The 57,671-nt window shown below is 52.5% G+C and carries 50 protein-coding genes and 2 other annotated features (1 of these 52 running past the window's edge); of the genes, 16 read left to right on the top strand and 34 right to left on the bottom strand.

Annotation, left to right across the window (positions count from 1 at the left end):
* The 6 genes from AC1DWB_RS13910 to AC1DWB_RS13885 all read right to left on the bottom strand — a co-directional run.
* Positions 1 to 187, bottom strand: partial view of a twin-arginine translocase TatA/TatE family subunit gene (locus AC1DWB_RS13910; protein WP_477541672.1) — the 5' portion only. The gene continues 65 nt to the left of window position 1, outside the view; 187 of the gene's 252 nt are visible here — the first part of the coding sequence; the start codon lies at positions 185 to 187; its stop codon lies beyond the left edge, outside the window.
* A gap of 48 nt (positions 188 to 235) precedes the next feature.
* Positions 236 to 1,264, bottom strand: coding sequence for a molybdopterin-binding protein (locus AC1DWB_RS13905; RefSeq protein WP_477541671.1), 1,029 nt, complete (start codon positions 1,262 to 1,264; stop codon positions 236 to 238).
* A complete protein-coding gene (locus AC1DWB_RS13900; RefSeq protein ID WP_477541670.1) occupies positions 1,261 to 1,755 on the bottom strand; it encodes a MogA/MoaB family molybdenum cofactor biosynthesis protein in 495 nt (164 codons plus the stop codon). Before AC1DWB_RS13900 ends, AC1DWB_RS13905 begins: the two co-directional genes overlap by 4 nt.
* A 152-nt stretch (positions 1,756 to 1,907) precedes the next feature.
* Complete coding sequence (gene moaC, locus AC1DWB_RS13895; RefSeq protein ID WP_477541669.1) at positions 1,908 to 2,399, bottom strand: cyclic pyranopterin monophosphate synthase MoaC; 492 nt, start codon at positions 2,397 to 2,399, stop codon at positions 1,908 to 1,910.
* Between the two features lie 81 nt (positions 2,400 to 2,480).
* A complete protein-coding gene (locus AC1DWB_RS13890; RefSeq protein WP_477541668.1) occupies positions 2,481 to 3,110 on the bottom strand; it encodes a 5-formyltetrahydrofolate cyclo-ligase in 630 nt (209 codons plus the stop codon).
* 85 nt (positions 3,111 to 3,195) lie between these two features.
* Entirely contained in the window at positions 3,196 to 4,095 is a 900-nt protein-coding gene (locus AC1DWB_RS13885; RefSeq protein ID WP_477541667.1) for an endonuclease/exonuclease/phosphatase family protein, read from the bottom strand.
* Between the two features lie 128 nt (positions 4,096 to 4,223).
* Between AC1DWB_RS13885 and AC1DWB_RS13880 the strand changes: the two genes are divergently transcribed.
* The gene (locus tag AC1DWB_RS13880) at positions 4,224 to 6,386 is read left to right on the top strand and encodes an ABC-F family ATP-binding cassette domain-containing protein (protein WP_477541666.1); all 2,163 of its coding nucleotides are present in this window, start codon (positions 4,224 to 4,226) and stop codon (positions 6,384 to 6,386) included.
* 288 nt (positions 6,387 to 6,674) lie between these two features.
* Here AC1DWB_RS13880 and AC1DWB_RS13875 read toward each other — a convergent pair whose 3' ends face one another.
* Together AC1DWB_RS13875 and AC1DWB_RS13870 are read right to left on the bottom strand one after the other, a co-directional pair.
* A complete protein-coding gene (locus AC1DWB_RS13875; protein ID WP_477541665.1) occupies positions 6,675 to 9,365 on the bottom strand; it encodes a hypothetical protein in 2,691 nt (896 codons plus the stop codon).
* Positions 9,366 to 9,666: 301 nt separating this feature from the next.
* Entirely contained in the window at positions 9,667 to 11,205 is a 1,539-nt protein-coding gene (locus AC1DWB_RS13870) for a 2-isopropylmalate synthase (RefSeq protein WP_477541664.1), read from the bottom strand.
* Positions 11,206 to 11,270: 65 nt separating this feature from the next.
* Positions 11,271 to 11,554, bottom strand: a binding site (T-box leader).
* Between the two features lie 36 nt (positions 11,555 to 11,590).
* Positions 11,591 to 11,875, bottom strand: a binding site (T-box leader).
* Positions 11,876 to 12,079: 204 nt separating this feature from the next.
* Here AC1DWB_RS13870 and AC1DWB_RS13865 point away from each other — a divergent pair.
* A complete protein-coding gene (locus AC1DWB_RS13865) occupies positions 12,080 to 13,483 on the top strand; it encodes an extracellular solute-binding protein (RefSeq protein WP_477541663.1) in 1,404 nt (467 codons plus the stop codon).
* Between the two features lie 21 nt (positions 13,484 to 13,504).
* Here the strand turns inward: AC1DWB_RS13865 and tsaD are convergent, their stop codons facing one another.
* Genes tsaD through tsaE form a run of 4 tightly spaced genes read right to left on the bottom strand, consistent with a single transcriptional unit; the run spans position 13,505 to position 16,346 of the window.
* Positions 13,505 to 14,563, bottom strand: a complete 1,059-nt coding sequence (gene tsaD / locus AC1DWB_RS13860) for a tRNA (adenosine(37)-N6)-threonylcarbamoyltransferase complex transferase subunit TsaD (RefSeq protein WP_477541662.1) — start codon at positions 14,561 to 14,563, stop codon at positions 13,505 to 13,507.
* Positions 14,550 to 15,050, bottom strand: a complete 501-nt coding sequence (gene rimI, locus AC1DWB_RS13855; RefSeq protein ID WP_477541680.1) for a ribosomal protein S18-alanine N-acetyltransferase — start codon at positions 15,048 to 15,050, stop codon at positions 14,550 to 14,552. The genes tsaD and rimI overlap by 14 nt, the downstream gene beginning before the upstream one ends.
* A 4-nt stretch (positions 15,051 to 15,054) precedes the next feature.
* Positions 15,055 to 15,867, bottom strand: coding sequence for a tRNA (adenosine(37)-N6)-threonylcarbamoyltransferase complex dimerization subunit type 1 TsaB (gene tsaB / locus AC1DWB_RS13850; protein WP_477541661.1), 813 nt, complete (start codon positions 15,865 to 15,867; stop codon positions 15,055 to 15,057).
* Positions 15,864 to 16,346: a tRNA (adenosine(37)-N6)-threonylcarbamoyltransferase complex ATPase subunit type 1 TsaE gene (gene tsaE / locus AC1DWB_RS13845; protein ID WP_477541660.1), complete on the bottom strand. Its 483-nt coding sequence runs from the start codon at positions 16,344 to 16,346 to the stop codon at positions 15,864 to 15,866. The genes tsaB and tsaE overlap by 4 nt, the downstream gene beginning before the upstream one ends.
* 245 nt (positions 16,347 to 16,591) lie before the next feature.
* Here tsaE and AC1DWB_RS13840 point away from each other — a divergent pair, with 245 nt between their 5' ends.
* Together AC1DWB_RS13840 and AC1DWB_RS13835 are read left to right on the top strand one after the other, a co-directional pair.
* Positions 16,592 to 17,074, top strand: a complete 483-nt coding sequence (locus AC1DWB_RS13840; protein ID WP_477541659.1) for a hypothetical protein — start codon at positions 16,592 to 16,594, stop codon at positions 17,072 to 17,074.
* A gap of 15 nt (positions 17,075 to 17,089) precedes the next feature.
* On the top strand, positions 17,090 to 17,797 hold the full coding sequence (locus AC1DWB_RS13835; protein WP_477541658.1) for an AIM24 family protein: 708 nt from the start codon (positions 17,090 to 17,092) through the stop codon (positions 17,795 to 17,797).
* Positions 17,798 to 17,892: 95 nt separating this feature from the next.
* Here the strand turns inward: AC1DWB_RS13835 and AC1DWB_RS13830 are convergent, their stop codons facing one another.
* Entirely contained in the window at positions 17,893 to 18,072 is a 180-nt protein-coding gene (locus tag AC1DWB_RS13830) for an H-type small acid-soluble spore protein (protein ID WP_477541657.1), read from the bottom strand.
* Positions 18,073 to 18,093: 21 nt separating this feature from the next.
* Complete coding sequence (locus AC1DWB_RS13825) at positions 18,094 to 18,279, bottom strand: hypothetical protein (protein WP_477541679.1); 186 nt, start codon at positions 18,277 to 18,279, stop codon at positions 18,094 to 18,096.
* Between the two features lie 217 nt (positions 18,280 to 18,496).
* On the opposite strand from AC1DWB_RS13825, the gene ku reads away from it, so the two are divergent.
* Positions 18,497 to 19,381 (top strand): non-homologous end joining protein Ku, encoded by an 885-nt coding sequence (gene ku, locus AC1DWB_RS13820; RefSeq protein WP_477541656.1) that lies wholly within the window; start codon positions 18,497 to 18,499, stop codon positions 19,379 to 19,381.
* A 35-nt stretch (positions 19,382 to 19,416) separates the two neighbouring features.
* Here ku and AC1DWB_RS13815 read toward each other — a convergent pair whose 3' ends face one another.
* From AC1DWB_RS13815 to AC1DWB_RS13785, 7 genes are all read right to left on the bottom strand, one after another.
* Entirely contained in the window at positions 19,417 to 20,370 is a 954-nt protein-coding gene (locus AC1DWB_RS13815) for an ATP-dependent DNA ligase (protein ID WP_477541655.1), read from the bottom strand.
* 1,001 nt (positions 20,371 to 21,371) lie between these two features.
* The gene (locus AC1DWB_RS13810) at positions 21,372 to 22,259 is read right to left on the bottom strand and encodes an NAD(P)-dependent oxidoreductase (protein WP_477541654.1); all 888 of its coding nucleotides are present in this window, start codon (positions 22,257 to 22,259) and stop codon (positions 21,372 to 21,374) included.
* A 75-nt stretch (positions 22,260 to 22,334) separates the two neighbouring features.
* Positions 22,335 to 23,699 (bottom strand): mannosyltransferase family protein, encoded by a 1,365-nt coding sequence (locus AC1DWB_RS13805; RefSeq protein WP_477541653.1) that lies wholly within the window; start codon positions 23,697 to 23,699, stop codon positions 22,335 to 22,337.
* Positions 23,700 to 23,713: 14 nt separating this feature from the next.
* The gene (locus tag AC1DWB_RS13800) at positions 23,714 to 25,153 is read right to left on the bottom strand and encodes a HAMP domain-containing sensor histidine kinase (RefSeq protein ID WP_477541652.1); all 1,440 of its coding nucleotides are present in this window, start codon (positions 25,151 to 25,153) and stop codon (positions 23,714 to 23,716) included.
* A complete protein-coding gene (locus tag AC1DWB_RS13795) occupies positions 25,146 to 25,829 on the bottom strand; it encodes a response regulator transcription factor (protein WP_477541651.1) in 684 nt (227 codons plus the stop codon). The genes AC1DWB_RS13800 and AC1DWB_RS13795 overlap by 8 nt, the downstream gene beginning before the upstream one ends.
* A 29-nt stretch (positions 25,830 to 25,858) precedes the next feature.
* Positions 25,859 to 26,503 (bottom strand): phosphatase PAP2 family protein, encoded by a 645-nt coding sequence (locus AC1DWB_RS13790; RefSeq protein WP_477541650.1) that lies wholly within the window; start codon positions 26,501 to 26,503, stop codon positions 25,859 to 25,861.
* The gene (locus AC1DWB_RS13785) at positions 26,503 to 27,102 is read right to left on the bottom strand and encodes a class I SAM-dependent methyltransferase (RefSeq protein WP_477541649.1); all 600 of its coding nucleotides are present in this window, start codon (positions 27,100 to 27,102) and stop codon (positions 26,503 to 26,505) included. Before AC1DWB_RS13785 ends, AC1DWB_RS13790 begins: the two co-directional genes overlap by 1 nt.
* Positions 27,103 to 27,270: 168 nt before the next feature.
* Between AC1DWB_RS13785 and ligD the strand changes: the two genes are divergently transcribed.
* A complete protein-coding gene (gene ligD / locus AC1DWB_RS13780) occupies positions 27,271 to 28,161 on the top strand; it encodes a non-homologous end-joining DNA ligase (protein WP_477541648.1) in 891 nt (296 codons plus the stop codon).
* Positions 28,162 to 28,343: 182 nt separating this feature from the next.
* Here ligD and AC1DWB_RS13775 read toward each other — a convergent pair whose 3' ends face one another.
* The 3 genes from AC1DWB_RS13775 to AC1DWB_RS13765 form a co-directional block, all read right to left on the bottom strand.
* A complete protein-coding gene (locus tag AC1DWB_RS13775) occupies positions 28,344 to 29,351 on the bottom strand; it encodes a protoglobin domain-containing protein (protein WP_477541647.1) in 1,008 nt (335 codons plus the stop codon).
* Between the two features lie 101 nt (positions 29,352 to 29,452).
* Entirely contained in the window at positions 29,453 to 30,889 is a 1,437-nt protein-coding gene (gene cls, locus AC1DWB_RS13770; protein ID WP_477541646.1) for a cardiolipin synthase, read from the bottom strand.
* 114 nt (positions 30,890 to 31,003) lie between these two features.
* Positions 31,004 to 31,999, bottom strand: a complete 996-nt coding sequence (locus tag AC1DWB_RS13765) for a CPBP family intramembrane glutamic endopeptidase (protein ID WP_477541645.1) — start codon at positions 31,997 to 31,999, stop codon at positions 31,004 to 31,006.
* 218 nt (positions 32,000 to 32,217) lie between these two features.
* Between AC1DWB_RS13765 and AC1DWB_RS13760 the strand changes: the two genes are divergently transcribed.
* The 3 genes from AC1DWB_RS13760 to AC1DWB_RS13750 all read left to right on the top strand — a co-directional run bounded on the left by AC1DWB_RS13760 (position 32,218) and on the right by AC1DWB_RS13750 (position 38,411).
* Positions 32,218 to 33,933 carry a methyl-accepting chemotaxis protein gene (locus AC1DWB_RS13760; protein ID WP_477541644.1) on the top strand — a complete coding sequence of 572 codons (1,716 nt, stop codon included), beginning with the start codon at positions 32,218 to 32,220 and terminating at the stop codon, positions 33,931 to 33,933.
* Positions 33,934 to 34,237: 304 nt separating this feature from the next.
* Entirely contained in the window at positions 34,238 to 36,589 is a 2,352-nt protein-coding gene (locus AC1DWB_RS13755) for a helix-turn-helix domain-containing protein (RefSeq protein ID WP_477541643.1), read from the top strand.
* A gap of 190 nt (positions 36,590 to 36,779) precedes the next feature.
* Positions 36,780 to 38,411: a type 2 periplasmic-binding domain-containing protein gene (locus AC1DWB_RS13750; protein WP_477541642.1), complete on the top strand. Its 1,632-nt coding sequence runs from the start codon at positions 36,780 to 36,782 to the stop codon at positions 38,409 to 38,411.
* A gap of 431 nt (positions 38,412 to 38,842) precedes the next feature.
* Here the strand turns inward: AC1DWB_RS13750 and AC1DWB_RS13745 are convergent, their stop codons facing one another.
* Both AC1DWB_RS13745 and AC1DWB_RS13740 read right to left on the bottom strand, forming a co-directional pair.
* Positions 38,843 to 40,162, bottom strand: coding sequence for a class I SAM-dependent methyltransferase (locus AC1DWB_RS13745; protein ID WP_477541641.1), 1,320 nt, complete (start codon positions 40,160 to 40,162; stop codon positions 38,843 to 38,845).
* An 85-nt stretch (positions 40,163 to 40,247) separates the two neighbouring features.
* Positions 40,248 to 40,571 carry a DUF4870 domain-containing protein gene (locus tag AC1DWB_RS13740; protein WP_477541640.1) on the bottom strand — a complete coding sequence of 108 codons (324 nt, stop codon included), beginning with the start codon at positions 40,569 to 40,571 and terminating at the stop codon, positions 40,248 to 40,250.
* Between the two features lie 195 nt (positions 40,572 to 40,766).
* On the opposite strand from AC1DWB_RS13740, the gene AC1DWB_RS13735 reads away from it, so the two are divergent.
* Genes AC1DWB_RS13735 through AC1DWB_RS13725 form a run of 3 tightly spaced genes read left to right on the top strand, consistent with a single transcriptional unit; the run spans position 40,767 to position 43,446 of the window.
* Positions 40,767 to 41,861, top strand: a complete 1,095-nt coding sequence (locus tag AC1DWB_RS13735) for an ABC transporter substrate-binding protein (RefSeq protein ID WP_477541639.1) — start codon at positions 40,767 to 40,769, stop codon at positions 41,859 to 41,861.
* Between the two features lie 17 nt (positions 41,862 to 41,878).
* A complete protein-coding gene (locus AC1DWB_RS13730) occupies positions 41,879 to 42,700 on the top strand; it encodes an ABC transporter permease (RefSeq protein ID WP_477541638.1) in 822 nt (273 codons plus the stop codon).
* A complete protein-coding gene (locus tag AC1DWB_RS13725; protein ID WP_477541637.1) occupies positions 42,601 to 43,446 on the top strand; it encodes an ABC transporter ATP-binding protein in 846 nt (281 codons plus the stop codon). Before AC1DWB_RS13730 ends, AC1DWB_RS13725 begins: the two co-directional genes overlap by 100 nt.
* 82 nt (positions 43,447 to 43,528) lie before the next feature.
* Here AC1DWB_RS13725 and AC1DWB_RS13720 read toward each other — a convergent pair whose 3' ends face one another.
* Positions 43,529 to 43,975, bottom strand: a complete 447-nt coding sequence (locus tag AC1DWB_RS13720; protein WP_477541636.1) for a hypothetical protein — start codon at positions 43,973 to 43,975, stop codon at positions 43,529 to 43,531.
* A gap of 173 nt (positions 43,976 to 44,148) precedes the next feature.
* Here AC1DWB_RS13720 and AC1DWB_RS13715 point away from each other — a divergent pair, with 173 nt between their 5' ends.
* Together AC1DWB_RS13715 and AC1DWB_RS13710 are read left to right on the top strand one after the other, a co-directional pair.
* Entirely contained in the window at positions 44,149 to 44,895 is a 747-nt protein-coding gene (locus AC1DWB_RS13715; RefSeq protein ID WP_477541635.1) for an EcsC family protein, read from the top strand.
* An 85-nt stretch (positions 44,896 to 44,980) separates the two neighbouring features.
* A complete protein-coding gene (locus AC1DWB_RS13710) occupies positions 44,981 to 45,556 on the top strand; it encodes a thymidine kinase (protein ID WP_477541634.1) in 576 nt (191 codons plus the stop codon).
* Between the two features lie 71 nt (positions 45,557 to 45,627).
* On the opposite strand, the gene AC1DWB_RS13705 is transcribed toward AC1DWB_RS13710, so the two are convergent.
* From AC1DWB_RS13705 to tdh, 3 genes are all read right to left on the bottom strand, one after another.
* On the bottom strand, positions 45,628 to 46,629 hold the full coding sequence (locus tag AC1DWB_RS13705; protein ID WP_477541633.1) for a beta-ketoacyl-ACP synthase 3: 1,002 nt from the start codon (positions 46,627 to 46,629) through the stop codon (positions 45,628 to 45,630).
* Positions 46,630 to 46,844: 215 nt separating this feature from the next.
* A complete protein-coding gene (locus tag AC1DWB_RS13700; protein WP_477541632.1) occupies positions 46,845 to 48,020 on the bottom strand; it encodes a glycine C-acetyltransferase in 1,176 nt (391 codons plus the stop codon).
* Complete coding sequence (gene tdh / locus AC1DWB_RS13695) at positions 47,998 to 49,095, bottom strand: L-threonine 3-dehydrogenase (RefSeq protein ID WP_477541631.1); 1,098 nt, start codon at positions 49,093 to 49,095, stop codon at positions 47,998 to 48,000. Before tdh ends, AC1DWB_RS13700 begins: the two co-directional genes overlap by 23 nt.
* A 567-nt stretch (positions 49,096 to 49,662) precedes the next feature.
* Between tdh and AC1DWB_RS13690 the strand changes: the two genes are divergently transcribed.
* Complete coding sequence (locus tag AC1DWB_RS13690; protein ID WP_477541630.1) at positions 49,663 to 50,229, top strand: helix-turn-helix domain-containing protein; 567 nt, start codon at positions 49,663 to 49,665, stop codon at positions 50,227 to 50,229.
* Positions 50,230 to 50,459: 230 nt separating this feature from the next.
* Here AC1DWB_RS13690 and AC1DWB_RS13685 read toward each other — a convergent pair whose 3' ends face one another.
* Positions 50,460 to 51,260 (bottom strand): sugar phosphate isomerase/epimerase family protein, encoded by an 801-nt coding sequence (locus AC1DWB_RS13685; RefSeq protein WP_477541629.1) that lies wholly within the window; start codon positions 51,258 to 51,260, stop codon positions 50,460 to 50,462.
* 194 nt (positions 51,261 to 51,454) lie between these two features.
* Between AC1DWB_RS13685 and AC1DWB_RS13680 the strand changes: the two genes are divergently transcribed.
* Positions 51,455 to 53,692, top strand: a complete 2,238-nt coding sequence (locus tag AC1DWB_RS13680) for a helix-turn-helix domain-containing protein (RefSeq protein ID WP_477541628.1) — start codon at positions 51,455 to 51,457, stop codon at positions 53,690 to 53,692.
* A 13-nt stretch (positions 53,693 to 53,705) separates the two neighbouring features.
* Here the strand turns inward: AC1DWB_RS13680 and AC1DWB_RS13675 are convergent, their stop codons facing one another.
* From AC1DWB_RS13675 to AC1DWB_RS13665, 3 genes are all read right to left on the bottom strand, one after another.
* Entirely contained in the window at positions 53,706 to 54,569 is an 864-nt protein-coding gene (locus AC1DWB_RS13675) for a carbohydrate ABC transporter permease (RefSeq protein ID WP_477541627.1), read from the bottom strand.
* 11 nt (positions 54,570 to 54,580) lie between these two features.
* Entirely contained in the window at positions 54,581 to 55,501 is a 921-nt protein-coding gene (locus AC1DWB_RS13670) for an ABC transporter permease (protein WP_477541626.1), read from the bottom strand.
* Between the two features lie 116 nt (positions 55,502 to 55,617).
* Positions 55,618 to 57,147: an extracellular solute-binding protein gene (locus AC1DWB_RS13665; RefSeq protein WP_477541625.1), complete on the bottom strand. Its 1,530-nt coding sequence runs from the start codon at positions 57,145 to 57,147 to the stop codon at positions 55,618 to 55,620.
* Positions 57,148 to 57,671 lie beyond the last annotated feature (524 nt).

The following is a 57,671-nucleotide window of genomic DNA, read 5'->3' as shown; positions in this document are numbered from 1 at the left end:
CTGTCGTAGAAGAAACTTCTTTGCGATTCTCCGCTTCCGACTCACCCATCATGTCCTTGGCACCGTTCTTGAATTCGCGAAGCGTCCGACCGAAAGCACGTCCAAGCTCAGGAAGCTTGCTCGGTCCGAACAGCAGCAATGCAACTAAAATAATTAGGATAAACCCCGTTGTTCCGATGTTTGGCATAATAAACTCCTCCTTCATAATAAGAACCTCTTGCTCGTTTCATGCCCACTACCCTTTATCCGCGTGAAGACCACCATAACCAAGCTCTGTGATGTGATTGCGCTCAATCGTCACACCCGCGCATATGCGGGGCAGCAACACATCGAATGAGGTGAAACGGTCATACATGACACATCCCGGCAACCCCATAATCGGAGTATGTTCGATATAGGCCATCATCAGCATCGACCCTGGCAGCATCGGCGTACCATGACTGACAATTCGAGCCCCTGCTTGCTTAATAGCCCCCGGTGTGCGATCATCCGGATCGACAGACATCCCTCCCGTAATTAATATGAGGTCTACTTCCTGCTTCTGAAAATGTCGAATCTCTTGAACGATCGCATCGCTGTCGTCAGGCGACAGCCGTTGCCCCACAATGATCGAACCGAGCGCTTCGACCTTCTCCCGGACGACTGGACCGAATTTGTCCTCGATCAGTCCGGTATATACTTCACTCCCCGTCGTAATCAATCCGACGCGGAGACGGTTAAACGGAACGACACTGACGGGAGCACGGCCACCGTGTTCAAATCTCCAGGCGGCGGCATCCTGTTCGACGGCTTCAATCTTCTCCGTGGCCACTACGAGAGGAATTACTCGCGTACCGGCGATTGATTGCCCGGGCCCAACAACTGAGAAGTCGGTGATGGTCGCCATGGCGATCTGGTCGACGGCATTCATGCCGTTAATAAAATCCTTATCGATTCGGGCTAGACCATTAATCGCCGAACGGATCAGCACCTTGCCTTCACTCGGCTCGGTCAGGCTTACATTCACACCGGCTACGGCTTGAGCCATTCGAAGTGCGGCCTCATCTTCATGCAAGTCGTGTACCCCAAGCTCTAGCACATAGAGATGCGCCTTCCCAATACGAAGCAGCTCGGGAATGTCTTCGGCTCGCACGATGTGGCCTTTTTTGAACTTCCTGCCTTTAAATTGCCCGGGTACAATCTGCGTCAAATCGTGGGCCAATGCAAGACCGACGGCATCCTCGACCTTCACTTCCAACATGCGAGTCTGCTGCGGCCGGCTCATTCTTCTGGCTCCCATGCCCGGCCCTTCAACTGGGTTAAAGCAGCAGGCAGTTGATCCATCACAGCGGCCAAGCTCTCATGCACGCCCTTGGGCGTACCAGGCAAGTTCAGGATGAGCGTTCGCTCCCGAATACCGGAAACACCTCGGGTCAGCATGCTGTACGCAGACCGCTGGAGCATGGCCGCTCGCATCGCCTCGGCGAAACCTGGAGCCAACCGATCTACGACCTTCAGGGTCGCTTCCGGCGTGACATCGCGAAGTCCCATTCCGATACCTCCGGTCGTGAGCACCAAGTCCGCCTTATAATAGTCTGTCATCTCGATCAGAGCTGCCATAATCTCATCAGTCTCATCTGGAACGACGCGGTATTCTATAATATCGCCATGCAGTTCTTCTTCCACCAGTTCGCGAATAACCTGTGCACTGGTGTCTTCTCGTTCACCGCGGGATCCAAGATCACTCGCCGTTAATAGGCCTACCTTCCAGCGCATAAGCTCCCTCCCCAGACTTTACGAAGTAAAGTCACTTCGTAAGCATTAACTTGACTTTACGAAGTAAAGTCACTTCGTAAGCATAATCTAAGACTTTGCGAAGCAAAGTTACTTCGTAGTTGTATCTCCAGTATGGCTATGTCTTGTTACGATTACGTATGTGTGCGAGTAAAATCGCCGTTCTTCCCGCCTGTCTTGGAAATCAGCTGAGTCGGTCCGATCGACATCTCCTTCTCGATAGCCTTGCACATATCATACACGGTTAAGGCAGCAGCGGAAACAGCGGTCAGCGCTTCCATCTCTACGCCGGTCAGTCCAGTCGTCTTGACGGTTGCTTCAATGTACAGCTCATGCTCCCCATTATCCGTGAAGGCGATATCAATTCCGCTTAGCGGTAATGGATGACACATCGGAATCCAGTTGGACGTTTGCTTCGCAGCCATAATGCCCGCTACTTGTGCAACTGCCAACACATCTCCCTTGCCAACCTTGCCTTCCTTAATAACAGCAAGCGTCGCTGGACGCATCGTTACCGTCGTGCGTGCTGTAGCTGTGCGCTTGGTTACACTTTTATCAGATACATCCACCATTCGGGCTCGTCCTTGTGGATTAAAATGCGTCAAGGAGCTATTCGTGTCCTCCATCCAAACTCACCTCTTCACCATACAGATGTTCCAGCCTAGTTTCAGTATACTCCATTTTACGCGGTCCGTCCTCTGCGAACTTTATAACTTTTTGTGAAGGATCCGGAACTCGGTCACAACTGCATCGACTCGCAAGTCATGGGACGCCATCGGTACATCTGGAACCAGCTGAATATCATACGCCAATGCGAGCTTGAATGGCTCCTGGCCAGACTGATCCTGGCACTCCTCCATAAACCGATCATAATATCCGCCCCCATACCCAAGACGACCCATCTGTTCATCAAAAGCAAGCCCAGGAACGATCATCAGCTTCACCCGGTCCAAGCTTGCCAGCACAGGCACTTCTGCCTTCGGTTCCCGGATTCCGTATGCGCCAACTTGCAAATCATCAAAACTTCGAATGAGATGCAAAGTAAAACGACGTTCTTCCGAAACGACACGTGGAACCGCTACCCCGATCCCCTGTTCCCAGCACCATTCCACAATCGGAGTGACATCAACTTCTGCCCGGACCGGGATATATGTGAAAAGTATAGGTGCCGCTTGATCACCGGACTGCTCGTTTGCGCTTTTTGCGAAAAATTGGTGCAGTACGGAGTTCAAGGCCAACCGACAAATATCGGCTGATTTATCCAATCTGTTGGCAGGCGATAAGGCTGAGCGCTTCATTTCCATCTCGCGCCGCAGCTGTTTTTTAAGTTCCTGCATACCCATTCGGTCCCCTTTTGATCCGGCTACTGGTTTGTTTCTAGTTTAACATAACACACATCTCTTAAAAAAGGAGAAGGTACGTTCAAGGCCGCATAATTCGGGCCAACACAGGCTTGTGGTCGGAGGATGTTGTCAAATGGGTCCATGCCTCTTCCTGAATGCCCCCGTAGTTAATGTAGATATGGTCGATTTGACGACCGTTCTCCACCGTTGATGCCTCTATAGGAAGCGCAAGCAGCGTCCATTTCGAAGTTAGGGGTTGCAATAAGGGATCGACGGCACTCATGTTCCAGTCCCCCATCAGCACGGTCGGCCCGTCATAGGAGGAAATTCGCTCCAGAAGCAGCGGCATCTGGTTAAGTCTGTCGGCAAGTCCTACACCGAGGTGCATCGTAACGACTTTCAGCGGAAGCGGCCCGACCCTTATCGTAGTCTCCAGCACACTTCGCGACTCGCGCTCTCCCGACAGACGGATGAATTCACTCTGCTCGATCGGAAAACGCGACAAGATGGCATTGCCGTATTGGCTACTCCCTTGTTCCACACTAGGGGCGTACCTCCACTGCATTTGCAGGCTTGTCGCAAGGGTCTGAACCTGATCCTGATAGGCGCTTCTTCGGCGGAATCGGTCCACTTCTTGCAAAGCGATAATATCCGCATCCATATCGCGCAGCAAAGCAGCGACCTGATTCAAATCTATTTGACCATCTCGCCCCTGGGCATGCCTGATGTTGAAAGTCATGATTGTCAGAGGTTCTTTGGCGTGTGCAGGCGTTGAAGACGAATGAATCATCGTTGGCGAGGTCATATGTAAATCGACCGCATATCCGTGGGCATAAATTTCCGTAACGAGCAGGAGAAGAAGCATAGCGATAATACGGACAAGTCGGTAGGGGCGACTAGAGATATTCGATACTTTTCGGATCAATGGCGGAGTCAGGATTAGCGGGATTAGTGGCAACAATTGTCTCAACCTGTGCACCTTCACGCCTCCCTCCACTATTCCTTCAAGCATACGATGTGGAAAAGCGAAGTGTATACTAGTGAAGTATTGGGATTTCAGGTAAACTTGTATAGGAAATAGGCAACATTCTCTCGGAGGTCAAGTACATGCTACTGCAAGTTAACCATATTCAGAAAAGTTACGGAATCAGACCTATATTGTCTAACATATCGCTGCAAGTGCTGGAGCGTGAGCGGATCGGACTAGTCGGGGCCAACGGGGCGGGCAAGTCAACTCTGCTGCAGATTATCGCGGGGCACATCTCTGCTGACTCTGGGGATATTTTCAAAGCGAAGGAAACCCGAATCGGTTACTTGTCCCAGAACACCGGGCTGCAGTCTGATGAAACGATCTGGAACGAAATGCTGACCGTATTCGCTGCACTGCTTGAGACCGAGCAGGAGCTAAGGAAGCTGGAGCGGCTTATGGCGGATCAGGATGTTCAATCGGACGAGAAAAAATACGAAGACGTGCTCCACCGTTATAGCGTCCAATCGGAGCGGTTCCGGGAACAGCGCGGTTACGAGATCGAAGCTAGAGTTCGCGGCGTGCTGCACGGGATGGGATTCGGCGGATTTCCTTCGGATACTCGGATCGATACGCTCAGCGGAGGCCAAAAAACAAGATTGGCGCTAGCCAAGCTGCTGTTGCAGGAGCCTGAACTGTTGATTTTGGACGAACCTACGAATCATCTGGACATCGATACGCTTACTTGGCTGGAGGGATATTTGCGCGGATATCCTGGCGGCATCCTGGTCGTGTCACATGATCGCTACTTTCTGGACGCGCTCGTAACCGGCATTTATGAAATCGAACGCAATGTTTGCAAACGATACACGGGAAATTACAGTCGGTACATTGAGCTGAAAGCAGCTGATTATGAGATTGAACTGAAGCATTTCGAGAAGCAGCAAGAAGAAATCGGGCGTATGGAAGACTTCATCCAGAAAAACATTGTGAGGGCGACAACGACCAAGCGGGCACAGAGTCGCCGCAAAGCGCTGGAAAAGATGGACCGTCTCGATAAGCCGATGGGCGAGCTGAAGAAAGCATCTTTTCGATTCGAAGCGGGTCGTGCTTCCGGTAAGGAAGTGTTGAATGCCCGGCACTTGGCTGTTTCATTCGAAGAACATGTGAAGCCCTTGTTCCACAATGTCTCGTTCGAGCTACGGCGGGGTGAAACAGTTGCGTTGATCGGCCCGAACGGAGTCGGTAAATCTACTCTGCTTAAGGCACTAATCGGGGAGCGTAAGCCTGACACAGGTGCTTTGCAATGGGGCACTCATGTCGACATCGCCTACTACGATCAAGAGCAACAGGGCTTAAATCCAAACCAGAATGTGCTGAATGAGCTATGGAATACGTATCCACACCTGGAAGAGGCACGAATACGAACCGTGTTGGGCAACTTCCTGTTCAGCGGCGAAGACGTGTTCAAGCCTATCTCCGCTCTGAGCGGCGGGGAAAAAGCACGTGTCTCTCTCGCGAAACTGATGCTGTTGCAGGCCAACATGCTCATTCTCGACGAGCCTACGAACCACTTGGACTTATTCAGTAAGGAAGTGCTCGAATCCGCATTGCTGGACTATGACGGGACCCTGTTGTTCATCTCCCATGACCGTTATTTCCTTAATAAGATGGCGGAGCGAATTCTGGAACTATCTGCAGACGGGATGACCAGTTACTTGGGCAATTACGACGAATATGTGGAGAAAAAGCAAGAGCTGGCTGAGATTGAAGCGGAGCGCTTGGCTAAAATTGCAAGCAAAGGAGGCAGCTCGCAGCCTGGCTCTGGTGCGGCAGGTGGCAGGGGCGGGGCTCCACAGATGACCGCAGGTGAGAGCGGGGCGGCTCGAACGGGGGCGGCGACTGTTGCTGGTGGGAGCTCGAGTGCTGGAGGAACAGGTGCTGGCGGGGGCGCGAGTGCGGGTGGTGGAGCGAATGCGAAAGCAGGCGGAGCGACCGTTGCTGGCGGGTATGCGAGTGCGGGAGGAGCGACTGTTGCTGGCGGGAGTGCGAAAGCGGGAGCAGCAGGTGTTGCGGTGGACAAGCAGCAGAAGCGGGAGGAGCGGAGCCGCCAGCGTAAGCTCGAGCAGTTGGAAGCGGACATCGCTGCGCTGGAAGGCGAGGTTGCTGCGCTGGAAGCGGATTTGCTGCAGCCGGATGTGTACAACGACTACTTGGCGGTGCAGGAGTGTAATCTTGCCATTGAACAGAAGAAAGTGGCCTTGGAGCCGCTTTATGAGCAGTGGGAAGCGTTGCTTAGTTAAGGTATTGGTTGGTTAGTTGGTTGCTGTCTCGAGCCAAATAAGGGATCTCGGCAATAAGAGAACTCAGTTCTTTTATTGGTCAATTGGTAATGGGATATCCAGAAATAGAAGAACTGAGTTCTTTTATTTCTGGATATAGCCTTGTAAATGGATCCCAAGTAAGGAATAGAAGAACTGAGTTCTTCTATTCCTTACGATACGCGCTAAAAATAGCAGATAAGAGAAGTGTGTTCCCCTATTCTGTACAGTAACCTCCTCCTCCCTTGTGCAGTGCACATAAATAGCTACTCAAAGCCTCAGTAACAGCAGCGGGACGGCCGCATATACGATCATGGTGCCCGCGGCGACTATGCCCGAATCGTTAAATATAAGAGCCACTATGGCTCCAATTGTAATGGCGGAGCAGCTATCCATGAGAAACGGATGGCTGCTCTTCCGTTTACTCAGCTCACGCGGGCGTAGAACGGCGACGAGCATAACGAGTAGACCGGCCAGCAGTACCTTGCTCCATACGGAGACTCCTAGCAGATGGATGTTCATCTGCAGTTTGCGCCATACCATAGCTTCGATCAGGTCGAAGCGTCCTTCACGCATCCAGTCCATCGCACGACCGATGTGACTGGGGCCGCCTGATGGCTGCGGCAAGACTACGTTCAGCAGCCACAGCCCGGCGAGGGCGAGGACGATAAGCCCTACGAAGGCGAGCGTTAGGCGCAGATGGCCTGAGCGGCGCGGCGTAAGCACTCGCGGGCGCAATACGCGCGGCGCGAGCGTGGGGCTGCTTGCAAGTGCGGCAGCGGCGCGGCGGCGCAGCTTGAGTACGCGCGAGCGCTGCGCACGAGGCGCGAGCGTGGGGCCGGGCGCAAGCGGGGCGGCGGCGGCGCGGCGCTTGTAAGTGCGGCGCCAAGCCCGCGGCAGCGAGCTGCGGCAGGCGAGGCCGAAGGCGACGACCGCAGCGATCGCCCCGCCGGCTTCGGAGCCGAGCTGCGGCGCGGCGAGGTAGAGCGCGACGCCGGCGTAGCAGGCGACCGCCGCAGCAGCCGCAACGCGACTCAAACGCCGGCGGCTCCGCCAGCGTGCCACAGTCGCGCGTGGCGCGAGGCACGCTGACTGCTCGGCGCCAGTGCTACCGCCGGCTCCTGCCCTCACGCACCAACGCTCAGGCGCGGCACTTTGTCGTTTTGCCCGCTGTGCGGTCGCGCCGTGCCTAGACGCAACTTTACCGCCAACTGCATACTCAACCCCCGTTTGCTTACAGCAAAGTTCCAGCCCATAAGAAACGGCCAACAGGGTCGCACCAAGCAGCACGCCCATATACTCATTGCCCATCCCATAAAACCGCGCGCCCACTACCGGGTCGTACCCCAATAACGAGCGCTTTATGCCTTCCGCGCCTGACAACCCATCGGCGAGCAGGCCCGCCACCGTAAGTCCTGCAATGATGTTGGCCGCATGAAGCGGCTGTCTATACCCAGCGAGACTGCCCGCTGCTAATAAAACCAAAAAAGCAACAACCAATACACCCGGTTCAACCGGGCGGATATGCATGAGCCAGCCGAGCAGCAGCATCGCGACAGGAGCAACCAGCATAGACAAAAGCAACACGCGCAGCAATTTTTTTAACCCCTGCTTCAGCCCCTGCTTCAGCCCCTGCCCCTGCCTCAGCCCTGCCCCTTGAAACATCGGTGCAGCGGATAACGACGCCCAACTTGCCAGCAGTAACGCCGCCAGCATAACGGTAACCTCGTAGCCCGCAAAGGGAAGCAGCAGCTTCGGACGAAGCACATAGACGCTGCGAATGCCCTTCAGCTCTTTTGCCAACAACAACCACGCAGTGCTCGAACTCGCTGCATTCAGCTTGATCGGGTGGCCAACCATCTCAGGCGGCTGATTGCTCGTATACCGACTTACAAGTGAAGATGTGAGGTCATGCAAGGTCACAATCCCGGATCGGCGGGTAGAAGACGAAGTCAACAGGCCACTCACGATCCCGTGCTCATAGTAGAGTAAGGGCATCATCGTACCAGGCCGCCGAGAAGCCAAATGATTCCCCGCCGATACGACCCACATCCCCTCACCCTCCTGCATCCCGCTCAAACATTCACCAACAAAGCTATCCAACTCACGCCACGCAGCCTGTCTCCGCTCCTCATACCGTTCCGCAGATAATTTCAGCCGTTCCTCCTCCAGCCGGTTCAAATCCCCCCACTCGACTGACACAACTGCATCCGCATCTAGCCCAGCTTTTGTCCACAACTCCAGCAGTTTCGCCCCATTCATTCGCACTCCAAATGACGAATTAGCGTCCTTCCTCAACATATTCGCGCTTACATCCCCACCAGCAATCCGCCCTTGCCGGTCCATCAACACGAGTGCTGCGAATCTCATCCGTCGCTCACCGTCTGCGTTGCCATAAGCAAATAGCGGTACATTCGCAGCTTTCAACGTTTCCCCGAGTAACCCTGGCTTCGCTTCAAACCGTGCACGGCTAGACAGTTGCTCCACCAACGAGAATTCAGGAATGACCACTTCCGCTCCCTCAGGCAGCTCCCCCCGATAGTGGGCATACAGTTTTCCCGCGGGCAATCCGGATTTCTCCTCGCTGGTGTTCAGTCCATAGACATCCTTGTCACTTCCGGCCGGAGCTCCTGCACCAAGGGTCGCGTATACATCCTCCAAACCTTTCCCAACGGTTCGCGCAGAGACGGCACCTATCCCCCCATGTTCCAGCAGCCAGCGAAGATTTGGCAAACCCTCCTTCCCCTGCATGGCTGTCTCCAGCACAGTAAAATCAAGCTCAGGCACGAGCAAAAGCAGTTGTTTTCGCGCGCTGAGTGTTTGAGGCTGACCCTCACTATACTCAGTACCCGAAGTCGATACGGGTTCCGCTGTACACAGAGTCGGTAATACGCCAAACAGCAGCACTCCGAGCAGCAGCACCCCCAGATAGGCATGGCAACGTTTACGATTGAAACTCATTTCACGGACAACCTCCATCCTTAGCATGGAAGCTCTAAGAGTAGTTCTGGTTAGATTATCCGCATTTTACCTTTTTTATGACCAGTTGGACTTCTCCCCATTATCCACAGCTTTATCCACAGTCCCCAAGTGACTCTCGCAAGAGAAATATCACCGTTTTAGCCTCGATCGCCCGCCTCCATCCACAGTTTCCACAGTTTCGTATGAAAAACATATTCATATTTTCAAAAACTTAATAAAGCTAGTCCTGTAAAGGAATTCAATGAGTTATACACACTATCCACATGCCCTGTGGATAACTTTATCCACACGATTCTAGCCCGCCTCGGGCTGCTTGATTACAAGCCGATATACAAGCTCCAGCAACGGCCATGATCACATCTTGATCGATCGCCGATCCCCGAAAAGGCTGGCCATTCACCACGATTTCCACAGCAGCTTCTGCCTTCGCCCGCTCCCCATGCGCCATCGATTGCAGTTCCAAGTCAATCAACTCCAGATCGAACGGCATCGAGCACTTGAAGCATTGAACCAGCGCCTCTACAGAGCCTTCACCCGTAGCGGAATAAGCTTGCTCCTGTCCTGTTGAATGATCGGCTATCGTGATAGATGCCATACGGTGCATCAAGTTGCTCGACGCCACCTGCACACCGACGAGCGTGAAGCGCTCCAGTGTTTGGTTGATGGTGCTGCCTACAAGACGGATCAGTTCGTCGTCCGTGATATGCTTCTTCTCATCGGCTGTTTCCTTGAACCGGTTGAACAGCTCCTCCAATTGCTCATCCTGCAACATAATGCCGAATTCGGAGACGCGGTGTTGGATCGCGTGGCGCCCAGAATGCTTGCCGAGGATGATCATGTTGCGCGGGATGCCCAGCGCCTCCGGATCCATAATCTCGAACGTATTCCGGTTCTTGAGTAAGCCATCTTGATGAATGCCGGATTCGTGCTGGAACGCATTGCGACCCACGATCGGCTTATTATAGGCAATCGGGAAATGCATCGCTCGACTGACCGCACGAGAAGTTTCATACAGCTCAGGAAGCACGATACCTGTCTCGACACCAAGCGCTTCCTTCCGCGTCTCAATGGCCATGACGAGTTCCTCCAGCGAGCAGTTACCAGCGCGTTCACCTACTCCGTTAATCGTAACTTCCACTTGGGATACGCCCGCCTGGATCGCCGCGATGCTGTTCGCCACCGCCATTCCCAAGTCATTGTGACAATGTGCACTATAGATGACCTGGTCACCGCCACGAACGTGCTCCCTCACCCGACGGAACATCCGTCCGTACTCATCCGGCAGCGCATAGCCCATCGTGTCCGGGATGTTGATAATGGTGGCTCCTTCGGCGACTACAGCCTCAACCAGCTCGAATAAAAACTCCTCCCCCGTTCTGGAAGCATCCATCGGTGAGAATTCGATTCGCTCTACGAATTGTCTGGCATAAGCGACCATGTCCTTCGCCATCCTTACAACTTGGTCCTGCGACTTGCGCAGTTGGTGCTCCAGCAAGATTTGCGACGAGGAGATGAAGAGGTGCAGTCGGCGACTTGCCGCATCTTCGGTAGCTCTGACCGCTGCATCGACGTCCTGCTTCAAGGCGCGGGCAAAGCCGACAATCTCCACACCTTGAAGCTCGCGGGAAATTTGCTGTACGGCAGCGAAATCACCTGGGCTTGAGATCGGGAAACCCGGCTCAATGGCATCAACACCCAATCGAGCCAACTGCCTGGCAAGTACGATTTTCTCAGTCGGATGAAGCGAGGCTCCAGGCGATTGCTCACCGTCTCGCAGGGTCGTATCGAAAATTGTGATTTTACGTTTATTGGCATTCATTGTGTTGTCCTCCTAAGGGTTAATGTAACGACAAAAGACAAATGACAAAAAGCCCATAGTCTCTTAAAAGAGACGACAGGCTGCTGTCGCGGTACCACTCTTATTGATCCGGCTAGTCAGCCGAATCCGCTTCGTGCGTCTTCAGCTCTGCGGATGCAGCAGGCCGAATGACGCAACCCCATAACGGAGGTTAACCGTGAAGACATAGGGCAATCCGCGCATCCTGCGGCATGCCGTTCCGTCTCCCTGCTCCCGGGCGAGTTCAGGGAATCGTCCTTGCTGCGTCGCACCAACCCGCAGCTCTCTGAATAGGCACCATTCCATTATTACTCCCGTTCCTTGCTTTTTTGTTCTAATAGGCAAATAAAAAAGCCCATCGTCTCATTCAAGAGACGACAGGCTGGTCTGTCGCGGTACCACTCTTGTTGACCCGGCTACTTAGCCGAATCCACTTGATCATCCTGCAAGTCGGCATACCTAACATCGTATGGCGCTTGTGGATGAACCCGATTACGGAGGTTACCCGTCTGAACGTACGGTTCATCACTATCATGAACGTTTCCGCTCTGCCGCTCCCGGGCGAGATTCAGATGTGGCCTCGACTGCGTCGCACCGACCCGCAGCTCTCTTGACGATGCCTTACCTTACTGCTCCCGTTCCTTGCGTTTTTCGTAATATTGTTATGGATTATAGTATGCATTATCCTCACATGTCAATCCATTACTTCAGAAAAAATAGTTGCAAATGTTGAATTGTGCAGTTCGTCCTAAAATTTAGGAAAGTCTTACTATAATTGCTCGCCCCCTACCTGAGCGTTCTCCATTTGTGATAAGATGGTGAAAACGTTGTCACCATTGAGACAGGACACTCACATATGAAAAAAAATCAGAGTCAATATTTGTACATTCAACTGGCGGATGCCCTTCGCGAACAAATTCATGCCAGCACGATCCGTTCGGGACAATTCCTGCCTTCCGAGAATGAGCTGTCCAGACAATATGGGATGAGTCGGATTTCGGTTAGGAAAGCACTGGAGCTACTCGTACAAGAAGGACTCGTGGTACGCAAGATGGGACAGGGGACGTTAGTCTCAGCGCCGTCGACAGAAACGAACATCGGTAAAACCAAAACGCTGCGCATCGCTGCGGCTTCTCCTTCCCATTATGCGAATCATTGCTTCCCTTGGCTCATTCAGGAATTCGAGAAGGAAGTTCCCGGAATCAAGGTCGCTCAGCTCAGCTTCCCGGCCGGTCAATTCTGGGAATCGGTCCATCACTCCAGAAGGATGGGTGTCGTCCCTGAGATCTTGTTGATCTCCGATCGCCTGTTCATGGATGCAGAAGATTTTGACGAATATGAGGATTTACATCAGTCTGTGCGGATTACCGGTAATTTTTTCTACCCTAAGTTGCTTCAAGCCTTCCGTCACAATCATGTACTGAGAGGCATTCCGATCACCTTCAGTCCCGTATTCATGGTGTATAACCCTGATCTGTTCGAACGGCAAGGCATTGCGGTTCCGAATTCCGATTGGACGGTGCAGGATATGATGGCGGCCGCCAAAGAGCTGACGATGGATACGAACGGGGACGGGATTACGGATCAATTCGGGTTCGGCATCTCTTCCAGCCATACACGCTGGCCGGTCATCGCGTTACAGCATAATGTGGATTTCGCTGGGCTTGCGGATGCCCCGGAACAGCTTAAAGTGTCTTTGGAGCTATTGCATCGCCTGCTCTACGTGGATCGGACCGCTGTCTTGCATACGTTCAACATGAACCAGAAGGGACAAGATCCTTTCCTGAATGAGAAGGTCGCGATGGTGTTCACTACCGCACTAGAGCTGGCCTACTTCCGACAATCCGGCCTGACGTTCGAGCCACAAGCTGTGCCCGTGCAGTTCGGGCCGAAGAAATCGTCGCTGCTCGTGGCCAATGGTCTCATGGTGCCTAATGATTGCGATGAGCCGGAGCTGGCCCAAGCCTTCATCGAGTTCATCATTCGCCCCGACATTCAAGAGCAGTTGCTGCAGCGATTCGGCTTCCTGTCGGTGCTGAAGCCGATCAACGACCAGGTGCTGGACCGCGGATTCCTGGAGGCGGCAAATGTAGCGGACAGCCAATTGAGCGATTCCCACTTCGGGCAGACGATATTCCCGGACAACGAATGGCTCGAAGATCTGAATCGAACGCTCTCCTTGTTCTGGAACGGCCTGAATTCGGTTACCGAAACGATTCAGAAGGTTGAAGAATTGAATAAAGCTCGTTCCCGAGCGTAGCGGGAACGAGCTTTATTTGTATTACTGCACGGACCAGGCCTCGAGCGACAAGAGAGGCTCGGCCTTCATGTCGAGCGGGGTGAACTCCCCCCGCTCCCACTTCAAGTAGGCCGCCGCGGCGATCATCGCGGCGTTGTCTGTGCACAGGCTGAGCGGCGGCACGAGCAGCGGAAGCCCTTCCCGCTCGCAGCGCGCCGTCAAGGCGTCGCGCAGCCCGCGGTTGGCGGCGACGCCGCCCGCCAGCAACAGCTGGCGCGAGCCGTATTGCTTCGCGGCACGCAGCGCCTTCTCGACGAGCACCTCGACGACGGAGTCCTGGAACCCGCGCGAGAGCCGCACGGGGTGGATCACGTCGCCGCGCATTTTGGCCGAATTGAGCGCGGCGAGTACTGCCGATTTCAGCCCGCTGAAGCTGAAATCGTACGAATCCGCCTCGAGCCAGGCGCGAGGCAGCGGGGTGCCCTCGCCCGGCTCTGCCTGCTGGGCGAGCCGGTCCACATGCGGGCCGCCGGGATACGGCAGGCCCATGGCGCGGGCGACCTTGTCGTACGCTTCGCCCGCTGCGTCGTCGCGGGTCTGGCCGATGATGCGGAAGCGGCCCGGTGTCTCCACGTGGACAAGCTCCGTGTGGCCGCCGGAGACGACGAGCGCCATCAGCGGGTACTCCAGCGAATGGACGATGCTATTCGCGTATATATGACCGGCGATGTGATGCACGCCGATGAGCGGCAGGCTAAGGGCACAGGCGAGCGCCTTCGCCGCTACGACGCCGACGAGCAAGGAGCCGACGAGCCCCGGCCCCTGCGTCACGGCGACAGCCGACAAGTCGGCGAGCCGGATGCCGGCGGTGCGCACCGCTTCGTCGAGCATCAGCGTGATGCTCTCGACGTGCTGGCGCGAGGCAATCTCCGGCACGACGCCGCCATAGCGCTTGTGGGTGTCGATCTGGCTCGACACCATGTTGGCGAGCACGTGTCGTCCGTTCTCCACGATCGCGACCGACGTCTCGTCGCAGCTCGTCTCCACGGCGAGGATCAGACAGCGTTCACGTTCGCTGTTATTAGCGTTACTCTCCATCATACGCTAGCTCCACTCCTTCCACACGACTTAGCTCGGCCCACATGATCATGGCATCTTCGCCGTTGTCGGTATAGTAGTTTTTGCGCAGACCTGCGGGAATGAAGCCTAGCTTGGCATACAACCGCTGGGCGATATAATTCGTGACTCGCACTTCCAGCGTCATGCGTTCCGCACCCAGGAAGACAGCCGCCGCCTGCATCTGCGTAAGCAGCCGCTCGCCCAGCCTTCTCCCTCTGTACCCGCTCCGAACGGCAATATTCGTTACATGCGCCTCATCCATAACGAGCCACATGCCTGCATACCCCACAATAACTCCACCCAGCTCCATGATCAAGTAATGGGCAAAATGATTATTCGTCAATTCATTATGAAAAGCCCCTTCGGTCCAAGGGGTTGGAAATGCTTCCAGTTCAATATCGCAGATGACCGGAATGTCGTCCACTCGCATCGATCGGAATTGCGGCGCTTCGATTCCAGCCTCTTCCATGTGCTCAGCCAATCGGATCGCCTCCTTGCTTTTCCTTCTCCAGCAACTTCGTCTCGGCTTCGGCCAACTGCGTATAGTTCGGAATCAAGCCATGCATATCGTCTTGTTCCCCGCGCAGCCACCTCTCCCAACCCAGCTCGCCGATCGACTCAGCTTCGATCCCCAGAGGTCTCGCACTTACGCGTCCTGGATACTTGTCCATAAGTGCTTCGATCCACGGCAGGAACCCTGAGGTCTCACCTACGAACACAATCCGGTCTGGCGTAACAGACTGCTCGTCCAGAAGTTGGCCGATACGTTCTACCCAATCCGGCACAAGCCGGATGGCGTCCGTAGCAACCGTGGAGCGTTGTCCGTCCTGCAAGGCATAGATCCCGGTAAACGCTTGTTGGCGGCGGGCATCCAATAGCGGAACGAACCATTGCAGCAGCTTCCGCTCTGAGCTGTCGCTCGTCCTCCAAGCTCCAAGAGCAAGTGCCTCCAAGCCAGAAACCGTGATGACCGGGATATTGAGCGCCCAGGCCATCGTTTTGGCCACACTTATGGCAATCCGAACTCCCGTGTATGAGCCCGGACCTCGTCCTACTGCTATACCATTCAGATGGGCTGGTGTAATCCCATTCTCTTGCAGCAGACGCTCAATTGCCGGCATCAGCTGAATGGAATGGTTGCGCTCCGCTTCGGAGCTGAATTGCGCGACTGTGCGCCCTTTGTCCATCAACCCAATCGTAAGCGATCCCGTAGACGTATCCAGTGCCAGCCATTTACTGCTTGAGTTTGTAGAGGATGACCCCTCTGTTCCTGTATAGTTGTTCATGTTAAAGTCCCGTTCTCCTTCATCCGGCTGCACCATTGTTCATAAGGATCTCCGCTTGGGCGCAGCTCGAACCGTCTGTCTTCCCCGCCCAAATCATGGATATAGATGGATAATCGATCCTGCGGAAGAATCGGTTCAATGCGACTCGCCCACTCTACAATCGTCACGCCATCGCCGTAGAAGTACTCGTCCAAGCCAAGCTCGTCCGCTTCCTCCAGCGTAATCCGGTACACATCCATATGGTACAACGGCAACTTGCCGCCCTCGTATTCTTTAATAATGGTAAAAGTAGGGCTATTCACGATGCTTGGGATGGCTAGGAACTGCGCTAACGCCTGGGATAATCTCGTCTTCCCTGCCCCTAAGTCGCCATCCAGTGCAAGCACCGATCCCGCTTCAAGATTAGCTCCAAGAGCTTCTGCGAAACGGACGGTGTCCGCCAAGCTGCTGGCTCGAAAAGCATACTGCACTTCCATCATTGCCACCCCTCTACCTGTGTAACTCTCTACTCCTGCCCCAGTAGCCCTTCATGCCGCGCTGAGTTTGAACTTGACCTTATTATATCGGTCCTGTCCAGACGCCGCAACAAATGACCTTCCCAGACCTGCAACTTATTGACCGCAGAATTCGTCTTTTTGTGCAAACTACTGTTGCATAAATGCTTGTTCGGGCTTACACTCTCTATAATGTCAACATAGTACCTAATTCACTGGAGGTGTGAACAATGAAGCTGAATCCGAGTAACATGTATCGAACGCTGCGACTTGTCGTTATGGTCGGCATGCTCGCTTTGCCCTTGCTTGGTCTTAGCATCAGTGTTCATTCCACGCATGCCTCTGCTGGATTTATGGATACGGTAAAAGGTATATTCCATCTCCCCGGAAAGGTGGACAAGCTGCAAAATCAATATGACGATGCGAAGCAGCAATTGGACGATGCCAACCGCCAGTTGGATTCCGTCACGCGGGAATCGAAGGAGGCTATGCAGCAATGGAAAGACAGCGAGCAGAAAATGCTGCAGGAAACCGAGCGGCTGGCCCGTCAGAATGAACAACTGCAACAATCCATCCGGGATTTGCAGCAGGCGGAGCAGGAACGCAGCGCCAAATACCGACGAACGATCACAATGCTCGGAACGGCAGTTGGTCTTGTAATGCTATATTTCTTATTGGGCCGAGTGCTCCGCGTCGTACTGCGAAGTCGTTGATGAGGAGGAACCTGCATGCAAGTGATTTCTGACGAGCGGTCTTCTGGCGGAGCTGCACGTTCTACCATCAAAATGATCCTGGAGCCCGAAGAAGCGGTTCACCTGCTCCACCCTCGTCAGCTAGTCGCCTTCCAAGGAGCTTCCTCTCAACGGGAAGATCGGTTCCTGGATCTGAAGGGGATCGTTCGCAAGAAAAAATTCCTGAAAGCAAAGCTGACCGGCCCAGCAACCGCGTATATCGCTCTTCCTTATGGCTATTCGATTGAATCCGTCCCTATCTCAGGCGAGGGCCGATTGCTGTTTGAATTCCGGAACTTGCTGTACTTCACCGATCACATTCGGATGGATAGTGTCGTGCAGAGTGCGAGGAATATGCTGGTGACTCGAGATCTGATTCGGATGCGCTTCTCGGGGGCTGGATCGATCGGGATCTTATCCCATGGCCCCTTGCTGGACTGGGAGCTGCATCCAGAGCGTCCTTCCTTCATCGACTCCCGCTGCCTGATCGCTTACCCCGATAATGCTCGACTGGAGCTGTGCGTATACGGCAACCATCTAGCGAGTCAGAACATGGCTTATCACTGGAAAATAACCGGAACCGGCCATGTCTTGCTTCAGGCCGCTCCGCCCGATCCGGACTTTGAAGAGCAACTGGGCGGTGACGGGATCGTTAAGCGAACGCTGCGCGAGCTGCTGCCCTTCGGTAACATATGGATCAAGTAACAGGAGTATAACAAACAACCCTCTACTGCAAGCCGATATCGCTTGTCGTCTAGGGTTGTTTCGCCTCTACGTTTCAATTAAGATTCCCGTGACGATTAAGCTTCCTGTAGATGACTCACAGAAACCGTCTGGGATTGGCCGGGATTGTGTTCCGGATGCACCTTCACGGTGTTGTTAATTGAATCAACGCTATCGATCCAGACAGACTTGCCATCAAGCATAACGTTAATCGTTTCCGCTGAATCCACAATTTGTTGAGCACGGTTCACATCCATTGCAACTGCCTCCTTGGTGTCTTATTCTTCCATCTGGAGAAGCGATTCCACGTGATTCATCGTATCATCCATCGTATCGGTCGACGTTTCCTCGATCAGGCCGTTATGCATCGAGACAGTCCCGCCTCCTAAGCCTTCATTGATCATACGATCAACATCCATAAAGTAGTCGTTACGACCTTCGTGATCTGTATCTTTCCCTTGCATGTCGCTCATGTGTCTCGCCTCCTGTTCGGATTCCCGTTGATTCATAGAGACTTTCGATTCATTGTGGTGTGAAATCGACAGTCACTCTTATTCAACATTCTTGCTTAGATTTCCCCGATTCGGCATATTCATGTGTAGACCGGACGCTTTTTGCCAACAATGAATAAGAGGGATTACGTCCGCCACAAGGCGGTCTAATGAGGAGGAGAATGGACGTATGCATACCGTTTGGAAAGGGGCGATCAGCTTCGGGCTGGTTCATGTTCCCGTAAAAATGTTCTCTGCGACGGAAGACAAAGACATCTCGATGAAGTACATCCACAACAAATGCGGGACTCCACTGAACTACGTTCGAACATGCCAACACTGCGAACAAGCCGTGGAATGGGAGGACATCTCTCGGGGATATGAGTATGAGCCTGGCCGATACGTGCTTTTCGAGAAAGAGGAGCTTGATTCGCTGTCGGAGACGAGCAAAGAAATCAAAATTATCGACTTCGTGGATTTGACGGAGATTGACCCTATATATTTTCAGAAAACGTATTACTTGGCCCCCCACGAAACCGGCTCGAATGCTTATAGTCTGCTGCTGGAAGCGATGCATCAGAGCGGCAAGATTGGAATCGCCAAAGTATCCATCCGTTCCAAGAGCAGCCTAGCCGCCCTTCGTGTGATGGAGGGCTGTATTGTGATGGAGACGATATTTTATCCGGACGAGATTCGTTCCATTAAGCAGGTACCGAATTTACCGGAAAATCCGGTTGTGAACGAGAAGGAACTGATGATGGCCAAAATGCTGATCGAGCAGCTGTCGACTCCTTTCGAGCCGGGCAAATACAAGGACGATTATCGCGATAAGGTGATGCGTCTGATTGAGCAAAAAATTGCAGGTGAAGAAATTCGCATCGCTCCTGAGGCGCCTACTACGAATGTGATCGACTTAATGGCCGCCCTGCAGGCAAGTCTGGAGGCCGCTAAACCAGCTAATGTCGCAATAGACAAATCCGAACCAACCGCGGACATCTCCTCTACAACTGCAACAACGGGCAAGCCCAGAGCGAAACGGAGAGCACCCGCTAAGGAGAAAGGTACAGGTTCCTGATTGCCGACAAGGAATTTTACTAGGAAAGAAGCAGGTTAGTCTTGGTTGAACTTACAAGCTGCCGGGGGAAGATCGACAAACGACTGGATGCCGGGCTGGCGTAAAGTTCCATACGAAGTCCACTCCAGAAAGTTGATCTTCACCGTCAGCGTCGGCGTCAACCATACGGCTTCCTTGCTTCTTTCCGGTATATTTACGAAGGGGCGCGTGTCCGTCCTTAGTTCTGGCACCCGTTCGGTCAAGGCATACCAATCCGCCTGCGTCATCTTCCCCGCTCCTGCATAGCCAATGAATACAAACTGTCCGGCATCGTCGTACAACCCTAGCATGATCGCATTGACCGTCCCATCCCGGAAGGTCACACCGCCTACAGCTGCGATCAGATCTTTGTATAACTTCTTCTTTTGCCACCGTTTGTCTTTCCCGCCGATTGTGTATTTGCTCGTGAGGTCCTTGCAGACGATCCCTTCCAACTCATGAGCCGCCACCACACCATATAACGCATCCCCGTCCGGAAAGTTAGCCACGAGCTGAACTTGAATGCTTGGCTTCACACAATCCACCAACAACTGCTGCCTTTCCTGCAGGGTTCGGTTCGTTACCCACTCCCCATTCAAATACAAAATGTCGAATATCATATACGTAATGGCCACTTGTTTGCGGACAACGTCCACATTGGTTGATTTGCGAATCCCATCACGACGCATCACCTGTTGAAAAGATGGCTTGCCGTCCAACAGGGCAATAATCTCCCCATCTAGGATTACAGACTGCGCCGTACAGTAATCGGACACCCTGAGCAGCTCCGGGTACTGCATCGTTCGCTCATTCAGCCTGCGATTGAATAAGCGCGTCTCGGTCCCTTCGGAGTAGACTAGCATCCTGACTCCGTCCCACTTGATCTGGTACACCCATTGATCGCCCTTCGGCATGTTGGCTGTGCTGACCGGTTCTGTCGGTACGACAGGTTTGAGATTCGTATCCTGCATCCGCGCGTCCTCCTGATAAATGAGTCGTTTCCTTCCAGTATGGCCCAAATCCGCGATTCTCAAAAAACGCGACGCTGCATTCGGTTAGCGCTTGCGAGAGTCCTAATACATACGTATGCTGTCGTTGTAGAAAAACGGCCGTTCCAAGTGAAAAAGGACCCCTAGTCATCCCCACAAAGTGAAGCCAAGCTCTGTAGTATTTCCGAGTACTTTGTGGGGGCCCCGGGTTTCAAACATCTTGTTTGAACCTCCCTGATTGTATTAAGGATTCAGCGGTGGGAGGTTCAAGCCAAAACTCGCCAGGGTCCTCTTTTCCACTCTTCACTCCTCTTGTCCACAGTTAATCGACAGCCTCAACCGAGCTACTGGCCGGTTCTGGCATCCCGCGGTCGCGAATAGCGCCGAAAAAATCGGCTTGCAGCTCGAGTAAGGCCTACCGCAGGGGCTGTAAGCCGAAAAAACCGGCTTGTAGCTCGAGTGAGGCTTACCGCAGGGGCTGTAAGCCGAAAAAATCGGCTTGCAGCTCGAGCAAGGCCWACCGCAGGGGCTGTAAGCCGAAAAAATCGGCTTGCAGCTCGAGTAAGGCCTGCCTCAGGGGCTGTAAGCCGAAAAAATCGGCTTGCAGCTCGAGTAAGGCCTACCACAGGGGCTGTAAGCCGAAAAAATCGGCTTGCAGCWCGAGTAAGGCCTACCGCAGGGGCTGTAAGCCGAAAAAWTYGGCTTRCAGCWCGAGTAAGGCCTACCGCAGGGGCTGTAAGCCGAAAAAATCGGCTTGCAGCTCGAGTAAGGCCTACCGCAGGGGCTGTAAGCCGAAAAAATCGGCTTGCAGCTCGAGTAATCGCGTTGCACTAAAATACCGCTCAAATGTGAGCGGTATTTGTTGGATTGTATTTGATAGGTTTGTTCTTCTTAGTTCGTTCTTCTTAGTTCGTTCTTCTTAGTTCGTTCTTCTTGGTTGGTTCTATTTGGTCTGTTCTTCTCAGTTTGTCCTTCCTAACTGCTTAACCCTCAGACGCTTCGAACCATTTGTACAGCACTTGCGTTCCGCTGTCGGACTCGCCCATCGCGGCGAGTTGATCATACAGCGACTTGGCAAGTGTGAGTCCAGGCAGCGCAAGGCCCATCTCCTCGGCGGATTGAAGCGCGATCCCCATATCCTTGATGAAATGCTTCACGTAGAAACCCGGTTCATAGTTGCCTGCGAGCATTCTCGGTCCCAGATTGCTGAGTGACCAGCTGCCAGCTGCCCCACTCTCGATGCTTTTCAACACCGTCGACGGATCAAGCCCCGCCTTCTTCGCATAGAACAACGCTTCGCAGACACCAATCATATTCGAGGCAATGGCGATCTGATTGCACATCTTCGTATATTGCCCCGCACCTGCATCGCCCTGGCGAACGATGTTGCGCCCCAGCACTTCGAAGAGCGGAAGCATTTCCTCGAATACTTCCTCATCCCCGCCTACCATGATTGACAATCTGGCTTCCCGTGCACCCACATCACCACCGGAGACAGGCGCATCGAGGGCAGCCAGTCCGTTCTGCTTAGCTTCTTCATAGATCCGTTTGGCGAGCGACGGGCTGGACGTCGTCATGTCGATCAGACGGGCAGCTGGTCTTGCATGACGAATAATACCTTCTGGTCCCAAGTAGATTTGCTCTACATCCGACGGATAGCCGACCATGGTGAAGATGACATGGGCTTCCTGCGCAAGTTCGCCTACTGTCGCTTTCCATTCTGCACCTTGTTGCACGATGTCCTCTGCCTTCTCCTTCGTCCGGCTATAGACGAGCAAGCGGTAGCCTGCCCGGAGCAGGTGAGCAGCCATGCTGCGGCCCATAACCCCCACCCCGACAAATCCGATCACGGTATCATTCCGATCTAACATTCAGCAGTCCCCTCTCCTTGAATATGATCATGATTCAGTCATAGTTCCCATTATACAAGGATGCCCCATGGCTTGTCAGAATACGTAATTCAATCCGAACACAACCGTGAAGAACAACAGGAAGAATAGCATAATCCAATCGAGATACGGCCTTTGACTCGTATTCACCTTACTGATCACATAAGCCAGGAACAAATATAACGTGAACATCCCGCCCACATACCGGGTTCCGCTCAACAGCGCGCTTGCCGAGTAGGATACGATCAAATAAGCGAACGAATACACCGCATAGGACAGCCTGATTTTGTTGGTCATGTAGATGAGTAGACCGAAAGTGATGAAGAACATAATAATTTGCGGCAAGTATACCCCGACGTTGAACAAGGGCTTGTGATAAGTAAGCGCACGTCTCATATGCTCCGCCAGATTTTCCGCGTAAAAGCCGAATGTCTGTCCCCAGTGATCCTTCTGGTGGAACAGGAAGCGGAACCAATCCCCGCTCACGAGCTTATTAATCAGCAGATAGATGAATATACCGACTACAGGGAGAACAACGCCAATGACGCCTGGGAACAACCCGCGCAGCCAAGCGCGTATCCGACCATGCCGCAGCATTGTCCGCCAATCTTGTTGAACGGCCATCTCGATCAGGATCGGAATAGCCAGCAGAACCCCTTGGTTACGCGTCAACGCCGCCAACATACCGAATAGCCCGGCCATAAGCCATCTCGACTTACGCATCGAATAGAAGCTCAGGATGCAGAACGTGACAAAGACGGACTCCGTATAGATGATACTGAAGAAGAAGGAAACCGGGAACAACAGCAAATACTTGGCTGCAGAAGAAGCTAATTCCGAATCTTTCCACTCCAGCTCCACCAATCGAATCAAGTAATACAAACCGATCAAGAGGAACAAGTTGGAAACGACTACACCTGCGATATAGTAATCGGCATTAGCCGTATAAGTGTCTGTGATGGCGACAAAATAGTCCGGAATGATAAAATGAAACAATTTGATCAGAAACGGATACAGCGGGTAAAACACAATCAAATTCTGATCTTCCCCAGTCGATTGATACCCGTTCGTCGCAATGTTGATATAGTGGTACGAATCGTATTCGAACCACCATTGAGCGAGGATCGCCCCGAGGCCGGATCCGTTCGCGGTTGCCGCTGCATAGCTGACGGAAGCCCCTATGATGAGCAGCCGAGTGACCAAGAATAGACCAACGATTCGCTTCCACAGTTGCAACGGTCTCAGCGGTTGGAAGGCAGCAACCGGGCGGGGAAGGTAAACAAATCGTCCGAAAATTTTACCTAGCGAATGGTTCCGGTTGGATACGATCAATTCTCCTGTAACTTTTCCTAACAAGAACAGCACACTGACAAGCACAATGAGTACAGCCAATATCTTTACTACTATCGGTAAATATTCCATGTTGAAGGGACCTTTCAGATAAATGATTTGGTAGAAGGCAGCGTCACCCAGAATCGGAATCGTCCCGCTTCATGAGTAAGCCAGATGCGGCCTCCGTGCAGTTGAACTATGTTTCGCGTAATGGCCAGACCCAACCCAGAGCCGGGCAACAGCCCATCATTGCGGGAAGGATCCGCTTTGTAGAATCGGTCGAACAGCTTCTCCTCCTGCTCCTTGGTGATAGGCTGTCCATTATTCTCGACGCAGACAAAAGCTCCGTGGTAGTCCACACCTGCAAGCACTTTGATCTCGCTCGGCTTAAGCGAGAATTTCAGCGCATTCATGAGTAGGTTGTCCACCGCCCTAGCGATAAGCTCACTGTCTGCATAGACCGGCAAAGGTTCGACCTGCCAGGAACTGTGGATCATGACATCCTGCAGCTCGGCGATTGGCTCGAATTCGTTCAACATTTGTTCCAGCAAATTGACTAGATCGAAGGACGATTTGTTCAACACGACTTCTCCGCCAGACAGTCTCGTATACTGGAACAAATCGTCAATCAGCTTGCGCATTTGTTCGGTTTTGCTATATGTATTCTGGATGTATCGCTTGCGATCTGCTTCTTCCGGGACGTTCTGGTCCTTCAGAATCGTCAGATAGCCAATTATACTCGTAAGCGGAGTCCGCAAATCATGGGAAACGCTTGTAATCAGCTCCATTCTGGATTGCTCCAACTTGCGCTCCCGCTCCTGCTGCTGCTCCAGGCGCTGTGCCATCGTATTGATGTTAGCAGAGACGACACCTAGCTCATCCCGACTGGACGACTTCAGACGAACCGACAGCTCGCCTTCCGCGATCCGATTCAGACTGTTGCTCATTTGCCGGATTTGACGCATTTTCCGGAATGTGAACAAGTAGAAGTAGAAGATGAACAACACGGTCACGGCGATCAGATTGAACAGCGGCCGATCTGTATACGTATAGGCTTGTTCCGGTACCAAGGGACCGTTCACGACCAGGAACATTTCCTCGCCTTGGTACTTCACGGGAGAGATCAGCATGTAAGGCTCCCCCGCCTGTGGCGCCATTATCGCCAACTTGGTCGAATACATCGACTGATGAATGTTCAATTGCGAGAGYGTAGCCCCTTCTGAACGCAGAACAATGCGACCGAGTGTATCGGTCACATAAGCTTCCACCCCACCCAGCCGGGCAGCTTCGTTCAAATAGGAAGTTAGGGCAGCGGGCTCGGGATTGGTATCGAGCTGATGTTCTAGCCCAATCAATCGTTCTTGCACTTGCCTCTTGCTGGATTCATAACTGATATACGGTTTCTTCTGAATGTCCTTGGCAACCCGGTTGATCAGATAACCCGAAAAAAAACTAAGCATGGCACAAATAACGAACGTGACCATCAATTTAACCCGGAGGGTTGTCTGCAGTTGATTGGAAAACTTCAAGAGGCGCTCAATCAATTTTGTAGCCCACTCCCCATACGGTCTTGATGTATCTCGGATCTCTCGGGTTCGTTTCCAGCTTTTCCCGAATGTTGCGGATATGCACCATGACTGTATTTTCCGAGTAATAGTCTTGTTCCTTCCATACGCTCTGATAAATTCGATCTACTTTGAAAATCTGCCCTCTATGCGCGGCTAGCAGCTCCAGGATGGAAAATTCAATCGGGGTGAGTGCAATATCCCGGCCTTCCACCGTTACTTGATGACGAGCCGTATTGATCGTTAACTCCCCAACCTGAATCTCATTCTCCGCTGAAGCCGGCTTACCCGAGAGCTGGAACCGACGAAGCTGAGCCTTAACCCGGGCGACCAATTCCAGTGGGTTGAAGGGCTTCGCCATGTAATCGTCAGCACCTAGCGAGAGACCTGTAATCTTGTCCATGTCCTCGCCTTTGGCCGACAGCATAATAACAGGGATATGGTCCGTCGTGCGGATTCGCAGACAAGTCTTGATTCCATCCAGCACGGGCATCATCACATCCAGAATAACTAGCTGAACCTGCTCCCGCGCCAGCACGTCCAGCGCCTGCTCCCCGTTCTCCGCCTCCACGACCCGGAAACCGTCATTGCGCAAATAGATATGAATCACATCGCGAATCTCTGGATCGTCATCCACGACAAGTACGGTCGTCATGCTGGCTCCCCCTTATTCGTTCGTATTCTTTATTCCATAGCCATAGGCTGTTGCTCGGATTGCTTCAGAGGAATGAGGCGTTTCATCGCCGTGTACAATACTTCTACAAGCAATATTGCCCCTACTGCATCCAACACCACATGTTGTTTAACGAACACGGTAGACGCAATAATGCTCCAGGCTATCGTAATCAAGACGAGACGGAGCGCAGGCGACAACAGATTGTACTTGCGCAAGTTCTTGATCATTACAAAACAGGTCAGTACATGAATGCTGGGGAAGCAATTAAACGGCTGGTCGTTCGCATACACGAAGGCTACGATATCGTGAAGCCACCCTGTATCGGATAGGACAGGTCGAGGGACCGTTGTCTGAAACACCGCATAGATACAATAGCACACTATCATGCCGAGGCATAACGTTGCAAGTGCTCGGTAATATATTCGTTTGTCCGTGAAGAAGAACAATAATAAAGTACCAGCAATAAAAGGATACCAGATGACATAGGGAATAATAAAGACCGGCAGGAAAGGAATAAGCTTATCGAGGTCAGACAACAGGCTGTTTACCTCAGGACCCGGACGATTCAGAATGGCATAAAATATATTCAGAACCGGTATCGCGAGCATCCATAGTAATGGGCTATATTTGCGCCATTTGGCATTTTTCAACATTACTTCTGCTCCCCTTTCTTACGACACACATAGACGAAGGCGGGAGGAACATTGAACAGGACGAAGCGGATCTCCTGAAGCTCGAACATCTGTTCGAACTGCTTTCGCATCTGCATGGAGTATTGGAACGCGATGAATATCCCTCCTGGTTTCAACGACAGTTCCATTTGATGGAGAATGTCGTCCCGAAGCGATTGCGGGAAATTAGCGAACGGCAAGCCGCTAATGATGCAATCCAACTGATCCATCCCTTCCTGTTGGATCGACGCCTGCATTTCCAATACATCCGGGTAACAGGGAAACTGAGGGAACCGACTCTCAAGTCCACTTCGCAGCTGCGGTTCTTTCTCGAACAAGACTAGCTTCGCTTCCGGCCATAACCTGGCCTGAATAAATTCCGTAATCGGGCCTGTACCCGCTCCAAGCTCGGCAACACGATGGACACGGTCCCAAGGAACAGCATCAACCATAGCTCGGGCCAAATGCCGCGAACTTGGTGTTACGCTTCCCACTTGCTTCGGGTGTAGTAGAAATTTATGAAGAAACAGGAGCTTTTCCTGACATAGGGCTTGAAACCGGCTAGTAAACTGCAATAACATATGCGATAACCTCCCGCAAGTTGTGGTATGCATTCATCTTACCGAAAACTTCTGGGGAAATAGTGGGGGGAAATCTGAAAAAATTCTTAATAGTTTCCCAATATTTCTTAATTCCAGCGTATACGACTTCGTTCCAACAGACAAGCTACAAGTAAAGAGGTGAATCGTATGGCGACAACTGGGCACAACAAAGGAACCGTAACGATCGACGGGCATGAGATAACCGTAACGAATCCCGACAAATTGTTATGGCCGGAGCAGCGGATTACGAAGGTCATGTATTTGGAAAAGCTCTTGGAGCTGGCTCCTTACTTGCTGACCTATTGCTCCAACCGCTATTTGACGACGATCCGCTACCCGAATGGTATTCATGGCAAATCGTTTTATCAGAAAAATAATCCGGAGCCGCTTCCCCCCTTCGTACGAACCGCTGTGATGGAAGACATCCGCTATGTCGTGCTGGATTCGATCCCTACCTTGCTGTGGCTGGGCAACTTGGCTTGTCTGGAATTCCATGCCTCATTCCACTATATCGATAGTAAACTGCCTGCCGAATGGATCATCGACATCGACCCTACGCTTGACCAGGAACCGCGCATCATGAAGGCGGCTTTCCTAATCGGCGAGGCGCTGAACAAGATGGGAATCGCCAGTGTGCCCAAGACTTCAGGGGCAACTGGGGTTCAGCTGTTCATCCCCATCCAACAAGGGTACACATTCGAGCAACTGCGAAAGATCGGCCATTTCATCGGTGTCTATATGACGCAGACGTACCCGAAGTTGTTCACGATCGAGCGGTTGAAGAAGAACCGGGGCGATCTGATCTACATCGACTACTTGCAGCATTGGTACGGGAAGACCATATCCTCCCCATACACGCCTCGCGCCCGGGAAGCTGCTTCGGTGTCTACGCCGCTCGAATGGAGCGAAGTGGAGCTCGGCGCCGATCCGCGTGACTTCCACCTGCTGAACATCGGGGAACGGCTGCACAACAAAGGGGACCTTCTAGTGAAGGTCCCCCCGCAAAACCTGGAGCGTGTGTTAGGTGTGATAGGTTAAAATAAAATCGAAGTTAAAAAAGTCCGCTTTCAGAACCGAGAAGGTTGAAGGAAAGACGAGGAACGAGGAACGGAGCGTAGTAGGCTACGTGAGTACCGGAGTTCCCGGCTTTCGTTCAAGATTCGACGTCGAGATCCTACTAGATCAGCTTCGTTATCAAAGTGGACTTTTTTAACATCCTTTTACACCGTCTTCTTCAAGCTCTCCAACTCCAACGTCACCTTCTCAATCATCTGTACGAATGAGGTCAGTTCCTGAGAGCTGGCCGCTTGAGTGCGGGCATGAATGGACGTTTGCTCGGACTCGGTCATGACCTTCTTCAATACGCTCGATATGCCGTTCAAACGCTCTTCGATTTGCTCCATCGATTCCTTCGAACGGGCGGCCAGCTTGCGCACTTCGTTCGCTACTACGTTGAAGCCGCGCCCTTGTTCACCAGCTCGAGCGGCTTCAATAGCAGCGTTCAAGCCCAGCAAATGGGTCTGGTCGGAAATTTCCTGCATCAGATTGCCCATCGTATAGATTTCCCCGATTTCGTGGGACAAGCTGTTCACCATTTGGTGAGCATTGTCTTGGGCTTCCGCCGTCTGCAGAGCCGTTTCCGCTACCGCCTGGCTGCTGCTGCTCAGCTCCACCATCATAGACGCCAGCTCCTGTACCGCATTGCTGATCCCTTGGAGAAGATTGTGCTGCTCGCCCGCGAGGTCCTCAATCTTCTGCTTCTCTTCGCGCTCATAAGCTTCAAGCACCAGGCTGGAATCCAGGTTGAACATTTTCGACAAGGCGTGCGTGACTTGCACCCACTCGTCAGGTATCACATGCTGGAAATGCACGATTGCCAAATCCAAATATTTCATATAAGTTCCCAGATACCAGTTCGTGGTCAACCCGATTTGGGAGTGAATGTGTCCGATAAACAGTCGTTTCTCGATAAATGCCTCATCAATCGTACCTGCTGCCATGGTCAGGAAGTACCACCGTTGTGTTTCCTTCAGACGCTCCAGCGTACTGTGTTTCTGAATGATTGCAACGAGCTCCGGTTCTTGTGTAATACGCTCGTAGAGCTGATCTACTAGCACGTTAACTACTTGCTCGAATTGTTCCTTCTTACTTGCAAGTAAGCTTAAGTCTTTATCGGTCAGTCCGATATAATCGAGTTGCCTCTGCCTTGCACTTGATAGCCGAATCATAGGGTCCCCTCTTCTTCTTGTTCTATGGATGGTTCTCCCTGATGAAATTCGACAGTTTCATACATTTTCCTGCATTTGGTCAAAATCAATCCCTTTTCACATCAAAACAACGGGGACAACAGACGAGCGATGACTTCCCGCCCACGTATAAACCTGGAGCGCTTGGAGAAGGCAACTGGGTCAATTTCTATGCTGTTCCTCATATCTTCCTGGAAGTCACGCTCCAGTCGCTCAATGCTGTTGCGCTCATAAAGGACAGCCATAATCTCGAAGTTGCTGAAAAAACTGCGCATGTCCATATTCGCGGTCCCTACTGTGCCAAGCATATGATCGATGATCAGTGTTTTGGCGTGGACGAAGCCTTTGCGATATTGGTAAAATCGCACACCTGCCAGCATGAACTCTTTGACATACGAAAGGGACGCCCAATGGATGATTTTCGTGTCCGGGACAAGCGGAATGATGATTCGAACGTCGATCCCACTGAAAGCAGCTGTCTTGAGCGCCATGGCGATGCTGGGGTCGGGGATAAAGTACGGTGTCGTAATGTAGATCCGGTGCTTGGCAGTCGCCATCGCACTGAAGAACACTTCCTGCACCGCATCCCAGGGAGCATCCGGTCCACTCGCTATAATCTGCATATGTTCCTTATCCGGCTCCGCACAGTCATGCTCGGGGAAGAAGTCCTGCTTAGGCATGGGTTGCCCGCTTACGAACGCCCAATCCGTCGCAAACGTATGCTGCAAATAATAGACCGAGTCTCCTTGTACTTGTAGATGCGTATCACGCCAGTAGCCAAATCTCGGGTCTTTGCCTAGATATTCATCACCAATGTTGATGCCGCCCAAGAAGCCGATCAGGCCGTCAACAACTACGATTTTCCGATGATTCCGGTAATTGATGCGCTTGTCGAAAAATGCAATCACAGGGGGGAGAAACCCGTATAACTCCACGCCTCCGTTTCGCAGCTCATTGATATAACTGGCGCTTAACTTGTAACAGCCGAGTCCATCCACAATAAACCGGACACGCACACCTTCGCTTACTTTGCGTATCAGCAGCTCTTGCAGTCGCCGTCCTGTATGATCGTCTCGGACTATATAATATTCCAGATGTACGAATTGCTTGGCCTGCTCAATGGCCGTGAAGATCGCTTCATAGGTAGTGGCAGCATCACTCAGCACCCTCACACGGTTGCAGGACGTAATAGGTGCTTCCGGCATGTTCGTAAGCAGCCCCATCATTCTCTGCTCCTGGAATACGGCACATTGAGCTAAGCTGGGATCTTTCGTTAACGCACGCGCCTTCAGTTCCAGGCCACGACGCATTTCGTCAAGCAGTTTGCGATCCTTACGCCTCATCTTCCGCCGTTGCTTATATTCTCTGGCCAGGAAGTAGTAGACGACAAACCCGACAATCGGAAAGATGAATAAAATCATTAACCAGGCTACCGACTTGGATGGATTGCGGAATTCCACAACTAGTATCGTGGCGATCTGAAATATAAACAGCACCAAAGCTATGACCAACCATAACAAGCGACACCACTTCCCCATTCCACCTCAAAATTAGATTACTTTCTAGCATTAGCCATTTGAAGTTCTATATGCATCCACTGGCTAATACGGGAGATGGTACATCGATGAAGGACATCACTTGTCAGCAGGCAGCCCCAGTGACCTGGCTCGAAGTAGCATTAGAATCACAGCAGCAGCTATTATACATGTCGTTAGAAGGCTTCCCTCCGCTCCGAACTGTCCACCGGTCAACCAGGTGGTACCCTTAATCTCCGGCGAGACTAGAGATGGCACTTGGGTACCGGACACTGGAAAGCCGAATACGCAGCCTTGTACGAAATACCACGCCCAGTGAACACCAATAGGAAGCCATAATCCTCCCGAGGTCTCGCGACATAGCGCCAGGAAAATGCCGAAGAGAGCGGTATTAAGGAGCGGCAATCCTCCATGCTCGAACACACCCGGATTGAGCGCATGCATGAGGGTGAAGAGCAGGACCGAGCCAGCCAGTCCGACAACCCGTCCAAGTCGGTGACGCAGCAGCCCTTGTGTGTAGCCTTGTACGAACACTTCTTCATTGACGGTCACAAGCGCCAGCAAGGCCGCATACCACCCTACAGATGACCAAGCGGAAAAATCAGCCTGCCCCTGCAGACTGCCGATTAGGCCCATAGGGAGCATGGCAATGAACACGACTGTGATCAGCAGCGCACCAATGATGGATCCTCTGCCCAATGTCGACAGCGGACGACCTCGTGTTGTCCAACCCATCGGCCAACCTTGCTTGGAATCGACTTTGGCATACAAGATCGCAGCAGCCGCAATAAATCCGATCGCCTGTGCAATGGTCGAACCGTATAGAAACGCCGGATGGTTCCACATAGCGGATAGTATCGTCTCTGCATCCCATTCCACAAAAGCTTGCCCGAGCGAATTAAGCGTTGCCTCTCTGGACAAGCGATACATAGTCAGCCCTATTACCGGAATCATCAGAAGTAAGGTAAGTCCGAATGCAAGCATAAAAACAAGCGCAACCTTCCCTGTCGCGCCGATTAGCAGGATGATTGCGTTCTTCCGGTCTTGTAATTTGTGCGATTGAGTAGACTTGGACAATTGGGACAGGTTGGACATAAGCCCGGTTACCTCCTCCGCAGTATATGGTGCGTCGCAGTTCTGCACCGCGCTCTAATGCTGGGAATCGGCCTCTGCCAAGTAGAGAAATGAGGAGTACTAGTGTAGTTATGATTACCATTGTACTATGAAGCAGATCACTGTTCAAAAAAGCTCCCGTCCAACCGTTATATCCTTATATAGATCATATACCACCCTAGAGAGGAAGATAGTTGTTTATGAAGTTTCAATTCCGTTTTTCTATCCGCGCAAGACTGATTGTCGGGTTTATGATCATTCTCATCATTCTTTCTGTCATCAGCGGATTCTCCATCGTCAGTTTCGACTCGTTCGAGAAAATTTCCCAAGATATCGACAACCGGTATGCACCCGGTCTGGCCACCATCGGCACAATGCATGGAGATGTACAAGACACCGAGCGAATGACACTTCGCTATATGCTGGAGACCGATACCCGGGAACGGGAGCGCCTGCAGGGTGAATTGAACGATCTGATCGCTTCCATCGGAGAGCAACGCAAGGAATATGAAGGCCTTATCCCCAATGATAAAGCCGCCGAAGCTTTCAAAACATTCACCGAAAATTTCGATACCTTCACCAAAGGAATTCCTCCTATCTTAAATGCCATCTCCTCAGGCCAAGGTCAGGCGGCTGCGATCAACCTGCTGATGCAAGTCCACCCTAGCTTCATAAAGGCAGCACAAAGCCTCGACAGCATTATCGAACTAACCGATGAGGCGACAAGCGAGATTACTGCAAAAGCTTATAAGAATGCGCACTCCATAAAATTACTTTCGATTGGGTTAACGGCTGGTGCGTTACTAATTGGTATCCTCCTCTCTATCTTCATCGCGAACCGCATATCCAAACCGATCGTACAGCTGGCTAGACGGGCTAACCGGATTTCTGAAGGGGATCTGACGTTAGAACCGATCATCACGAAACGAAAAGATGAAGTGGGGGCTCTCATTGCCGACTTCAACACCATGGTGCATTCCCTTCGGGAAGTAATGACTCAAGTGTATTCGAACGCACACCATGTCGCAGCTACCTCCGAACAACTGATGGCTAGCGCTGAGCAGACGAGCCGTTCGTCCGAGGAGATCGCTTCTGCGATCCAAGAAATTGCCAGCGGCACCGATCAGCAAGCGCGCAGCGCCGCAGAGTCGTCACGTGCTTCCGGTGAAATGTCCAAAGGAGTTGAGCAAATTTCCTCCAGCATTCAAGTGGTCGCTGTGGGAGCTAACGAAACCTCGGTCAAAGCGGCCGTCGGCAGCCGAATGATCGAGGACGTGACCCGACAGATGCAAGTCATTCAAGAAAAGGTAGCTGCCGCAGCCCATACCGTACATATGCTAGGTGAGCGGTCCGAACAGATCGATAGCATCGTGAAGATCATTACTACGATTGCGCAGCAGACGAATTTGCTCGCGCTGAATGCGGGCATTGAAGCTGCCCGTGCTGGTGATCACGGTAAAGGCTTCGCCGTCGTGGCGACCGAAGTTCGCAAGCTAGCCGAGCAATCCAGTGTATCCGCTGAGCAAATTCGCGAACTGCTTGGGGAGATGAAAGATTACACCGGCAAAGCGATTGACGCCACCCAGCAAGGAACGACCGCAGTGTCGGACGGGATATCCGCTGTGAGCGAAGCCGGCACCTCGTTCCGCGAAATCGTCGAGCGGGTCACGAACGTCTCCAGCCAGGCACAGGAGGTTTCGGCGGTCGTGCAGCAATTGAACGGCGGGGCGCAGCTTATGTTGACCTCGATCCAGCATATCGCGCAGGTGTCGGAGCAGGCCGCCGACAATACACAGCACATCGCCGCTGCTACTGAAGAACAGACCGCTTCCATGGAGGAAGTGTCGGCTTCGGCTCAGGCGCTTGCTAAGATGGCGGAGGATTTGCAGGCCGCTGTCGCTCGATTCAAGGTTTAAGGAAGGGCAAATTATCGTTAGAGAAACGGAAATGGTTCTGCCCAGCTCAGACATCTTGTTTTTCGTCACTCTGATTATATGTTTATGGTTATGACGAAAAGCCAAAACTCGCGGCAGACCCCTTTTCCGATTCTCACTCGCATTTGCCCAACAGCCCGAAACCCAGAACCCAGCTCCTGCAGCATGGGGGAGTAAGAGAAAAAGATATAGCACCTTTCGTCGAGACTCGCGCCTGGACTCCAAGGCACATTCTAATCACGAAACCCCTCTAATGTGGTATTATGCTGGGGAGGGGGTTTTGTCGATGAATCTCACATTGCCTTATACATCCAGAAAGTATTTGATCCGGCTGCTGCTGTCCATGACGCTGCTGCTCCTCGTGCTGCTGTCCGCTTCTTCAGCCGCGCTTTATATTCATACCGAACGTACAGTCTTAGACATTCAACAGTCTGCCAGCGAGAAGATGCTCGCACAAACGATCTACAACCTGGATTCTGTGAATGAACTGGTGAAGACGACGGCTATATCTGCTTATTACGATTCTGATGTAAGCGATTTCATGTACGCCGATCTTCAGGATACTTATACGTTGTACCAACATCTCTCGACCTTGGAACGGCTGATGAAAGCAGCACCGTTCCTACATTCCATCGTCATCTATAACGAGCGCAACCAATGCTACTATTCCTACTCCCCCTCCGCTATTCTGGCTTGTCAGCCTGAAGGCGTGAACATGCTGACGGCTCGATATGTAGCCAACCAAACGAATATACCGAAGCTCAAGCTTCTTCCCGTGTCCGCTAGTACCCATTCGGTCGATCGCAGACCGATCGACTTCTTCTCTTACTTCATGTACAGCGACAAGCCGACAAGCTTGAATAAGAAAGGCATGCTCATTCTGAATGTGCAGCCCGAATGGGTATTCGCCCAGTTGTCTGGCATTAATCGGCTGAAGGATAACGGGAACAGCCGACTGCTGCTTATGAATGGTTCAGGTGAGCGTTACGATCCTGTGCAACAGAGCTGGTCGGACGGCGGAGAGCTATATCAATCCCTGCAGCAAGAGATGAACGGATCCGAGAATAGCGCAGACCTGTTCGTGCACGGCACCGGCAAGGAGAAGGAAATCGTCTCCTATATGAAGTCCTCCAAGTACGACTGGACCGTAGTTAGTGTGCAGCCTTATGAGCAAGTGTTCCATGAGATTTTACAAATGCGCGCGGTATCCTTCTACATCATTGCTGTGTTCTTACTGCTAGCGCTTGGCGCTTCCGCTGCTCTGGCGCTGCGTCTGTACCATCCTGTTGAGATCTTGCTGCGAAAAGTACGCTCCACCATGACGGCCGCCACAACTGATTCGAGTGTTGCTCGTAAGGATGAATGGGCGTATCTCTCGAACGCCTTCCAGCATACGATCGATCAAGTGCATCAGCTAGCCCAGCATCAAGACGACCAGAATCGGGTTCTGAGATCGTATGATTTGAAGAAAATCGTGCTGGAGAGCGCCTCAACACCATTGGAGGACATTCAGGAGATGATCCGCCAGCATCGGTTGGCGCTCCAGCTTGAACATCCTTTCCTTCTTGTTGGATTCCGGATCGATGACTTCAAGCCGCAGGCGAATTCCTCCGGGCGAAATCAGGATTCGGCTGCTTACCCAGCTGTTGTATGTACCCTCGCAAGCGAAATGCTGTCGGATCGGTATGTGCACGAATGTATGGATATGGGCAACGGCTGCGTCCTCGTTGTTCTTGCCTGGCCCGAAGAGACGAGAGACTCTGACGACTTGCTGCAGCGCATCCGCAGCATTCAAGGCAAAGCCGGGCACTTGTACTCGCTATCCTTAACGGCGGCGGTCAGTCCGATCGGAGAGCATATGCAGCAATTGAGCCGACTGTATGAACAAGTCCTCGACTATATCAACTATCGGATGCTGTTTGGCCGAATGGCGCTTATTACTCCAGAGCTGGTGGAGCCGAACATGCGCTCTGGACAGTTCTTGTCTTCTCCGGAGCTGGAGAAGCGGCTGTCCGAAGGGTTGAAGTCAGGGCGCATCGAGCTTGTGATCGGATGCCTCGAGGAATGGTTCTGCTCCCTGCGCTTGTTGAAGTACGAGCAAATGCTATACGGCATGTTCCACTTGCTCGCGACCATTCATAAGTACGTGGAAGAGATGAATGGGAATCGGCTGCAGCCGGTCGCTTTGGATACGCGGGAATTATATGGGCAGTTAGCTCACATCGATACGCTTCAAGAAGCCGAGCAGTTGTTTCACGATAAACTGGCTGAGATCATCGTCACTCTGAACGAGCCCACAGGCGATCATACGAATCAACTAGTTTCGCAAACGATTCACGAAATTATCCATACCCGCTACATGGACGCGAATTTGTGTCTGCCCGAAATTGCCTCGATGATCCGACTGTCCAGTGCGCATATCAGCAAGCTGTTCAAACAGAAGTATGGGGCGGGGATCCCAGAGTATCTGAACGAGGTACGGCTGCAGCAAGCGATCACCCTCCTGAGCCAGCACGAATATAGCGTAAATCAGATTATGGAGAGAGTCGGGTTTACGAACCAAAGCTATTTTTTCAGACTGTTCAAGAAGAGATACGGCACTACGCCGAAGGAATACCGGCTTAAGCAAGTCCTTTGATGCCGAAGAGCGCCTCCGGGGTGTGAAGTACAGTTCATTTCGCAAAGTACAGTTCGCCATGTACAGTCGATTCCCGATCGTACAGTTTCAGTAAGCGTTCTCCTGTGCCATGATGAATTCAGATTCCTGGAGGCCGGATGGCTAGCCAGCGGGTCGAGACGTTGGGCCTAAATAATAGGAGGTCATGCTTATGAAGAAAAGAGTTAATTGGAAGCCCTTTCAACTTGCGGGAGTCAGTGCGATAGTACTTTCGCTCGTGGTGACAGGGTGTTCCTCCAAGTCTGACGAAGGACAATCAGGGGCGAAGAAGAATGGTGCCGGGCAGACACAAGCACCTCAGGCCACGGACGCCAAGAAAGAAAAGTTGCAATTGAGATGGTTCGTCTCAGGAAAAGCGAGCAGCACGCTGCCCAAGGATGATTTCGTCAAGCAAGCGATTGAAGAGAAATTTAATGTAAGCCTGAATCTCGAATACATGGCGCCCGGCACCGACTATGACAACAAGATCAGTGTCATGCTTGCCGGAGGGGAAGCTCCCGACATGTTCATCGCATCGGGAACCGCATCGCAGAAGTATGCAACAGATGGTCTTCTGGCCGATTTGAAGCCTTACGTGAGTGCTAAGACGATGCCGAATTATTTTAAGACTTGGTTCAAGGAAGCGGACTTGCCGGGTTATGCGGTAGAAAAAGGGACTTTCTGGCGTGCTCCGCTGCCGTTCGCCTATAAAACATATCGCTCCTACTATGTCCGTAAGGATTGGTTGGATAAGCTAGGCTTGAGTGTCCCGAATACGTACGACGAGATGCTGGAGGTCATGCGGAAATTCACGTTTAACGACCCGGACGGCAACGGCAAGAAGGACACTTACGGCCTGAGCGCGGCCGGCAATGGCAATTCGCTTTCCTATGACTTTCCGGATTGGCTGAAAAACGGCTTGATGGGAGCCAGCATGCTGGTCGGCGATCAATTCATCGACACGCAGACCGACCCGAAAATACAGAACGTGATTGACGGAGTTGTCAAAGAAATTGCCGAAGGCATCGTCGACCCCGACTGGTTCCTGAATAAGGGAACCCAGCACTTGGACAAAGCGGCGCAAGGCAAAGTCGGCATCGTACTGTCGGATGAGCAATTCGGGCTCGACAGCATCCCGTCCAGTTACCAGAACAAGACGAAGGCCGTTACGCCTCAAGCGAATTGGGTTCCGTTCCAGCCTTATAAGGACACTGGCGTCTGGACGGAGAACATTCCCGGCTTTCCGTTCCTGTTCGCCAAGACTACGGCTGACAAACAGCCTGCGAAGATCGTCCGCACGGTGGAGATACTCGATTGGCTAGCCAGTGCAGATGGCTACTTGCTTACCCACTATGGCAAAGAAGGCGTCCACTATACGAAGAGCGGCAGCACTTATACCCTTAACAATGCCGCCATCAAGAAAGACATTGTCGACCAGGGCGATTTCCTGAACATTTGGAACTTCTTCACGCGCTTGGACGAGCCGGAACGACTGGGGCTGACGATTATCGATCCGTCCATGTCCGATCGCGATCGTGACATCCTCAAGACGATTAAATCTTACAAGTACCTCCCATCGATCGGCATAAGTACTGCGCCGCCGGCCGGAATCAACATCGGCGATTTCCGCACCAAGATGCGGGAATATCATGTGAAGCTGCTGTTCGAGGAGAAATCCGGGGCGAACTGGCCGAAGTATCGCGCCGAGCTCATGTCGAAGTACCAGGGCAAGGCGATCTTCGACGAATACGCGGTACAAGTGAACGCAGCTCAGGGCAAAACGTACAAATTCGTGGCGAACTGATGGAATGGGGCTGTCCCAAGCTGAGATGTAGCGGCTTGGGACAGCCTCTTTGTTGTTTGTGGTGAGCGAGGCCAGGTGCGCAGGCGGGATGTCGAGGGCGAGCGCGGTTAAGCGGTCGGCGGGCGGGGCGTGCTGGAAGCAAAGTGGTGGTTGGGAAAAGAATAGCCCGACTTGGCGAATAAGAGAACTGAGTTCTTTTATCCACCAAGTCGGGCCGTACAAAGTCGAAATAGAGTAACTCAGTTCTCCTATTCAAGCTAGGATGGCCGTTTGGTTGGATGTTACAGCGATATAGGAGAACTGAGTTCTCTTATATTCGCTCTCGTTCGTTGTGATCATAAAATAGGAGAACTGAGTTCTCCTATTCCCACTACGTAGCCGATAGACTCGGCAAAAGCTAACCGGCGCACTCCATCGCATCGCGTTGCTGACTACGCCCGGGTAGCTCCAGCAGCGGCGAAGATCGGCGCGAGCTTGTCCCGCAGCGCGCGCTCCAGATACGGGTCGGCGCCCAGCTCCGACACGAAGCGACGGTACGCCGCCGCCTTGGCCGCGATCACTGGACCGGTCACGGCCAGCGCGCCTCCCTCGCTCGCAGCGCCGACTACTGCCTGCGTGCCTCCCTCGCTCGCCGTGTCGTCTGCCCGTGCCTCCCTCTTACCCACCACTCGCTCGGAAGAGAGCGATGTCTGCTTCACCGCGCGGATCAGCAAGTTCTTCGGCGTGTGCTCCATGTCGATGAACTCCATGATCTGCGTCTTATACCCGAGTAGTTCGAGCAGCGAGGCCCGGATCGAATCCGTGGCCAGCGCCGCGAACCGCTCGCGGATGATGCCGTGCGTCAGCATCGGCGACAGCGTCGCGTTCGCAAGCTGCCCGAACAGCTCGTGCTGGCAGCACGGCACGGACAAGATGACGTCCGCGTCCCAGCGGACGGCCTTCTCCAACGCCGCGTCCGTCGCGGTGTCGCAAGCATGCAGCGTCACGACCATGTCGACGCGCTCCAAGCCCTTATACTCGGCGATGTCGCCGACAAGAAACTGCAGGCGGTCGAGCCCCAGCTTGTCCGCCAACGCGCTGCAATCTGCGATGACATCTTCTTTCAGATCCAAGCCAACAACTTGAATATCCAGCCCCCGAACTACCTGCAAGTAGTGATATAACGCGAACGTCAAATAAGACTTCCCGCAGCCGAAGTCGACGATGTTCAACGTTCGTCCAGTCGGAAGCGAACCCACGACATCGTCAACCATTTCCAGATATCGATTGATTTGACGGAACTTATCGTACTTCGCCGCCAGCACTTTCCCCTGCGCATTCATCACACCCAGCTCAACAAGGAAAGCAACCGGAGTTCCTTCCTCAAGCAAATACTGTTTTTTGCGGTTATGCCCTGCATCACTTTGCACCGAACGAGTAGGCGATTTCTTGAGAATCGAAGCCTCACCCTTTTTATTCATGAGAATGTGATAGTCCGCTTCAGCCGTCTGTACGAGCCCCTGCTTGAATCCGTCTTTTTGCAACAAATCCGACATCTTAACAACAGCCTGTTCGGGACTCACATTCTCATGGGTCACTTTCCGCGCATAATGATATTCGAACTGTACTTGCAGGCCCGACTTCAATTGAACCGGCTTGATTCTCACTTTGCTGATCGAGTCCGGCAACTTCTTTCTAGGTGCTGAGATGATAGCTTGCCCTAGCTTCTGTGAATGAATAATATCCGTCAATAAAGCAATTAATGTGCTCATCGTACTGTCCTGCTCCGTTCCTCATGCGAGTTGTGCCGAGTGTTCGTGGCCATGGCTCCCATTATACCCGAAACGAAGCGCCTTATCACTTCAGGAAGCGGATCGTTAGTGGGTAGCGGTACAGATCGCCCTTAGCCGCCTTCAACGTAGCAATCAGAATGACCACGAATGCAAAGATCCCAAGCACGAACAACAGCACAATCCCGATCAGCACAATGATCAGAATGCTCGACACGAGGCCATAAATATAGATGGAGATTTGAAAATTTAACGCCTCCTTGGCATGTTGTTCTACATAACTGGACTGATCTTTCTTCATGAGCCAAATGATTAATGGTGCTATGAAGCCGGTCACAAGCGACAGCAAATGGGCGATCAGTGCGATGTTCTTCTCATCCTGTGTCACCATGAAACATCCCTCCTTCTAAAAGATTCTGCGTAACAAATTCATCCTTCTCCATCCTATTCGGACGTCGGGGTGTATATGCGATTGAAACATTTTTGACAGTAACTAGAATAAATACTTGACGGTTCTTTATAGGGATTTTATAATCCTATTAAAACAGTAGGAATTATGGTTTTAATAAGTTTAGGGGGAAATACAATGAATACTCGCATCAATCGCAAAAAAACGGCAAACGTACTGCTCGGATTAACATTGGCTGCATCTATGCTGGCACTCAGTGCTTGCGGGGAGAAGGAGTCGGGTTCCAAAACACAAGGCTCAGCAGCAACACCAGCACCATCGGGAGCGGCTACAGCAACAACACCGCCTAAGAAAGAAGTCAAGGACCTTAAGGTGGGCTACCTAAACGTAATGGACGATGCACAAGCTATGGTTGCTTTCGATGCCAAATTATATGAGAAAAATGGTTTGAATGTGAAGATGCAAGCCTTCGAGAGCGGAACCGACCTGATCAAAGCGATGGTAGGCGGTGATGTTGATGCAGGCGTACTCGGCTTCACGAATGCTGTAACATGGGCGTCCAAGGGCGCAGGTCTGAAGGTCGTGGGCGGCGCGCAAATGGGCTTCCACAGCATCCTGGTACGCAATGACAGCGGAATCAGTAAGGTGGAAGATTTGAAGGGCAAACGTCTTGGCTCGCAAAAAGCCGGCAGCACCGCGGATACCGTCTTGACTGGAGTTACGCTGAAAAATGCCAAGCTGACCAAAGACGATCTGAAGATGGTGTACGTAGAACCTGCGCAAGCGATTCAATCGTTGGCAGGCGGAGCGATCGATGCGGCATTCGTGTTCGAGCCTTACGATAAGATCGCTACGAAGACGATGCCAGTGAAGCAAATCTATGAAGTCGGTAAAGAATGGCCGTTCCCTTGCATGGTCGTTATTACGACGGACGATGTGCTGAAGAAGAATCGCGAAGGCGTGAATCGGATGCTGGACGCTCAGAAGGAAGCGATCGACATGCTGCAGAAGGATTCCCAGAAGGCAGCAGACTTGATTACAAGCCGCTTCATCCAGGGCGATACAGTCAAGACCGACAAAGGTGACATCAAAGCGACTACCGTCATCAAGGAATCAATTGATTCTCAGAAGTTCAACTGGGAAATCAACGCCGATCATGTGAAGAGAATGCAAGAAATTGCCGATCTGCTGCTGGAGCAAAAAGCATTGGATAAGTCGGTTAAAGTAGATGACATTCTTGATCTGACTTGGCAAAATACGCAGAAAAAATAGTAAGGAGACTACATTCGGTGAACTCTACATCCACACCAGCCACCACGAAAACGAACAAATCGAAAGTCGGCTCCTTCATACGCAAGTTGCTGCCGTTCCTCGCTGCCATTGGCAGCCTTCTTGCTATATGGCAGATTGTCGCCTTTACGCTACCGGTTTACTTGCTGCCTGACGTTCCCTTTGTGTTCAAACGGTTATTCCGCAGCTTCACGAATCCTGATTTCATGAACGGAATTAAGAGTAGTATGATTCGCTTAGCTGTTGGCTATCCGGTCGCCTGCTTGCTGGGCGCCATTCTGGGCCTGCTAGCCGGTGTCTCGAAAGCATTTGCCTTGTACCTGCGCAGCTTAATCTCAATCTTGCAATCCATTCCACCTATTACATGGGTGCCATTCTTCGTGATCCTGCTCGGCTACGGCAATGCTACGATTATTACGGTTATTACGATTGCGAGCTTCTTCCCGATGGCGCTGTCCGTGTTGAACGCAACTGAAGGTGTGAATCGGACGCATCTCGAGCTTGCTCGTGTATTGGGTGCCACGAAGGGACAACAGCTTACCAAGGTATTCGCACCCGAATCTCTTCCTGCATTCATGACTGGTGCACAAGTGGCATTCGGCAACGCCTGGCGCTCGCTGATTGCTGCCGAGATGGTCGGAGGAGCAACCTCGGGACTCGGCTACTACTCCAACTGGCGGGGTGAGATCGCCGATATGGAAGGCGTACTGATGAGCATCATGTGCATCGGCCTCATCGCCGCTTTCCTCGACTATATGGTGCTGGAGCGTCTGAAGCGCAAGTTGCTTCACTGGCGCTATGTATCGGGAGGGGACCAATAATGCAGACGATTCGCATTGATAACATCACGAAACAGTTCGGTCAGCTCGATGTGTTATCGAATATCAACCTGACCATTGAGAAAGGCGAATTTGCAGCAATTGTAGGTCCGTCTGGCTGCGGCAAAAGTACCGTGTTGCGTATGATTGCAGGGCTGGAGAAACCAAGCACCGGCCAGGTGCTCGCGAATGATCGCATCATCGGGCAACCCGACCCGCAGCGCGTCCTGATTTTCCAGGAGCACGCGCTATATCCATGGCGCACCGTGGAAGACAATGTCGGCTTCGGCATGGAGCTGGCTAAGGTTCCCGCTGCCGAACGCCGCACCCGCGTCGATGCAATTCTGGAGAAGGTCGGCTTGACCGGCTTCCAGAAGTATTACCCGCACCAGCTATCCGGCGGAATGAAGCAGCGTGCCTCGATCGCCCGTGCACTCGTGCTGAATCCTGAAGTGCTGCTGCTGGACGAGCCATACGGCGCGCTCGATGCCATCACCCGGCTGACGATGCAGAACGAGCTGATCAAGCTATGGCGTGGCACAGGTAAGACCGTGCTGCTCATCACCCATGACATCGACGAGGCCGTCTACTTGGCCGATACGATCTATGTCATGAGTCCGCGCCCAGGACGCATCGTACGTACCGTGAAGGCCGACATGGAGCGGCCGCGCAATCGCAACAGCGCCGAGTTCGTGGCGCTGCGATCGCAAGTGATGGAGAGCCTCGACATCGGCACTTATACGATCTGAACATTTACAATAAAAATGGAGTGGAGTGCAAACTGCCAACAGTTTGGGAACCCCACTCCATTTGTTTTTTTAACATCAAGCTCTAGCGAAATAGCGATCGCTTGGGCTTCTGCCGATACGTCTCAACACGAGACAAGAGAATAGGCGCTGCTTCGGGAGTCACTGCTGTCACTGCGGTCATAGCAGTTGCTTGCGAGTCGGGCGTCGAGTGCGTGTAGATGACAGCCTCGCTGTCCTGCTCGGGCCGCACCTGGCCCTCACCAGCGCGTACAGCCGCCGCAGCGACCTCACTTCTAGATGTTATCGGCTGCATGTCAACCCAAGAGCTTTGCAGCTGTGATTCCAGTAGCTCTACCCGTCTCACAAGTTGACTAATGTCATGCTCCAATTGCTGAATGCGCTGCAAGTACGCCTCCGAAGAATGTGAATGTGGCTCCCCTGACTGATGATCGACGGCGGTTAACTCGGAGACTTGCTCCGCGGACAGCAGTGCATTCAATTCTTCCGACGATAATAATGATTTATACAATCCCGCCGCCCCTTTCCTTCTCCTAATTATTCCTATAATTTCAGTTTTAGCGGAATGAGCTGAAATGTCAACGGATATTTTTTAAGATTAATCTCTTTTGCGGTTATGCTACTAAGACGAGTATACTTCCGTATGAGTTATAAATAACCCTCAACATGAAAGGAGACTCCTCCATGTCCACATACGAACAACAATGCCGAATCCGACTAGCCACTTGGGAGCGCACATTATTGCAGCCTCCTGGTCTTCTGAAACGCACATCCAAGCGACTCCAGACTCGAATCAACCAAGTCATCCCTGCCAAGGTTCACAATGCCTTGACCATTGCCGTGAAAGGGATTGTGAAGTCGGTGCAGACCGGCATCGAATTCACGCCTAAGACACCTCCGCAACTTGGCCTGACCCTGCAGGAGCGAGACGAACTGGCTGCAGAGCGTCTATCCATGTACAAGAAGCTGGCCGCTGCTGAAGGAGCTGGTACAGGAGCTGGCGGCTTCGTGCTGAGCCTTGTCGATTTTCCCGCGCTCATCGCCATTAAGCTGAAATTCTTGTTCGAGCTAGCCCACGTATACGGATTCTCCACCAAAGACGAGAGCGAACGGTTGTTCATTCTGTACATTTTCCAACTTGCTTATTCCAGCGGTGAGGTGCGTACGCGAACATATCGGACAGTACACAATTGGAATCAAGTGTCATTGCAGGGGGGCACGGGCCAGGCAGGCCAACTCTCGATGAGGACGTTCGATTGGGAGAAATTCCAGACGGAGTACCGGGATACGATCGATTTTCGCAAAATGCTGCAGCTCGTTCCTGGCATCGGTGCCGTTGTAGGAGCCTGGGCCAATTACGGTCTGTTGGAAGAGCTTGGCGAAACGGCCCTGAACAGCTATCGGTTAAGGTGGTTAACGTTGCCAGAATAGTCTGCACATTTGCCTCTTTGCGACCCACATATTTTCCGGTATGCTAGGAGAAACGAATTCATGGACAGAGAGGAATGCGGGCAACTTGGCAAAATTATATTATCGATACGGGGCTATGAATAGCGGGAAATCCATCGAGGTGCTGCGCACGGCTCACAATTATGAAGAGCAGGGCAAGCGCGTGATGCTGTTCACGCCAGCTGTCGACAATCGCTTCGGGGAAGGACTGATTACGTCCAGAATCGGAATTCAGAAATCCGCCTATATATTATCAGAACAAACCGACCTATACGCCCTCGCAAGGAAAGAGAAGCCAGACTGCATCCTGGTGGACGAAGCGCAGTTTCTGAAGAAGGAGCAAGTGCTCGCCTTGTGCGGAATCGTGGATGAGCTGAACATTCCAGTCATTGCCTATGGGCTTCGTGCTGATTTCCTCGGCCAATTGTTCGAAGGCAGTTACCATATGCTGGCCTTGGCGGACAAAATAGAAGAAGTGAAAACGGTGTGCTGGTATTGCCAGCGTAAAGCGACGATGAACATGCGGCTGAACAACGGAGTTCCTGTGTTCGAAGGCGCACAAATTATGATTGGCGGTAACGAAAGCTACCTCCCCGTGTGTCGCAAATGTTATGGCAACGCGCGCAAGCAAATACAAGATTGACCGAAAAGAACACCACTCCAGACGCGGATTAAGCGTGGAGTGGTGTTCTCTGTTTTGTTGCTTGAGCAGGCTCAGTCCAATGTCCATTCCAACAGTTGTCCAGCTTGAACCAGTCCCGCCCCGAAGCCGTACATCAATACCCGGTCACCATGTTTAACTCGTCCATCCTTCACCCCGATATCTAGAGCAAGCGGGATCGAAGCAGCCGAAGTATTTCCGTAATACTCCAGGCTATACAACGCTCGGTCCATAGGTAACCCTAGCTTCTCACAGACCGGCTCTATAATCCTAAGGTTGGCACTATGAGGGACGAACCAATCCACTCGCGACTTAGCAAGCCCCTCGCTTTCGTCGTCCAGCATAGCCCGAATTTCCTCCGGCAAGCTTCGGACCGCCCAACGGAACACTTCCTTGCCATTCTGGACGAGACAGCGGGAATCCGAGAGCTCCACGCCGTTCAACTGACGGGTCATCCCGGAAGTACGGTACACATGCTGACCCTTGCCCCCATCGCTTGCGAGCCGGTAGGCTAAGAATCGGTCATGCTCGTCATCCGCTTCCACTAATGCCGCCCCAGCTCCATCTCCGAACAAGATACATGTCGAACGATCCGTATAATCCGTTATCTTCGATAGCGCGTCAGCGCCGAATACTAGCACCTTCCGGTGCAGCCCGGAGGCAATGAAGCTATGAGCCATGTGTAGTGCATATACGAAACCCGCACACGCTGCGCTCAAGTCCAGAGCTCCAGCAGTACCGGGAATATTCAGACGGTTCTGCAGAATGGCAGCTGTGCTGGGAAATGGGAAATCCGGCGTGCTCGTTGCTACCAGGATCATATCTACGTCATCCAACGACTTGTTATAACGCTCCATCATATCCTGGGCAGCCGCCACGCATAAGTCGCTGGTGAATTGGTCAGGTGCACAGATTCGCCGCTCCCGGATACCCGTTCTCTGGACGATCCATTCGTCGTTCGTATCCACCAATTGCTCCAAGTCCGCATTCGTAAGCACTTTCTCAGGGACATACGTGCCAATGGCCGTAATTCGGGCGCCTGTCAAAGCGGTCATAATCGACACCTCCAACTTTATTGGTACTTGATATTAGTACCAGGTACTAATAATAGTCTACACCGACTCGCTTCCATTCGTCAATCCTCCATTTGCCTCAACTGCTCCAGTACGAATAAGCGAAGCTATCATCACTTGGGTTAAGGACATGCTTGCCCTTACCTATTGTGACGATGCTTCGCTTCTAGTATAAACGCTTGGCTAACTTAGAATACCTAACTTAGAATACCTAATTGCTTGCCTGCTTGCTGTAGCGCGCCGAGTGCATAGTCCAAGTCTTCCTGTGTGTGCTTAGCCGTTACGATGAACCGTACTCGGCCTTTGTCGAGGGCAACCGTCGGGTAGACGATCCCTTGCGCAAACACGCCTTGCTGGAGCAGCAGATCGGAGAACTGCATCGTCTTCGCCGGGGTTCCGACGATGACCGGAACGATCGGCGTCTCGCTTGCGCCCGTATCGAAGCCCAACGCCTGCACCTTCGAGCGGAAGTAAGACGCATTCGACCATAGCCGCGCGATCAGGTCCTCACTCTGCTTCAATACACGAATGGCGGCCAGACATGTTGCGGCAACAGCCGGCGGCTGTGAAGTGCTGAAGAGGAACGGACGAGCTTTCTGTATCAGGAAGTCCTTCAGTATTTGGTCCCCAGCGACATAGCCGCCAACAGCTCCAACCGCCTTGGACAACGTGCCGACCTGAATGTGCACCCTTCCCTGAAGGCCGAAGTGATCGGTCGAGCCTTTGCCGTTCTTGCCCAATACGCCGCTCGCATGAGCGTCGTCCACGTAGACGATGGCGTCGTATTTCTCCGCCAACTCCACGATCGCTGGCAGCGGCGCAATATCGCCGTCCATGCTGAATACGCCGTCTGTGACGACCAGACGTTTATCGAAACTGCTGCTCTCGCGCAGCACCGCCTCGAGCTGGTCCATATCCTTGTGCGCATAGATTCGGCGCTGCGCCTTGGTCAGGCGGATGCCATCGATAATGCTGGCATGATTCAGCTCATCGCTGATCACGACATCGTTAGAACCCAGTATCGTCATCACTCCCTGGTTGGTCGTGAAGCCCGATTGGAATACGAGCGCTGCCTCGGTTCCCTTGAACGCGGCCAACTCCAGCTCCAACCGATCATGGATGTCAAGTGTCCCGGTAATCGTACGGACCGAACCGCTGCCTACTCCATATTGTTCAATGGCTTGAATCGCAGCCGCTTGTAAGTCCGGATGATTCGTTAACCCGAGATAGTTGTTCGATGACATCTGCAGCACGCTGCGGCCGTTAATCGTCATCCATGTATTCGAGCCGCTCTCCCAGACGGAGATCGGCCGGTAGCGTCCCTCCTGCTTCAGTTGATCCAGCTCTTGCTTAAGTGAGTTCCAGTTGGCCATAGTCGATTGCCTCCTTCTGATGTAACGGTAGTGTGTCGTGGGTGAAGATGATTTTGCCGCATTGCCCGGAGGCCATCAGCTCGAATGCTTCCTCATAACGATCCAGCGTGAACGTATGTGTGATGAGCGGTCGAAGGTCGATCCGCTTCTGATCGAGCAACCCCTTCAACTGGTACCACGTCTCGTACATACGCCGTCCTGTAATGCCCTCAATGCGCAGTCCTTTGAATATAATATGCCGGGACAAATCCAGCGAAACCTCGCGAGTTGGAATTCCGAGCAGGGATACACGTGCGGCAGGCGCTGCTGCTTCGAAGCCGCCGCGGATCGCGTCCGGGTGACCGGACATCTCCAGCACGACCTCGGCCCCTTCACCGTTGGTGGCCGCCATAAGTGCATCGGCGAGCGGAGTCTCGGCGCTGTTGATCGTGTGATCGGCGCCCATTTGCGTAGCCAGCTTCAGCCGATATGGATTCACATCAGCGGCGATCACGAGGCCGGCGCCGCATGCTTTCGCTACGGCGACAGCCATCAGTCCGATCGGCCCGACGCCGATGACGGCGACTGACTTGCCGACGATGTCGCCAGCGAGCACCGTCTGCACCGCGTTGCCGAGCGGGTCTTGCAAGCAGCCCAGCTCGAACGGCATATCAGCGCGATTGTGAATGACGTTCGAAGCTTTCACGACTGCATACTCGGCGAAGCAGCCGGGTGCCGTAATGCCGAAGCTACGCGTATTCGGACATACATGTGCGTTGCCGGTCCGGCAAGCTTTGCACACGCCGCAGACCATGTGCCCTTCACCAGATACATGCTCACCTAGCTTCACATTCGTCACATCGCGGCCTACTTCCTCCACAATTCCCGCAAACTCATGGCCGAACACATTCGGTGTAACGACTGTGCTCTCTGCCCAAGCATCCCATTTGTAGATGTGCACGTCCGTTCCACATATTGAAGTCGCTTTCACCCGCACAAGCACTTCATCCGGCCCGCAGCGTGGAATGGGCACTTCCTTGAGTACCGCCTTCGGCGCTCGTTGCTCCTTCACCAACCCCATCATCGTCGTTCGCATGTCATATCCCTCCTGCTATTGCCCAAACAATATATACGATCACATATTTTTGTGCGTTATATCATCCTATATTTCATATTATACACATGTGCGTTATATTGTACATAGTTAATTGCCTACGATGTGGGTGATTCGCCTTGCGTGTATATTCAACCTGCGGTATCATAAGAATAGAAACAGGACGGCCTGCCAGCCGTCCCTGCACAACACTTAGGCGGTTATCCTCCTGAGTAGCAATCTGCATGGAGGAAATAACCCGCGCTTACGGTGCCTAACCTAGGCGGGTTATTTCCGTTTTAGATACGTTAAAAGTGCGAGAAGAAACATCCCGAACACTAACACATCGTTGAACGAAAAGTTGTTCATAGGCGCCCTCCTTTCCGGAGGAAGCCTACCGCCCAAGTTCAGTTGTACAAGTTATATTTTACCATAAGACAGTCCGTAAGGGCTGTTTTTTGTTGAATACAAATAACATTCCCCTTTACTTCACTACTATCCGATTGCGTATAGGCGCAGTTGGTTTATAATGGGGAATAGTTGCAAATGGTTCAGGAGGAACGCGAATACATGGAGCAAGAACACGAGCAAATACATAAGAAGATTGGCAAAAGCCTGCAAGCGATACGCAAAGCACGGTCACTCAGCCTTGACCAGGTCGCGGAATTAACGGGTGTCAGCAAGGCGATGCTGGGGCAGATCGAGCGCGGCGATTCCAATCCGACGATCTCGATTCTATGGAAGATCGTCAACGGCCTTCATATTTCCTTTACATCATTAATTGAAGAGGATGCACCAAAGGTAACCCATTTCCGCTTCGCGGAAGTCGAGCCGTTCCTCGAAGAAGATGGGCAATATCGGGCGTTCCCCCTCATTCCATTCGATCAGAAGAAACAGTTCGAAATCTATACTGTCGAGATGGAACCCGGCTGCAGCCATGCATCCGAGCCTCACAATGAAGGTGTAGAGGAATATATTCTGATGATGCAAGGCGAGCTGGAGGTTACGTTTCATCAGGAAACGTATGCGCTGACGGTCGGCGACGCCATCCATTTCTCAGCCGATCAGCCGCACACCTACAAGAATACGGCGAACATGAAGACGATGTATCACACCATTATCGTGTATCCCACCTAACGATTAAACCCTGTCACAAGGATAAACGCCTTACGGTGTCCTTTGACGCCGTGCGTTTACCGAGACGATGAACAATCAGCGAAGTTATACTTTCTGAATCGTTAACAAAGAGGAAGGAACCTTGCCCTGACGGGCGGGTTCCTTCCTCTTGTTCATGCAGCTGCCACTGGCCTAGAGCGTAGAGTAGCACCAATAGCGCAGCGTAACGGGAGGCAATCGGTCGATTTACATTACTTCGACGAAACCGCAGGATTGCTCAGCTTACTCTTCACCAACCCAGCATGGTCGAGCAAGATTTGCAGCGGCGTGTCGAATTGGTATTCCAGAATCGACCGGAAGGGATGCGACAAGCTCCTTAAGGCGTCAAACAAGGGGTCCCAGGCAATGGTACCCTCTCCGATCGGCTGATGCAGGTCATCGATTCCGTCGTTGTCATGCAGATGCACCGCGCTGAGACGCGTGCCTAGACGCCGGATCAATTCTGGCGTATCCCAGCCGTTGATATGGGCGTGGCCAACGTCCACCAGCGCAGAGATCGTCGGGATATCTTCGAAAAGTCGCACGAATTCCTCCTCGTCGAACAAGGCGAATTCATGGAAGCCCACATTTTCCACGGCCAGATCAATCCCCAGCTTCCCGGCTACCTCCCCCAATCGCTTCAGATTGTCAATTGATCTCGCCTGCGACTGTTTGCGGTTAAAGATCATCGTAGAGTATAGGCTCGGATGCAGGACCATCTGTTCCGCGCCGATGCGGGCTGACCATTCTAGACACCCTTTGTACACCTCGTACGAGTATTGGCTGATGACCTCGAAGCGGGAGGAGGCCAGGTTCAGCTCCCAGATCGGCGAATGAACGCTGATGGGACCCGTGTAATCCTTGAAGCGCAGGAACTCCTCGTTCCAGTTGGCGGGCTCTTCCCAGTTGGGGCCGTCCATCGGAATCTCCAGTCCACCGGACCATCGCTCCAACAATTCCTTGGCGTCCTCGATACGCTTCATATAAGGCAGTAGGTTGATTAAGACGGTCATAGGATCCCTGCTTTCCAGTAGTGGATTGTGGTTCATCATGCTACAGCTTGGATAACGATCTGAAAAATTGACTGAGTTCGGTAGAATCGTGATCGGGAATAAAAATGGTCAGCTTTCCGAAAGAATGTAACTTCTCACCACCTCCCCCATCGGATAAAATTGAGGTACTCTTCCAAACAAAGGAGCTCCAGGATATGAACCTGATCGTGCACAAACTACGGATGAATTCTTTGTTTATGAGGATGCTGGTCTACTTCCTGATCGTCATGGTCCTACTAACCTCATTCAACCTGTGGTCGTTCACCTACTTCAGCAAGAACGTGGACAAGGAAATCGTCGCCTACAACCGCGCCCTGATTCGGAATTCGGTCGACGGCCTGGAGAATCAGTTTAAGATCTGGCGCGGGCTGCTGCTGGGCCTGCAGTTCGATGAGCGCGTGCAGGCGATCCAACGTCAGAGCCTGTCAGCCGGCAAAGCTTCTCTTGATTACACGATGGTTGCGAATGTCATCCAAAATCTCCAGACGATAGCCGAGCAGCCCACGTATTGGTTTGAAGACGTCATGATCCTGTACAAGCAACAGGCCTTTCTGCTGGAGAAGGGAGCGTTGATCGATGCCGACCGCATGTTCTCCCAATATTACGTGAGCGATATGTATCCCATCTCCTACTGGATGCGCAAGGACAGCCTTACGTCCGATTTGACCCCCTCTCCCAGCCGTCCGTTCCGGATTGGCAGGAGCCAGACGCTCAAGACCTTGATGCCGGTGGAGATGAATCTGCCGAACAGCACCTATAGCATCCTGGCTTTGATCGATATAGGAAAATGGTACAAGTCCAATGCCCAAATCCAAGGTTCCATGCAATACATTCTCCAAGCTAATGGACAAGTGATGTTCCAATCCGCCCCCGACTCGGAAGCGCCACCTGCTTGGAACGGCCATGCTGAGTGGATCAAGGAGCAGGGAAAATACTATTTCTACGAGAAGGGCGCAGCTACCGGCTTTACATACGTGACGGTCATTCCGACTTCCCAATTGAACGCCAAGCTCATACAGCTGAACGGACTGGCAACGCTCCTGTTTATCGTTACAGTAACCCTAGGTCTGTCCGCCTCCCTGCTGTTTAGCCGCAACATCCATCGCCCGATCAAACAGCTCGTACGGGGGATGCAGCAGTCGGAGTCCGAATCCTTGCGCAGTCCGATTCAGGAGTTCAGCGCCATTCAGGAGCATTTGCTCGACCTGCAGCAGGAGAAGAAAAGGATAAGCCGCAAGCTGATGGACAGCCGCGCCATGCTGACCCAATACGGCTATATCGTTCGGCTGAAGAACCTCTCGCTGGACTCGCACGAAGTGAACGAATTGCCCTTGAAGGAAGGCAGCTTCCAGATCGTGGTCTATCAGCTGCGATTCCGGCAAGCGATTAATGCTACCACTGTATCTGGCAAGGCGGCCAAAGGCATTCGCGAGATCATCGAGCAGGTCATACTGGCGCAATTCCCCCACTCCACAACGTTCCAAATGGAGCACGATCAGCTGCTCTCCGTGATTCAGCGCACAGGCGAGCGGCCGGACGCACTATTGGACGGTCTCCGGGAGCTAAAGCTGATCTTCGATCATGACACGCCCTATTACTTGGTGACGATGGCGGTAAGCCCGATCATAACGGGTTCGGAGCAATTCGACCAGGCCTATGCGGCGGCGCTTCGTCTGGTGGTTCAATCGAGGCCGGTCGAGGAGACGCAGATTCTGTTCGACGATTCGGACGCCGACGATTTCATCGGTTTCGCCATGGATCAGGATCAAGAGTTCTACGTGTATCTGCAGGCGGGAAACGAAGCGGCGTGCCATCACCTGATCGATCGCGCGCTGGACGAGAAGCTGATGCTTTCGGCTTCCGCCCATCAAATCTCCGCTTTTGCCGAGAACGTGCTCATGCGTACCCAAAAAACGATGGAGCTCCTTAAACTCGCCCTGCCGCCGGCCTTGGAAACTGGCGCGCGCCAGCTTCGGGAATGCGTTACTTTGGAGCATTACAAGCAGTTGCTGAAAACCGCTTTGAGTGAGGCTACGCGGGCAGTCGTGCTGAAACGGGAGGAGAGCTACGATCTGATCCGTTCCGTCATGGTTTTTCTCGAGCAGCATTACCGGGAAGATATCTCTCTCGATCTGCTCGCCTCTAAAATCGGCATGTCGCCCGGTTACCTGTCCGTCTATATCAAGGAAAACACCGGCAAAAACTTCATCGACCACTTGAACGGCATACGGCTGAGCAAGGCCAAACAGCTGCTGTCGGAAACCTCGCTCACCATCCAGGAGATCGGAGAAGCCATCGGGTACCGCAACGGTACCTCGTTCATTCGAATGTTCAAGAAGGAGACGGGGATGCCGCCGGGCGATTACCGGAAGACGACGCTCCGCAAGCTGTAAGCCCGAAGCGGCCTCAGCCTTTGACCGAGCCGATCAGCGCTCCCTTGGCGAAATACTTCTGAATGAACGGGTAGATAAGCAGAACCGGGAGGGTAGAGACCATGATGGCCGCATATTTCAACGCGTTCTCATTGATGGTGTACTCGCCCCCGATCGGCCCCTGGGCGCTCGTCAACTCGCCGCCTATGACGATGTTGCGCAGAATCAGCTGCAGTGGGTACAGGTCATGATCGCGCAAGTACATCAGCGCCCCCATGAACCCGTTCCAGATCCCGACCGCATAGAACAGCCCGATTGTGGCCAGCACCGGCTTGGACAGCGGCAGCACGATACGGAACAGGATGCCGATCTCGGAGAGTCCGTCGATCTTCCCGGATTCCTCCAGCTCATTCGGTAGCCCCATGAAGAAGGTGCGCATGATGATCAGGTTCCACGTCGCCACCGCCCCCGGCAGCACCATCCCCCATATGCTATCTAACAAGCCCAATGATTTCACGACGAGGAAGGTTGGGATCATGCCCCCGCTGAAGAACATCGTGATGACGATCAATATCATGAACGTTTTATGCAGTACCATCGTCTTCTTGGACAGGGCGTAAGCCCCGAACGTGGTCACGATCATGGCCACCGTCGTGCCGAGAGTAACGTAGATGAGCGTATTCTTGTACCCGGTCATGATTCGGCCGTCCCGGAACACGTACCGGTACATGTCTGTATTGAATTCCTTCGGCAACAACCAGACTTCCCCTTGGGCGATCGGTCCGCTGCCGCTGAAGGAGACGCCCAACATATAGAGGAACGGATACAGACAGGCGACGACAACGCCTAGCAGAATTGCCCCGTTCACGTAATCGAACCAATTACTTCGTTGACGCATTAGCTTACCTCCTACCAAAGACTGTTGCCGCTGACTCTCCTGCTGATCCAATTCGCACTCAGGATGAAGATAAAGCTGATGATGCCCATGAATAGATCGATGGCCGTGGCGTAGCTGAATCTTCCTTCTGACAATCCCACCCGATAGACATATGTGCTGATGATATCCGCCTTGCTGTATGTGACTGGAGTAGCCAGCAAAAAGACTTTCTCAAATCCGATCTCTAGGACCTTGCCAATATCCAGAATCAGAATCACCATGATCGCAGGAGCAATCCCGGGAAGTGTAATGTGAAGCGTCTGCTTCCAGCGATTCGCACCATCGATGCGAGCCGCCTCATACTGCTGGGGATCAACTGCACTCAGCGCAGCCAGATAGATGATCGTCCCCCAGCCGAGATGCTGCCAGATTTCGCTCGACACATAGATCGTCCGGAACCAGGAAGATTCCACCATGAAATTGATACGCTCCAGGCCGATGAGGTCCAACAGATTATTGACCAATCCGATGCGGGGCGACAGGAACATCGTGATGATGCCCGCTACGATCACGTTGGATATAAAATGCGGCAAATAGCTCGCCGTCTGGACGAACCGCTTGAAGAAAGAATTCCGTACCTCATTGAGGAGCAAGGCCAGGATGATCGGCGCCGGAAAACCGAAAATGAGCTTATAGAACCCCAGCAGGAACGTGTTTTTCAGAATCGAGAAGAAGTCCGGGCTCTGGAAGAAGAGCTCAAACCATTTGAACCCCACCCACTTGCTCTCCAGAATGCCCCTGTACAAGTTGTAGTCCTTGAACGCGATGACAATGCCGAAGATCGGAGCGTATTTGAAAACCAGATAGTAGAGCAGGCACGGCAGAAACAACAGCAATAAATATTTGTCGCGTTTCAGGTTTCGAACCCACGAAGTTGACCTAGGTGACGACATCTCAAACCCCCCGGTTGGCGGAACCTGTCATTCCGATTGATCGAGGACTCCTTCGAGCCAGGGCAGACTTATCCACGGCTCGAAGGCAGCTCCTCCTATTGCTTAATTGGTTCGACTTACTTAGCGTTCATGGCCTTCTGGTTCCGCTCATATGCGGCTTTTTGCACGTCCATCACCTTGTCGACGCCCAGACGCTTCAACTCCGCCACGTAGGCCGGCCATTCATCGAAGCTCTTTTGCCCGACGATAAACTTGGCGATTTGCTCATCCCGGTACTTGACAACCGCCGCGTTGGTCGTATTCATGATCTCATTCTCCGGATCGGTGTAAGCGAGGCGAGGCTGCACCTTCGCTTCGTTCCCTGATTGGATCTGCTTCAGCGCTTTGTTCATTTTATCGGAATTCATGTAGGAGTAGGCGTTCATATCCACGACGAGATGGGCCCCATACGTGGCGATTCCCGTCTTGGTGCGAAGATCGCCCAGAATGGCGAAATCCGACTTGAACTTCCGCTTCCCGTTCTCGACCGTATACGTTTCGCCTTCTTTACCCCAAGTAGCCATATCGATGCCTTCCGGCGAGTACAGGAAATCGAGGTAACGGAGCGCCGCGTCCTTGTTCTTGGAACTCGCCGCTACCGCGAAGCCATTCGACAGCAGGCCGCCATAGGCGTTATACGGCTTGCCGTTCGCCCCGCCTTTAGGCGGCACCATGTAATCGAGACTGAATTCGGCCGGGGATTTCTTGATGATGACCGGAATCTCATCCATCGCCCCGATATAATCGCTTGCCATAAACCCTTTATTCTGCGCCAGAAGGTCGTTGAACTGATCGCGCTTCATCGCCATGAAGTCTGGAGGAATCAACCCTTCCTTATAGAACTTGTTCAGGGTCATGAGCATTTGCTTATACGAATCTTCAATAGGTCCGTACCGCCACTCATTCTTCTCGTAATCCACATACGAGCCCTGCCAAGTGTTGAAAGCAGGCGCAATGTTAGTCAGCGAGGTGAGGTTGTCATAGATGACGACCGGGTAGCTCGAAGGGTAGAGCTCCTTCAGCTTCTTGGCCACCGTATACATCTCGTCCCAATCCTTCGGAGGGGTTAAATTGTTCTTCTTGAAGATGTCGTCCCGGTACAGCCAAGACCGTCGAGACCATTGCTCCAGGCCGTAGTGTGGAAGGTAGTAGCTCTTGCCGTCCGGGGACAGGGTAGCCGCCTTCACATCGGGATGCTGCTCCAGGAATTTTTTGTAGTTCGGCATTTTGTCCATATTATCGAAGAAATTGAGCAACGCACCACTGGCTCCATTTTGGTTGGCCGCGTTCAAGCTGGGAACGATCAGCAGATCCGGCATGTCTCCGGAGGAGATGGCCAGATTCATCGCGGTCGTGTAGTCGCCCGCAGGTACCGTCACTTTGAAGTCGATGTTCGTCTTTTCCTTAATGAACTTGTAGATCGGCCAATCTTCCTTGTACGGCCAGGAAGGATGCTGCGCGGTCATCATTTTCAATGTAACAGGTGCGTTCTTGGACGAGTCCGACGCCTTGTCCGGCGCTTTGGCCTCCTCCTTCCCGCAGGCGGCGACCGTGCCCGCCAGCGCTGCCACTAGACCGAGTTTTGCAAGTGTTGAACCTTTCCCCATGGAATAACCCTCTCCTTAATTTAGCTGTATTCGCTTACAACTCGATCTTATCCGCTACCCTCCCTTGGTCTCCAGTTACATGTTCTCCTTTAACTTACCGAATCTCGGAATATGAAAAATGGGTAATAATCGCGTTCATGGTCATCCTTGAGGGCTAGAAGGGGAAAAGGCAAAAAAAAGGCCTAACCCCGCAGGTTAAGCAGCTACAAAAATGGTTCTATTCTTGTTATTTTCGGGGTAAACGGTCAAATTCCTCTTTTTCGGTTCCGGTTTGGAGTGCCTTCCGCTGCTTATTCGCCTTATTCGAAGCACACCAGACGGTCCTTGGTGGTTGTGTTCAGTTTGGCGTGTGGGGAGGGAGTGAACAGGAGGTTCCACCCGCTGTTGAAATCGATTCCTTTGATTGAAATGTTGTCGTGGTTAGGAATCGGTTTCAAAGGCGGACGCTTCGCTTCTCCACTCTCCTGCTCACTCCCTTTTTGTTCTGCTTTCCTTCAAGGAGTTTCCTTTGTCCGTACGCTCCG

This window comes from Paenibacillus sp. P4_E11, assembly GCF_056401635.1.
The sequence above is the reverse complement of the archived record's forward strand: the minus strand, read 5'-3'. Positions and strand labels throughout refer to the sequence as shown.

Coding starts and splice junctions, on each gene's coding strand:
- AC1DWB_RS13890 (WP_477541668.1), bottom strand. CDS start 3,110: ATGCAGGAACTTAAAAAACAGCTGCGGCGCGAGATGGAAATGAAGCGC.
- AC1DWB_RS13785 (WP_477541649.1), bottom strand. CDS start 27,102: ATGTTATTGCAGTTTACTAGCCGGTTTCAAGCCCTATGTCAGGAAAAG.
- AC1DWB_RS13805 (WP_477541653.1), bottom strand. CDS start 23,699: ATGGAATATTTACCGATAGTAGTAAAGATATTGGCTGTACTCATTGTG.
- moaC (WP_477541669.1), bottom strand. CDS start 2,399: ATGGAGGACACGAATAGCTCCTTGACGCATTTTAATCCACAAGGACGA.
- AC1DWB_RS13865 (WP_477541663.1), top strand. CDS start 12,080: ATGAAAAAAAATCAGAGTCAATATTTGTACATTCAACTGGCGGATGCC.
- AC1DWB_RS13830 (WP_477541657.1), bottom strand. CDS start 18,072: ATGGATGTGAACCGTGCTCAACAAATTGTGGATTCAGCGGAAACGATT.
- tsaE (WP_477541660.1), bottom strand. CDS start 16,346: ATGATGGAAGTGCAGTATGCTTTTCGAGCCAGCAGCTTGGCGGACACC.
- AC1DWB_RS13665 (WP_477541625.1), bottom strand. CDS start 57,147: ATGGGGAAAGGTTCAACACTTGCAAAACTCGGTCTAGTGGCAGCGCTG.
- AC1DWB_RS13880 (WP_477541666.1), top strand. CDS start 4,224: ATGCTACTGCAAGTTAACCATATTCAGAAAAGTTACGGAATCAGACCT.
- AC1DWB_RS13690 (WP_477541630.1), top strand. CDS start 49,663: ATGGAGCAAGAACACGAGCAAATACATAAGAAGATTGGCAAAAGCCTG.
- AC1DWB_RS13705 (WP_477541633.1), bottom strand. CDS start 46,629: ATGACCGCTTTGACAGGCGCCCGAATTACGGCCATTGGCACGTATGTC.
- ku (WP_477541656.1), top strand. CDS start 18,497: ATGCATACCGTTTGGAAAGGGGCGATCAGCTTCGGGCTGGTTCATGTT.
- AC1DWB_RS13760 (WP_477541644.1), top strand. CDS start 32,218: ATGAAGTTTCAATTCCGTTTTTCTATCCGCGCAAGACTGATTGTCGGG.
- rimI (WP_477541680.1), bottom strand. CDS start 15,050: ATGGAAGAGGCTGGAATCGAAGCGCCGCAATTCCGATCGATGCGAGTG.
- AC1DWB_RS13840 (WP_477541659.1), top strand. CDS start 16,592: ATGAAGCTGAATCCGAGTAACATGTATCGAACGCTGCGACTTGTCGTT.
- AC1DWB_RS13905 (WP_477541671.1), bottom strand. CDS start 1,264: ATGAGCCGGCCGCAGCAGACTCGCATGTTGGAAGTGAAGGTCGAGGAT.
- AC1DWB_RS13870 (WP_477541664.1), bottom strand. CDS start 11,205: ATGAATGCCAATAAACGTAAAATCACAATTTTCGATACGACCCTGCGA.
- AC1DWB_RS13680 (WP_477541628.1), top strand. CDS start 51,455: ATGAACCTGATCGTGCACAAACTACGGATGAATTCTTTGTTTATGAGG.
- AC1DWB_RS13745 (WP_477541641.1), bottom strand. CDS start 40,162: ATGAGCACATTAATTGCTTTATTGACGGATATTATTCATTCACAGAAG.
- AC1DWB_RS13795 (WP_477541651.1), bottom strand. CDS start 25,829: ATGACGACCGTACTTGTCGTGGATGACGATCCAGAGATTCGCGATGTG.
- tsaB (WP_477541661.1), bottom strand. CDS start 15,867: ATGAACAACTATACAGGAACAGAGGGGTCATCCTCTACAAACTCAAGC.
- AC1DWB_RS13775 (WP_477541647.1), bottom strand. CDS start 29,351: ATGATTCGGCTATCAAGTGCAAGGCAGAGGCAACTCGATTATATCGGA.
- AC1DWB_RS13670 (WP_477541626.1), bottom strand. CDS start 55,501: ATGTCGTCACCTAGGTCAACTTCGTGGGTTCGAAACCTGAAACGCGAC.
- ligD (WP_477541648.1), top strand. CDS start 27,271: ATGGCGACAACTGGGCACAACAAAGGAACCGTAACGATCGACGGGCAT.
- AC1DWB_RS13685 (WP_477541629.1), bottom strand. CDS start 51,260: ATGACCGTCTTAATCAACCTACTGCCTTATATGAAGCGTATCGAGGAC.
- AC1DWB_RS13875 (WP_477541665.1), bottom strand. CDS start 9,365: ATGAGTTTCAATCGTAAACGTTGCCATGCCTATCTGGGGGTGCTGCTG.
- AC1DWB_RS13700 (WP_477541632.1), bottom strand. CDS start 48,020: ATGGCCAACTGGAACTCACTTAAGCAAGAGCTGGATCAACTGAAGCAG.
- AC1DWB_RS13735 (WP_477541639.1), top strand. CDS start 40,767: ATGAATACTCGCATCAATCGCAAAAAAACGGCAAACGTACTGCTCGGA.
- tsaD (WP_477541662.1), bottom strand. CDS start 14,563: ATGATGGAGAGTAACGCTAATAACAGCGAACGTGAACGCTGTCTGATC.
- AC1DWB_RS13790 (WP_477541650.1), bottom strand. CDS start 26,503: ATGTTGAAAAATGCCAAATGGCGCAAATATAGCCCATTACTATGGATG.
- AC1DWB_RS13900 (WP_477541670.1), bottom strand. CDS start 1,755: ATGCGCTGGAAGGTAGGCCTATTAACGGCGAGTGATCTTGGATCCCGC.
- AC1DWB_RS13675 (WP_477541627.1), bottom strand. CDS start 54,569: ATGCGTCAACGAAGTAATTGGTTCGATTACGTGAACGGGGCAATTCTG.
- AC1DWB_RS13810 (WP_477541654.1), bottom strand. CDS start 22,259: ATGTTAGATCGGAATGATACCGTGATCGGATTTGTCGGGGTGGGGGTT.
- AC1DWB_RS13835 (WP_477541658.1), top strand. CDS start 17,090: ATGCAAGTGATTTCTGACGAGCGGTCTTCTGGCGGAGCTGCACGTTCT.
- AC1DWB_RS13825 (WP_477541679.1), bottom strand. CDS start 18,279: ATGCAAGGGAAAGATACAGATCACGAAGGTCGTAACGACTACTTTATG.
- AC1DWB_RS13715 (WP_477541635.1), top strand. CDS start 44,149: ATGTCCACATACGAACAACAATGCCGAATCCGACTAGCCACTTGGGAG.
- AC1DWB_RS13755 (WP_477541643.1), top strand. CDS start 34,238: ATGAATCTCACATTGCCTTATACATCCAGAAAGTATTTGATCCGGCTG.
- AC1DWB_RS13815 (WP_477541655.1), bottom strand. CDS start 20,370: ATGCAGGATACGAATCTCAAACCTGTCGTACCGACAGAACCGGTCAGC.
- AC1DWB_RS13765 (WP_477541645.1), bottom strand. CDS start 31,999: ATGTCCAACCTGTCCCAATTGTCCAAGTCTACTCAATCGCACAAATTA.
- AC1DWB_RS13740 (WP_477541640.1), bottom strand. CDS start 40,571: ATGGTGACACAGGATGAGAAGAACATCGCACTGATCGCCCATTTGCTG.
- AC1DWB_RS13750 (WP_477541642.1), top strand. CDS start 36,780: ATGAAGAAAAGAGTTAATTGGAAGCCCTTTCAACTTGCGGGAGTCAGT.
- tdh (WP_477541631.1), bottom strand. CDS start 49,095: ATGCGAACGACGATGATGGGGTTGGTGAAGGAGCAACGAGCGCCGAAG.